Source organism: Chryseobacterium daeguense DSM 19388 (genome assembly GCF_000430825.1).
GTDB classification, from domain to species: Bacteria; Bacteroidota; Bacteroidia; order Flavobacteriales; family Weeksellaceae; genus Chryseobacterium; species Chryseobacterium daeguense.
Genome location: NZ_AUMT01000002.1, coordinates 403,701 through 450,817, shown reverse-complemented (window position 1 = coordinate 450,817; position 47,117 = coordinate 403,701). Strand labels below are relative to the sequence as shown.

42 protein-coding genes (1 of these 42 only partly in view) are annotated in these 47,117 nt (G+C 35.6%); 22 read left to right on the top strand and 20 right to left on the bottom strand.

Annotation, left to right across the window (positions count from 1 at the left end; translation table 11 throughout):
* Positions 1–966 precede the first annotated feature (966 nt).
* The 14 genes from H560_RS0104550 to H560_RS0104485 all read right to left on the bottom strand — a co-directional run bounded on the left by H560_RS0104550 (position 967) and on the right by H560_RS0104485 (position 16,610).
* Positions 967–1,653: a hypothetical protein gene (locus H560_RS0104550; protein WP_027378949.1), complete on the bottom strand. Its 687-nt coding sequence runs from the start codon at positions 1,651–1,653 to the stop codon at positions 967–969.
* 11 nt (positions 1,654–1,664) lie between these two features.
* Positions 1,665–2,525, bottom strand: coding sequence for a dTDP-4-dehydrorhamnose reductase (gene rfbD, locus H560_RS0104545; RefSeq protein ID WP_027378948.1), 861 nt, complete (start codon positions 2,523–2,525; stop codon positions 1,665–1,667).
* Positions 2,522–3,007 carry an acyl-CoA thioesterase gene (locus H560_RS0104540; RefSeq protein WP_027378947.1) on the bottom strand — a complete coding sequence of 162 codons (486 nt, stop codon included), beginning with the start codon at positions 3,005–3,007 and terminating at the stop codon, positions 2,522–2,524. Before H560_RS0104540 ends, rfbD begins: the two co-directional genes overlap by 4 nt.
* Positions 3,008–3,077: 70 nt before the next feature.
* A complete protein-coding gene (locus tag H560_RS0104535) occupies positions 3,078–3,581 on the bottom strand; it encodes an OmpH family outer membrane protein (RefSeq protein ID WP_027378946.1) in 504 nt (167 codons plus the stop codon).
* Between the two features lie 61 nt (positions 3,582–3,642).
* Positions 3,643–4,191 (bottom strand): OmpH family outer membrane protein, encoded by a 549-nt coding sequence (locus H560_RS0104530; protein WP_034752178.1) that lies wholly within the window; start codon positions 4,189–4,191, stop codon positions 3,643–3,645.
* Between the two features lie 8 nt (positions 4,192–4,199).
* Positions 4,200–6,743, bottom strand: a complete 2,544-nt coding sequence (gene bamA / locus H560_RS0104525) for an outer membrane protein assembly factor BamA (protein ID WP_027378945.1) — start codon at positions 6,741–6,743, stop codon at positions 4,200–4,202.
* Between the two features lie 28 nt (positions 6,744–6,771).
* Positions 6,772–7,521, bottom strand: a complete 750-nt coding sequence (locus H560_RS0104520) for an isoprenyl transferase (RefSeq protein ID WP_027378944.1) — start codon at positions 7,519–7,521, stop codon at positions 6,772–6,774.
* Position 7,522: 1 nt separating this feature from the next.
* Positions 7,523–8,416, bottom strand: coding sequence for a type IX secretion system protein PorG (gene porG, locus H560_RS0104515; RefSeq protein WP_027378943.1), 894 nt, complete (start codon positions 8,414–8,416; stop codon positions 7,523–7,525).
* 214 nt (positions 8,417–8,630) lie between these two features.
* A complete protein-coding gene (locus H560_RS0104510; protein ID WP_027378942.1) occupies positions 8,631–11,126 on the bottom strand; it encodes a polysaccharide biosynthesis tyrosine autokinase in 2,496 nt (831 codons plus the stop codon).
* A gap of 6 nt (positions 11,127–11,132) precedes the next feature.
* Positions 11,133–12,014, bottom strand: coding sequence for a polysaccharide biosynthesis/export family protein (locus H560_RS0104505; RefSeq protein WP_027378941.1), 882 nt, complete (start codon positions 12,012–12,014; stop codon positions 11,133–11,135).
* Positions 12,015–12,046: 32 nt separating this feature from the next.
* Entirely contained in the window at positions 12,047–13,174 is a 1,128-nt protein-coding gene (locus H560_RS0104500; RefSeq protein ID WP_027378940.1) for a glycosyltransferase family 4 protein, read from the bottom strand.
* A 112-nt stretch (positions 13,175–13,286) separates the two neighbouring features.
* Complete coding sequence (locus H560_RS0104495) at positions 13,287–14,288, bottom strand: glycosyltransferase family 2 protein (RefSeq protein WP_027378939.1); 1,002 nt, start codon at positions 14,286–14,288, stop codon at positions 13,287–13,289.
* 3 nt (positions 14,289–14,291) lie between these two features.
* Positions 14,292–15,362 carry a formimidoylglutamase gene (locus H560_RS0104490; RefSeq protein ID WP_027378938.1) on the bottom strand — a complete coding sequence of 357 codons (1,071 nt, stop codon included), beginning with the start codon at positions 15,360–15,362 and terminating at the stop codon, positions 14,292–14,294.
* 162 nt (positions 15,363–15,524) lie between these two features.
* Entirely contained in the window at positions 15,525–16,610 is a 1,086-nt protein-coding gene (locus H560_RS0104485; protein WP_027378937.1) for a glycoside hydrolase family protein, read from the bottom strand.
* A 359-nt stretch (positions 16,611–16,969) separates the two neighbouring features.
* Between H560_RS0104485 and H560_RS0104480 the strand changes: the two genes are divergently transcribed.
* Positions 16,970–17,683 carry a hypothetical protein gene (locus tag H560_RS0104480; protein ID WP_027378936.1) on the top strand — a complete coding sequence of 238 codons (714 nt, stop codon included), beginning with the start codon at positions 16,970–16,972 and terminating at the stop codon, positions 17,681–17,683.
* A gap of 57 nt (positions 17,684–17,740) precedes the next feature.
* Here H560_RS0104480 and topA read toward each other — a convergent pair whose 3' ends face one another.
* The 4 genes from topA to H560_RS0104460 all read right to left on the bottom strand — a co-directional run bounded on the left by topA (position 17,741) and on the right by H560_RS0104460 (position 26,514).
* Positions 17,741–20,299 carry a type I DNA topoisomerase gene (topA, locus tag H560_RS0104475; protein ID WP_027378935.1) on the bottom strand — a complete coding sequence of 853 codons (2,559 nt, stop codon included), beginning with the start codon at positions 20,297–20,299 and terminating at the stop codon, positions 17,741–17,743.
* Between the two features lie 232 nt (positions 20,300–20,531).
* Complete coding sequence (locus H560_RS0104470; protein ID WP_162143847.1) at positions 20,532–24,026, bottom strand: T9SS type A sorting domain-containing protein; 3,495 nt, start codon at positions 24,024–24,026, stop codon at positions 20,532–20,534.
* A gap of 341 nt (positions 24,027–24,367) precedes the next feature.
* Positions 24,368–25,507 (bottom strand): EpsG family protein, encoded by a 1,140-nt coding sequence (locus H560_RS0104465; RefSeq protein ID WP_027378933.1) that lies wholly within the window; start codon positions 25,505–25,507, stop codon positions 24,368–24,370.
* Positions 25,504–26,514, bottom strand: a complete 1,011-nt coding sequence (locus H560_RS0104460; protein WP_027378932.1) for a hypothetical protein — start codon at positions 26,512–26,514, stop codon at positions 25,504–25,506. Before H560_RS0104460 ends, H560_RS0104465 begins: the two co-directional genes overlap by 4 nt.
* Before the next feature lie 195 nt (positions 26,515–26,709).
* Here H560_RS0104460 and H560_RS0104455 point away from each other — a divergent pair, with 195 nt between their 5' ends.
* From H560_RS0104455 to H560_RS0104355, 21 genes are all read left to right on the top strand, one after another.
* Positions 26,710–30,363 carry an MMPL family transporter gene (locus H560_RS0104455; protein WP_027378931.1) on the top strand — a complete coding sequence of 1,218 codons (3,654 nt, stop codon included), beginning with the start codon at positions 26,710–26,712 and terminating at the stop codon, positions 30,361–30,363.
* Between the two features lie 42 nt (positions 30,364–30,405).
* The gene (locus tag H560_RS0104450; protein WP_027378930.1) at positions 30,406–31,320 is read left to right on the top strand and encodes a hypothetical protein; all 915 of its coding nucleotides are present in this window, start codon (positions 30,406–30,408) and stop codon (positions 31,318–31,320) included.
* A gap of 1 nt (position 31,321) precedes the next feature.
* Complete coding sequence (locus H560_RS0104445; RefSeq protein ID WP_027378929.1) at positions 31,322–32,461, top strand: beta-ketoacyl-ACP synthase III; 1,140 nt, start codon at positions 31,322–31,324, stop codon at positions 32,459–32,461.
* Positions 32,461–32,892, top strand: a complete 432-nt coding sequence (locus tag H560_RS0104440; protein ID WP_027378928.1) for a hypothetical protein — start codon at positions 32,461–32,463, stop codon at positions 32,890–32,892. The genes H560_RS0104445 and H560_RS0104440 overlap by 1 nt, the downstream gene beginning before the upstream one ends.
* Positions 32,893–32,943: 51 nt before the next feature.
* On the top strand, positions 32,944–33,384 hold the full coding sequence (locus H560_RS0104435; RefSeq protein ID WP_027378927.1) for an ABC transporter permease: 441 nt from the start codon (positions 32,944–32,946) through the stop codon (positions 33,382–33,384).
* A 5-nt stretch (positions 33,385–33,389) separates the two neighbouring features.
* Positions 33,390–33,794: a hypothetical protein gene (locus H560_RS0104430; protein ID WP_027378926.1), complete on the top strand. Its 405-nt coding sequence runs from the start codon at positions 33,390–33,392 to the stop codon at positions 33,792–33,794.
* Positions 33,794–34,789, top strand: coding sequence for a BtrH N-terminal domain-containing protein (locus tag H560_RS0104425; protein WP_027378925.1), 996 nt, complete (start codon positions 33,794–33,796; stop codon positions 34,787–34,789). Before H560_RS0104430 ends, H560_RS0104425 begins: the two co-directional genes overlap by 1 nt.
* Positions 34,790–35,548: an ABC transporter ATP-binding protein gene (locus H560_RS0104420; RefSeq protein WP_027378924.1), complete on the top strand. Its 759-nt coding sequence runs from the start codon at positions 34,790–34,792 to the stop codon at positions 35,546–35,548.
* Positions 35,535–36,800: an ABC transporter permease gene (locus H560_RS0104415; RefSeq protein ID WP_027378923.1), complete on the top strand. Its 1,266-nt coding sequence runs from the start codon at positions 35,535–35,537 to the stop codon at positions 36,798–36,800. Before H560_RS0104420 ends, H560_RS0104415 begins: the two co-directional genes overlap by 14 nt.
* The gene (locus H560_RS0104410; protein ID WP_027378922.1) at positions 36,790–37,215 is read left to right on the top strand and encodes an acyl-CoA thioesterase; all 426 of its coding nucleotides are present in this window, start codon (positions 36,790–36,792) and stop codon (positions 37,213–37,215) included. The genes H560_RS0104415 and H560_RS0104410 overlap by 11 nt, the downstream gene beginning before the upstream one ends.
* Positions 37,215–38,363, top strand: coding sequence for a beta-ketoacyl synthase N-terminal-like domain-containing protein (locus H560_RS0104405; RefSeq protein ID WP_027378921.1), 1,149 nt, complete (start codon positions 37,215–37,217; stop codon positions 38,361–38,363). The genes H560_RS0104410 and H560_RS0104405 overlap by 1 nt, the downstream gene beginning before the upstream one ends.
* Positions 38,364–38,374: 11 nt before the next feature.
* On the top strand, positions 38,375–38,914 hold the full coding sequence (locus H560_RS0104400) for a 3-oxoacyl-ACP synthase (RefSeq protein WP_027378920.1): 540 nt from the start codon (positions 38,375–38,377) through the stop codon (positions 38,912–38,914).
* Between the two features lie 96 nt (positions 38,915–39,010).
* Complete coding sequence (locus H560_RS0104395) at positions 39,011–39,268, top strand: phosphopantetheine-binding protein (protein WP_027378919.1); 258 nt, start codon at positions 39,011–39,013, stop codon at positions 39,266–39,268.
* A 77-nt stretch (positions 39,269–39,345) separates the two neighbouring features.
* Complete coding sequence (locus H560_RS0104390; RefSeq protein ID WP_027378918.1) at positions 39,346–40,545, top strand: beta-ketoacyl-[acyl-carrier-protein] synthase family protein; 1,200 nt, start codon at positions 39,346–39,348, stop codon at positions 40,543–40,545.
* Entirely contained in the window at positions 40,542–41,603 is a 1,062-nt protein-coding gene (locus H560_RS0104385) for a beta-ketoacyl synthase N-terminal-like domain-containing protein (protein WP_027378917.1), read from the top strand. Before H560_RS0104390 ends, H560_RS0104385 begins: the two co-directional genes overlap by 4 nt.
* Before the next feature lie 69 nt (positions 41,604–41,672).
* Positions 41,673–42,419 carry a polysaccharide deacetylase family protein gene (locus H560_RS0104380; RefSeq protein ID WP_027378916.1) on the top strand — a complete coding sequence of 249 codons (747 nt, stop codon included), beginning with the start codon at positions 41,673–41,675 and terminating at the stop codon, positions 42,417–42,419.
* A gap of 40 nt (positions 42,420–42,459) precedes the next feature.
* Entirely contained in the window at positions 42,460–43,086 is a 627-nt protein-coding gene (locus H560_RS0104375) for a LolA family protein (protein WP_027378915.1), read from the top strand.
* On the top strand, positions 43,052–43,687 hold the full coding sequence (locus H560_RS0104370) for a hypothetical protein (protein WP_027378914.1): 636 nt from the start codon (positions 43,052–43,054) through the stop codon (positions 43,685–43,687). Before H560_RS0104375 ends, H560_RS0104370 begins: the two co-directional genes overlap by 35 nt.
* A 1-nt stretch (position 43,688) precedes the next feature.
* Positions 43,689–44,066 carry a 3-hydroxyacyl-ACP dehydratase gene (locus tag H560_RS0104365; protein ID WP_155844956.1) on the top strand — a complete coding sequence of 126 codons (378 nt, stop codon included), beginning with the start codon at positions 43,689–43,691 and terminating at the stop codon, positions 44,064–44,066.
* Positions 44,066–44,542, top strand: a complete 477-nt coding sequence (locus H560_RS0104360; RefSeq protein ID WP_027378912.1) for a hypothetical protein — start codon at positions 44,066–44,068, stop codon at positions 44,540–44,542. The genes H560_RS0104365 and H560_RS0104360 overlap by 1 nt, the downstream gene beginning before the upstream one ends.
* 4 nt (positions 44,543–44,546) lie before the next feature.
* Positions 44,547–45,716: a DUF2062 domain-containing protein gene (locus H560_RS0104355; RefSeq protein ID WP_051289138.1), complete on the top strand. Its 1,170-nt coding sequence runs from the start codon at positions 44,547–44,549 to the stop codon at positions 45,714–45,716.
* Here H560_RS0104355 and H560_RS0104350 read toward each other — a convergent pair whose 3' ends face one another.
* Together H560_RS0104350 and H560_RS0104345 are read right to left on the bottom strand one after the other, a co-directional pair.
* Positions 45,717–46,970, bottom strand: a complete 1,254-nt coding sequence (locus tag H560_RS0104350; RefSeq protein WP_034752176.1) for an alpha/beta hydrolase — start codon at positions 46,968–46,970, stop codon at positions 45,717–45,719.
* A gap of 4 nt (positions 46,971–46,974) precedes the next feature.
* On the bottom strand, positions 46,975–47,117 hold the 3' end of the coding sequence (locus tag H560_RS0104345) for a C45 family autoproteolytic acyltransferase/hydolase (protein ID WP_228372413.1). Its footprint extends 1,624 nt past the window's final position; 143 of the gene's 1,767 nt are visible here — the last part of the coding sequence; its start codon lies beyond the right edge, outside the window; the stop codon is at positions 46,975–46,977.

The window sequence follows — 47,117 nt, the reverse complement described above, 5'->3', positions numbered from 1 at the left end:
TTTCTGTCAGTTTCAGCTCCGTATTTGCGTGTGCAAAAGTAAAAATTATTTTCTTTATGACCAAATGTTTTTAAAAGAATTTTAAAGTTTTTTAAGTAACCTTAAACCCTTCACCAACACCCTCTCAAAATACTCCTGCGCTTCCCGTTTTACCGGACTGCAAAGATACTAATCTTTTTTAATCCCACAACTTTTTTTATTTATTTTTTTTATTTAAAACTAAATGAAAAAGTGCTTTATCCTGATTATCTCTTTTTGAAGTGTTTCTAATCTTTATGCCTACCCAAAGGCTCTTCTGCGCTACTTACTAACTTCTCGTTTTCAGTGGGGCAAAGATAGGGGCTTTGGGTAATACAATCCTAATCTATTTAACATAATATCATTTTGTTTACTTCTATTGTGGGCAACTTTTGCTTTTAACTTATTGATATTATTTCGTTTAAAACAGCAATGATACTTATCCACAATAACCGAATTTTGAAATAAGGGCTGAATTTTGGGTTCATGATGAGCGGTTTTGCTGATTTTGAGGCATGTTTTAGAATGGAATATGAAATTAAATGAATAAAGAACAACTTGGAAAGAGCCTTACTATATAGTGTCGAGAAGATTAAAGTGTTTGATACTTTTAAACCACCCCGTCTTAAATTCTTTGAATTTTAGACACCCCTCCGGAGGAGGGGAAGTTTGTGTATTTAGAACTTGTAGTATGTAAGGAGGAAGGATTGAATTAAAACTGCTGCTTCAATGGTGGCTGAGGCTCTCGAAGCCACCTCTCCAACATCCTAGCCCGGATAGGACGGCATCCTTTTTTGGGTGCGGCCGCAGCAAAGCGGAGGGCGCACCCAAAAAAGATATAGTGGATAGCCGGAAAGAGCTCCTGAAAAAATGAAGGGTTAGAGAAACTGAGAGTTTGAGTAAATGATGCTGACTTGGCGAATCAGAACGTAAAAATAAAAACAGAGCTTAATTGCTCTGCTTATCTTTACTAAATATGGTACTTAAAAATTCCGCGAAGGATTTTTCTAACCCGATGATGTCGCCACTCTTTAAGTTGAGTCCGCCAACTCCAGTCTCATCTGATTTTACTTTCAAGGCTGAAATCTGAAAATATTGATTGGAATTATTTTCTTTGGGTTGTATTTTTATGGTAGAACCCAGCAGTTTTTTAGTAGAGATAGTATAAATTTCTCCCGGAATTGTTTTTAATAATAAATAAGATCTCGGCGAAATAACATAATCTTTTTTGTTCAAAGCAATTTTCTGATCTTTTTCCGAGGATGCGAAAAGATATAAATAGCCTGTTTGATTTTGCAATTTGTCTTTTGGTAAATAATATAAGGCTAATCTATAATTTGCCGGATTGAAGTTTTGCAGTGAACCATCAACGTTTTCAAAAGGTTTTAATGAAAATGTATTGGCCCCGATTTCTTTTGCCTTTTTATATATTAACGAAAAAACTTCTGCATCATCTTTTGAAAATCCCTGAACTTCCACTTCTCCAAGATATTCTGCGTCTTTTATTTCTGATTCTATCTTATATAAGAACTTGTCTGTATTTTCTTTTGTTTTTTCGACTTTCGTGAGATACACATTTTGTGCATTGAAAAAATGCATCAAAAAAACGAAAACAACGATTATTATTTTTTTCATTCGCTATATAATTATTGTGCAAGGATGTTTACACATTCTTCAAGACTGTTTTCCCAATGTTTTGGCTCTATTTTGTAGATTTCCTCTATTTTGTCAAGGCACATGGTACTTCTTTTCGGGCGTTTTGCCGGTGTTGGGTATTGGTCGGTTGTTAATTGATTTAATTTAATTTTAGATTTTGAAAACTCTGCAATCTTTTGTGCGAATTCAAACCATGTCGTTTCCGGATAGTTTGAGAAATGGAAAATCCCGAATGTTTTCTGCTTTGCTTCAATGATCTCCATGATTGCTTCCGCCAAATCATTTGCATTGGTAGGCTGGCCGTACTGATCCGCAACAATCCCCAGTTCTTCTTTTTGCGAGAACAGATGGAGCATTGTTTTTACAAAATTTTTATTGAATTCTGAATATAGCCATGAGGTTCTCAGGATAATTGTTTTGGGATTACTATCTAAAGCCAGCTCTTCGCCTTTTAATTTTGATTCTCCGTAAACTCCGATAGGATTAGTGAAATCGTCTTCAGAATAACATAAATTGGTTTCACCATCAAAAACATAATCCGTGGAAACGTGAATGAGAACCGTTTTATGATTCGCACAAGCCTGTGCAAGATGTGCAACACCGTCTGCATTAACAGCAAATGCTTTTTCCTTTTCTTTCTCGGCCAGATCTACCGCGGTGTAGGCCGATGCATTGATACAAAAATCAGGTTTGTTTTCATTGAAAAAGCTATTAACCAAATCTTCATCTGTAATATCTAAAGTTTGGGAATCCGTAAAAATAAATTCATAATCCAGCTCAAAATCCGATGAAATTTTTCTGATACAATTTCCTAATTGACCGTTTCCTCCAACTACTACTATTTTTTTCATGAATTTTTTGCGTTTTGTGATCTTAAAAATTTAACTCTCGGCTGGAAGTCTTTCTGTTCCAAATCTACATAGAATTTTCCAAATGTTTCTTTAATATTTTCAGGATGAACTTCAGATTTCCTTGTTTTAAGATTAAAATAAATCACCGTTACCCATAAAACGGCATGAATGGTTTTTTCATCAAGACTTTTCATCAGTATTTCCACTTTTGCTGTTCTGTCCTGAACTTCTATTGTTTTGCTGCTGATAACAACCGAGGTATTGTACCTTACTTCTCTTAGGTACGCGATTTCGTTTTGAATTGCGATCCATGTACAGCCTGTCTGCTTTGTATATTCCTCATAGGTGAAACCGTAAAATGTTTCCACATGATCTTCTCTGGCATTAAACATATATTCCAGATATTTCACATTATTTAAATGACCTATCGGATCACAATCGCTAAACCGGACTTTTACCGTGGTTGATACTTCTTTTTCCATTCTGCAAAAATAAAAAAACCACCTCTATGAGAGATGGTAAGTTTTATAAATGTTTGTTAATTATCAAAAATTATTGAACACCTAATTCTTTTTTCACAGCTGCAGTAGCATCCGGCCCTCCGTTGTATACGAAAGCAGAAGAGTTTGTATCCATGATATAATCGTAACCGTTTGCTTTTGCAACTTTAGTTACAGCATCGTTCAGTTTTTTCTCGATTGGTTCGTAAGCAGTATCTCGTTTAGCAACAAAATCTTTTTGAGCTTTGTCGTTCATTTGCTGGATTTCTTCCTGCATTTTTGCTAATTCAGCTTCTCTTGCTTTGTTTTCGTCAGCAGTTTTCTTAGGAGCTTCTTCAGAGTATTGCTTTAATTTAGCTTGTCCGGCGTCAGCTTTCTTTTTAATTTCAGCTTGCTTAGTATCCAAGAAAGTTTTAAGGTCAGCATCTGCCTTTTTCTTCTCAGGCATTGCGTTAAGAACACCTATAACATCTAAAGTAGCAATTTTTTGAGCTTTTGCCATACCTACCGATACAACCATCATTACCGCTGCAAATAATACACTTAATTTTTTCATAATTGGTAAATAAATAATTTAATTTGTTTTTAGATCTATAAATTTAATAAAAGTTAAACTTTTATTTTTTGGAGTTAGTTTTTTCTTTTTTCTCGCTTCCTTTCAGTAAAATATCCAATACTTTGTCTGTATAATCGAATCTTTTCTGAAGGAAAATGACATTAATGTTGTTGGCTTTATCAAGAACTATGCCCAATCCGTTTTTTTCAGACATGGTTTTGATCGCGTTCCAGATCTGATCCTGGAAAGGCTGAACCAGGTTTGTTCTCAGCTTTTTGATCTCCCCGGTAGCTCCGAAACGTAAACTGGTAGTGGTTTTGATGTTTTTCTCCAAATCCATCACCTCTTTCTCTCTCAATTTCAGCTGATCGCCAATTAAAAGTACTTTTTCACTTTCAAAAGCTGATCTTTTACGTTCATATTCTGACTGCAGGTTCTGAAGCTCAGACTGCCAAGTATCAATCTGCGCATTAAGCCTTGCTTCCGCCTCCTTATATTGAGGAAGCTTATTCAAAATATAATCAGTATCCACAACACCAACCTTCTGTGCATTGGCAGCACCGAAAATAAGTAAGAATACAATTGAGAAGACAATTTTAAAATTTTTCATATTGTGAATTATAATGACTGGTTCATCAAGAAGTGTGTCTTCCATCCTGCTGGTTTTGTTCCACCGATCGGCTTATCGAATCCATAGGCAAAATCAAATCCAATAAGACCAAATGCACCCATATAAACTCTTACCCCTACACCAACTGATCTTTTTAGCTGGAATGGATTGTAATTCCCCCACGAATTCCACACGTTACCTCCTTCAGCAAATGTCAATGCATAAATTTTTGCTGTCTGATTTAATGAAATCGGGTATCTTAGTTCTAACGTAAATCTATTATAAATAGTACCTCCACCTGCAGGAGTAATATCTCCCTGATTTGGATCCCCTCCATTAAGAGAAGCATTTTCGTAACCTCTCAAAGGGATTAATTCTCTACCATCATATCTACCTCCAAATAAACCGGTACCCCCTACATAAAATCTTTCAAATGGCGGAGCTCCAAGATCTTTATTATAGCCATCCATGAATCCCATTTCAGCAGAAGATCTTAGGACTAATTTTCCAACAATTTCGTTGTAAACATCAGCCTTGAACTTCACTTTATAGAATTCCATCCATCTGTATTTATCTGCCGGAGCCATTGTAGTATAATCTTTATTGCTAAACAATGAGTACGGTGGTGTAAATTTCACAGAAAGATCAAGATTAGATCCTGTTGTTGGGAAAATAGGGTCTATACCTGCAGAGTTTCTACTTAAACCTAAATTAATACTGAAGTTATTGGCACTACCATTTCTTACCTGCGTATCTCCAAACTCGAACGGATAATTATTAAACTTATAGTTTTGGTACTGAAGTCCGGTATATAATGAGAAATAGTCATCCGGCCACTTTAATAGTCTGTTTAAACCAACTGAAGCTGAGAAAATATTCAGTTTCTGAGCATCTCCGTAAACATCAGAGTATTTTACCCTTGAATTGTTTAAACTTACAGAAAGCGCAGTAGGTCTTGTCCCGAATAACCATGGCTCTGTAAATGAAATACCGTAGTTCTGGAAGTATTGCCCTGCCTGTGCCTGGATAGATAATGTCTGCCCGTCACCCTGAGGAACCGGCTTAAAGTCTTTAAACCTAAGGAAATTTCTTAATGAGAAGTTGTTAAACGTCAATCCCAATGTTCCGATGAAGCTGTTACCACCGTAACCTGCCTGCAACTGAACCTGAGAAGAACCTTTTTCTACTAATTTCCAGTTTATATCTACCGTATTATCCTGCTGATTCGGCTGAATATCCTGCCCGATCTGTTGTGGATCGAAGAATGACATCCCGGCTAAATCAAAATATGTTCTTTTAATATCACTTTTAGCAAAAAGGTTTCCGGGCTTTGTTCTTAAAGCTCGAAGAATTACGTGGTCATGGGTTGTAGTGTTTCCTTCCCATGTTACTCTGTTCCAGGTTGCTTTTTCCCCTTCATTGATACGGATTTCAAGATTGATTTTGTCTCCGTTTACAGATTTTTCAACCGGTGTTACATTTGAGAAAAGGTAACCGTTGTTCATGTAAACAGACTTGATATCAGAATCATCTTCCTTACCCCCGTCTTCTCCTACTTTTTTATTGAAACCTACCGCATCGTAAATATCTCCTTTTTTGTAACCTAAAAGTCTCTGTAAATAATCTGTAGAGTAAACCGTATTTCCGGTAAACGTTACGTCACCGATATAATATTGCTTACCTTCTTTTAGTTTTACATTGATTTCGTAATTGTTTTTATTGTTTCTCCAAACAGAGTCTGAAACAATTGCAGCATCTCTATAACCAAGAGAGTTGTAGTAGTTGATAAGGTTTTGCTTGTCTTCCTGATATTTTTCCTCAATGAATTTTGAAGATTTCAGGATCCCGCCGATACCAAATCTTTTTTGTTTTGTTTCTTTAAAGGCTTTGTTTCTAAGCTTTCTGTCAATCACCGCTTGATTTCCTTCAAACTCAATGTGATCGATCTTTACTCTTTTTCCTTTATCAACATTGATTGTCCAGTCTACCAGATTAGGATCTCCTGCATTTACTTTATCCTGGATAGTAATTTTAGCATCTGCAAATCCTTTCTTGATGTAATCTTTAGGAATATTTGTTTTAAGACTTGAAACTAAGTTTTGAGTAATTTTAGTTCCCGGCTTAAGATTATTATCCTTAGCTAATTTTTCGCTTTTAGATTTTCCGATTCCTTTACCTGCGAATTTTACTTCTCCAAGATCTTTAAGATCCTGCAGGTAAAACCTCAAGATAACCGTCTCACCTTCAACGCTCTGAACGTACACTTCAACCTCTGAGAAAGATTGTGTATCCCAAAGTTTTTTTACGGCGTTGCTGATTTTCTGTCCCGGAATGTCTACAGTTTCACCTTTTGATAACCCTGTAAATCTCAAGATCTGAGCCGGTGTATATTTTTTCACCCCATCTACAACGATGTCTTTCAAAGTGTATGTTCCTGCCTGGTTTTCTGCTTGTACAGAATTGCTCACCTTTGTGCTGTCCTGTGGAGTTACCTGTCCATAAAAATGTGCAGAAGCAACAAACATAATGATGGGTAATAGTCTAAACTTCATTTTATCGTAGTCTTTCTTTTCTTAATTTTTACTGAATCTTTATTTGTTCCCCGGTCATACCGAATCTTCTTTCCTTGTTTTGATAATCTACAATACACTGGAAGAAAATATCTTTCGTAAAGTCCGGCCACAGAACATCTAAAAACTGCAGCTCTGCATAAGCTATCTGCCAAAGGAGGAAATTACTGATTCTGATCTCACCGCTCGTTCTGATTAACAGGTCTACCGGCGGGAAGTTTTTCGTATATAGATAGCTTTCGAATAATTTTTCATCAATTTTTTCTACATCTACCTTACCCTCTTTTACGTCTTCACTTATACTTTTTACGGCATTCAGTATTTCGTTTTGCGAACCATAGCTGATCGCCAATACCAAATTCCCTTTTGTGTTTTCTTTTGTAAGTTCCACCACCTGAAGAAGCTGATCTCTTACCAGGTCCGGAAGTTTATCTAGGTTTCCAATGACATGCATTCTTAACCCTTTTGTAAAAATCTCTTCAGCCTCCAGCAACAGGGTTTCTACAAGTAAATTCATTAAAGTATTTACTTCTTCCGCCGGGCGATTCCAGTTTTCTGAAGAAAAGGTATAAAGCGTTAAGTATGGAATATGTATTTCATTACATGCATTAATGGCATTTCTTACGGCATCAATGGCATTCTTGTGTCCGAAGGTTCTTTCTTCGCCACGAGATTTTGCCCATCTTCCATTACCATCCATGATGATAGCAACATGCTTTGGTAAATTCTCAGGATTTATTTTATCTTTTATCAACGACATATTAATCACAATAGCACGGAGGTCTTCCAAATGAGTAAGTAAGTCCTAAGCTTACCGTATTCATCCAGTCTTTCGACTTAAAATCTCCAATATTTCTTTCTCCTAACAATTTAGCTTCTCTTTCTTTAGATACTACGTAATAAGCATCAGTTTCAAGCAGAGAGCCTCCTGTTATCGGGCTTAAAATATCTCCGTTATAGGAAGATACCAAATCTTTGCTTAAGATCTTACTATGATCCAGCTGATCCGTCATCGTATATCTGAATGTAGCTTCAGCAAAGATAGCCCAGTTATAATTAAATTTATATTTCAAGCCTACTCCAAAAGGAATATGCATTGTAGTTTTCATTCCTGTAGAGTACTCCGGTGTTGATGTAAAATCAAGCTCATTAATAGGAGCCTGCGCTACACCATCTGCGTCTCTTCTGAAATCATGCTTTAAAGTAACTTTAGGCGCATCAAACAGCAAAGCACCTACCCCACCGAAAATATACGGACTCACCATACTCTTCTGCTCATTATTCACAGGGAAGAAGTTGTATTCGAAAACCAAACTTGCTTCATACACATCGTTTTTTCCGTATGCGTTTCTGTTCTTTCTGTACTCTTCCTTCGCAACCTTGTCACTAAACTGGATTTGGTTATATCCAAGATCCAATCTTACAGTCTGATGTGGGTTAAAATTAAATCTATATAAAATACCCCCATAAAATGGAACACCCCATTCTGATGCTCTACTTAAATCCAATGGCTTTTGTAAAATATAATTCGTTCTTCCTATATCACCCACCAGGTTACTCATACCTAGACGAACTCCCAATTCGTTTCTTTGAGCTTTTACACTTACCACAGTTCCTAGAGCGGCAAGGAAGCTAAACAATAATTTTCTATTCATAAAAGAATATGGATTTATGGTTATTTTAAAATTTAATTTTTGCAAATATAAAACATTTTTATATTAATGATAATCTTAATGTTTAGTTAAAAATAAACAAAAAAACATAATTTGTTATAAAGTAAACGATAAACTGAAGAAAATATTCTTTTTTTAATAGATTCAAAAATTTTCGTCACATAATAAACCCCCATTAAATGAGGGCTTAAAAGTATTATTTTTTATTGAATATTGACCGAACTTTGTTTCTAATTCTTATCAACAATGGTTCTTTATAGTTTTTATCCTCGTCAAAATAGCCGTATCCATAGCCGTAACCATAGCCATAACCGTAACCGTAGCCATATCCCTGCTTCGTATTATAGTCATTGTACAGCAGTCCTAACTTGTCAATTTCACCATTATGATATTTCTCAGTAATCATCTTCAGCATGTATTTCTCTGTGTATTCGTGACGAACTACATAGATATTGGCATCAGAATATTTCATTAATTCATAAGAATCAGCAACCAGACCTACCGGCGGAGAGTCAATGATAATAAAATCATATCTCTCTTTAAGATCTTCGATGAACTTGATGTTTCTATCACTCATCAATAGCTCTGAAGGATTCGGCGGAATAGGTCCTGAAGTCGCTACATCAAGATTCGGGATCCTTGTTTTATTGATAATCTGGTCTATGTCCACTTCTCCCGTAAGATAATTTGAGATACCGTATTTGTTATCAATTTTAAAATCTCCGAAAATTTTAGGCTTTCTAAGGTCCATTCCCAAAAGAATGGTTTTTTTATCGCTTAAACCAAGAACTGAAGCCAGGTTAATGGAAACATAAGTTTTCCCCTCTCCACCAATGGAAGAAGTAATCAAAATAACCTTGCTTTTCCCATTTTCTCCTGATAAGAAACGCATGTTCGCCCTGATTCCCCTGAAAGCCTCCGAAACGGAAGATTTAGGCTGATCCAGCACTGTAAGCATGTTTTCATTTGAGTTATTCCCAATTACACCCAGCAAAGGAATTCTTGTTGCATTAAGCAATTCTTTGATATTTCTGATTTTGGCATCCAGGAATTCTCCTACTAAAATAAACAACAATGGTAAAATTAACAATCCTCCGATAATTCCGGCTTTTGCCGCTTTAATATTGGGACCGATAGGCGGCTGACCAACATTTTTTGCAGGGTCAATAACACTGATGTCCGATTGGTTGGCTGCCATTCTCATCTGCGTTTCATTCTGTCTTCCCAATAAGCTGTTGTAAGTAGCTTCAATCATATTGTAGCCTCTTTCAGCGTCCAGATATTTTCTTTGCTTTTCGGGATATGAGGATAAATCAGAATTTGCATCAGCTACCTGCTGGTTAATTCTGTTTATTTCGTTATAGTACCCGGCATAATAATTCCTTAAAGCACCCGAAGACCCCGTTTTAGCCTCATCTATCAATCTGTTGATCTCTTGCATCGGCTCAGAATTAGGCTTATAGATTAAAGCCATTTCTCTTCTTTTAAGATATAACGCCTTTAATTCTGATACGGAAGCAGTAAACATACCATCTTGGAAGCCTGCTGCTGTTGTATTGATCATCTTATCAAAATTCTGGGATTCGAGACTATTTTTGATCTGGTTTAAAGATGTGATTTTGCTTTCAAGGTCTGCCTTTTTAGCTTCAAGTTCTTTAATTCTTGTCAACGATTTTTCATCCCTGTCTTTAATATCATACAACTTTTCGGTTGTTTTCATATAATTCAGGACATTGGCGCTGGAATCAAGTTTTCTTCTGATGGTAGTAAGGTTGCCCTGTAAATACTCATCTGTATTTTTATCTACCTGTATTTTATCTGCAAGTCTTTTTTTCTGCAGCTGGCTTACCGATCTGTTAAGGAAATTTACAGTGCTATTAAGATTATAACCTTTTTTGGTAATAATCATAATGGTGTTAATTTCTTTATCAAATTCTACCCCTATAGTGGAAACAATATCGTTAACTGACTGGTTTATGGTAAGTAAATTAACAATAATATTATCTAATTTAATTTTTGTTTTTAATGGGTTTTGAATTAATCTAAATTTTAGATTTGGTGAATCATACCATTCCCCTACTTTTATGATCTTATTTGCTGGTCTTTCATAAGGAGTGACATTTACAAATCCTTCTGATGTAAAATTGTATAAATTGGTGGATTGCCCTTCACCAGGTAACACTACTTCGTAAGAGTTGTTTCCTTTAGGAATTAAAGTGAAAGGGTAATTAACCTGCTGAAGATGTTTTTTATCGATTTGTACAAATACAGGAGAATCATCCTTATCAAGATATGTGGATTTGATTACCCCTTTAGTAGAATAATTCACAAAAAGATCTAATTCTTTTACCAAAAATTCATTGTGTGTTCTTGATAAAAGCATTTTCTTAAGATAAACTCCATCCTGATTTCCTCCTTGCCCCCAGATAAAGTTAATGGACTGGCTCGGTGTAAAATAACTTGATGTATTATTTGATATGCTTAAGGATAAATTTGAAGCATAAACATTTTGTGCGTAATACCTGCTATATATCCAAGAAATAGCATAGCCAATAAACAGCATAAGCACAAACCAATACCAATTTCTTAATACTTTTCTTAAAAAATGTTCAATATCAAATAATGAAAAAGAACCATACTTTTCCTTTTGAGAATCATTTTTCTCCACAGCAGTGTTTTTTCCTGGAATCATGATATTTTAAAGGTTTTTAAGTAATAAATAAATTGATAGAGCTGTTGTAATTACAGAAACTCCTGTTGTAAGAGTCTGCACAGGGTCCTTTCCGAATCCGTTTAAGCTCTTCGCTCTTGTATTCAGATAAATTTCATCACCATTCTGAACATAATAATATGGTGAGTTCATTACATCTTCACGGGTAAGGTCTATTTTAGCAATTTTAATTCCTTCAGGAAGCTTTCTGTGGATAACCACATTTTTTCGGTCAATTGTCCTGTTTAATCCTCCGTTAATAGCCAGCGCTTCAGTAATAGTAAGCGTATTTTTGTGAGCTACCTTTTCACCCGTAACACCGGTTGTTTCTACATCACCCAGAACATAGTAGGTAATACCATCCGTGTTCAAACGGACTTCAGATTTTCCTTCCTGAAAATTCTCATTTACTTTAGTTTGAATTTCCTCGGATACTTCTTCAATTGTTCTTCCTTCCGCTTTAATGTAACCTATTCCAAAAACATTGATATCACCTTTAGAATCCACCTTTAAGCCATTGAAATAAAAGATTGAGTTACCTCCTACAGAGCCACCGCCACCTCCAACACTTCCTACAGCTGCTCCCCTGCCTGAAGTAGCATTGTTTGTGCCCGGAGTAACTGTAGATCCTGAAGTATTCAAAGATGAATAAAACTGTGCCGCATCTCCTTTCGGAGTGGTAACAATATTAAGATTAAGAATATCGTTCTTAGTAATTCTATAAACAGGAATATTATAGGGAACCAAACCTTCCTCATTGATTACAAGGCTCTCATTTGGTTGCATATATCGCACGTCTTTTGTCGTGATACAAGATGTTGTAACCAGAAAAGAGAATATTAAAAGGAATAAATACTTATAATTCTTCATTGTATTTTCAAATTGTTTGCTAAAATAAAGATTTAATTGTTTGTTTGTTTATTATTCTTCAAATGATAAATAATATCCGGCAAATAAGCTCCAAAAAAGCCTAATGAAACTATAACTGCCAGTAAAAGATTTACGTTTATATGTCTGAAATAATAAGCAACACCTACTACAAAAAGATAATATAAAATAATATAAAAACTTGATCTTCTATGCGTAAGATTAAGCTTTAGTAATTTATGATGTATATGGTTTTTGTCCGCATCAAATGGAGATTTCTTATTTGCCAGCCTTATAATTATGACATTTAAAGTATCCACAATCGGCAGAATAAGAATAGCAACAGCCACTACCGGAGCCGACTGCAGGTGATATTTGGGAACGTTAGGAAGTTCTCTGTCAATAAAAATATCAATAAAGCAAATAGAGGTAAATGCAAGTAAAAAGCCTAAAAGCATTGAACCCGTATCTCCCATAAAAATTTTGTTTGCCCTGTAATTCGACAAGTTATAATATAAAAATGCCAGAACCGCTCCTATTATAACGGCTGATAAAATGACCAAAGAATAATTATATTCTCCTAATCTATAGTAGCTTACCCCAAAAAGCGCGCTGCAGATAATAGAATATCCGCCCGCGAGACCATCTATCCCGTCAATAAGATTAAAAGCATTGATGAGAATAATAAAAGTGATGATACTGAAGAGAATACTTATAAAATATCCCATTTCATAAATTCCGAATATCCCGAATAAGCTTCTTATCCTGATATCAGAACCTATAACAATCAATGATGAAACGACAATCTGCGCCACTAATTTTTTGTATGCTCTCATGACAACAATGTCATCCATTACACCAATATAAAGCAAAATAATAAGTGAAGCGAACAAAAATTTGTACAGATCAAAAAGCTCATAAGCAAATATGGAAGCACTGATCCCGATGGAATAGAAAATAGCAATACCGCCAAGATTAGGAATTTTACGAAGGTGTGAGCTTCTCACGCCCGGCTCATCCATTAAGTTTTTCCTTCGGGAAATTTTTATAATAGTAGGAACAGAAAAAAACGTGATCAAAAAGGAAAATAAGAAACCAAGCCCTATTTTTACATAAAAAATAGGAACGCCCGATTGAGTTAAGAACAATTCAAAATTCTTCATTTTTTTTCTATTCAGTACTTTGTTTCGTCAGGTTATCAAAAAACCACAGTCGACATATAAAAACTTCATTTTCGTTTTTACAATACGAAACAAACCGTACTTACACTTGTGTTTAAATTAATTTTCTTATCAATTTTTTCTGCCCGGCAAAAAATAAGAGATAAAATACCTTTTTTTTCAGTGGCAAAGATAGTAGATAATTTTTATCAAAACGACTATACTTTAATATATCTTTTAATTTTATATCCCTTTTTTTTATGAAAGCCTCTAATTCACCGGACATTTCATAGAATAAATCTTCATTTTTCACAAAAGCCAGGTAAGCCAGAAAGGAATAAACCCCTTCGAAAATCTGAAAGTTTTTCAATTCCACTCTTTTTTCCGAGTATATGGATTTTTCAAAAAAATCCTCCACATCTTCCACGGCCTTTAAAATATCCAGGCCTTTTTCTGTATGGGTTTTTGTGATGGAATCTGTACGTTCAAGATACTGGTAATGAAAATTCTGGGTCTGTGCAACCGTATCGCACTCTAATAAAAGCTGAGGAATCAGCTGAATATCTTCAAAATGAGCACCTTTTTTAAACCTTTTATTATCAAAAAGTTCTTTTTTAAATAATTTATTGCAGGCAAAATAACTTAAATCCGAAAACACAGAGAAATGTTTTTCAAGATCAATTTTTTCCGGCATATTGGGGATTTGAGTCAGCTTTTGTGTTATATTTCCATTTTGATCTACTTTCTGAATATTACAGATCACCATTTTAGAATGATGCTTTTCAGCAAGAGCTGTCATTTCTTCAAACATGGTGGGAGTAACATAGTCATCACTGTCTACAAAACCAATATAATCTCCTGTAACCCGGTCAATCCCAAAATTCCTGGCATCGCTGAGTCCGCCGTTTTCTTTAAAAAAAGGCTTGATTTTTTCAGGATATTTCTGAGCATAATCCTGAATAATCTGTTCAGAATTATCTTTACTTCCATCATTTACAACCAGAATTTCAATATTCTGATGGGTCTGGTTCACTAATGAATCCAGACATTTTGCCAAATAATTTTCGACATTATAAACAGGAACTATGATGGAAACTTTTGAGGGAACGTTTGTCATACATTAAATTTTCGTCAGTCGTGCATTCAGCCAGCCTTTTTTAGCTTCATCAAAATCTTTTCTGGAACAGGGAATGCAGTTTTCTATGTTTTCATCATCTCCAAAATACCAAAGATTGCTGAATGTATCTCGTTTGAAAGCGTATTGCCTGTCATCTATCAAAACATAAAACACCTCATACTTTCTTTCTTTGGGATGGGATTTCTGAATATTGATCCCTTCCATAAGATACCAGATCATTTGTGCAAGAAGCTGGTGATTGAGCTGATTTTCAGAATAAATATTATAATTAAAAATTCCTACAGATTTAAGGTTTTCACTTAAGCCAATTTCTTTCATGTAGGCACAGATTTCCCTTCTGTTCAGTCCGTTTACCTGGGAATTTATTGAAAAAGGCTCTCCAAAACTCTCGATCGCATCACAGTTTACGGTCACCAGATCCGCTTTCCGGAAAAACGGCTCTGTTTTTTCCGTGGAATTCATCATTTCAGCCAAACGGACAATATCAAACTCCACTTCTTTGATGAGCTTTACGGAATCCATCTCATTCAAATGCTTTTGATAGCCTAAATGATGATAATTTTTAATGGAAAAATTCTTCGCTCCGAAAATTTTGCTCAGGAAAGTATGCTCATTGATCATTTCACCCTGTTTCAGGGAAATAATATTGCTGATCTGGGTATAATTAATATTTTTTGTGTGGAAATTTAATGCCGAAAAAAGTGAAAAAGCAAAATCATTCGATCCGCCAATGATTACCGGAATTGCTCTTTTGTAATGACATGCCGATAAAACTTCCTGCAAAATATAATGAGAATCCTGAACAGATTTTCCTGAAACCAGATCTCCCAAATCTACAATTGGAACTTCGAAATCCAGCTGTGACAATTTGTAAAATTCTTTTCTGATCCCTGTAAAATCCTGCACCTCTGCATCTCCGGTTGCCCCTCTGTAATCTGAAACAAACAGAAGAACAATACTGTCTTCCCTGATATCTTTCGTAATCTTATTTCCGATTTGCCAGCTTTCCGTTTTGAAATTTCTTGGTGAAATGATAAAATCTTCAAAATTCATTTATAGTCCGCATTATTTTCACAAACTTACAAAAAACCTCATCAAGTTGAAATCCTGCAGCGCTTTTTGTCAATAAAAAACCATCAACAAATTGTTAACGGGCTCATCAACCTTGTCAGAGTTTAAAACTTTGACAAGGTTCCGAAGGTTATTCATTTTAATTTATGATTTCAAAATTTCAAAGACAAAAGTTGTTGAAGTTTCAAATTCTCCACCTTGTGTAGCACCGAATAAAAAACGAGGCGTTTCTCCATCTTTATCCAATAAAATCATTGGCCGCTCCAGCCTTCCGAATCTTTTTAAATGTTTTGGAGGCGCGGGCTCATTAATGTAAGAAGTCATATTAAGATAAGCTATTTCAGGTTTTGTCCATTTTAATCCATCTTTTGTGGTTAAATGCAGACCATATTCATGATTGAAGAATCCCATGTCACGGGCTACCATGTGGAATTTCCCTTTCTGCTTCCAGACAAAAGCATCTTCCAGCTGGGCATTATTCGGTAAATCTGAGAAATCAATCACCGGCTTATCGGAAACTTTCTTATAGGGTCCCAAAGGAGAATCTGCCTTGGCTAATCCATACTTACGGTTTCCTCTTACGGAGCCTTTTTGTGTTTCATATTCTTTGGTGTTCCAGGATTTATAAAACAGCAAGTATTTTCCATCATTCCCTTTTACAAAAGCAGGATTCGTGGTGCAATGGTCATCCCAGGAGCCTTCACTTCCGGGAAGAAGCAGTGGTTCATCCGGCCGTGTCCAGTCACCTTCAAGGCTTTTGGATGTAGCCAGCCCTATTCGTTTGGTATTGGTTTTTCCATTAGAATTTCCCATAAAAAAAAGCAGATACTGATCTCCAACTTTTTTAATCAACGGATTATGGCAGGTTGTTGCATCCCAGAAACCTTCACCTCTCGGCGCTAAAATAACCTGTTTATGCTCAAATTGATCAAATGGAGAATTGGCTTCTGCCCGACAGATTTCGGAACCGTTCAGCCACCCGCCCATGCCTTTTTCCTTTTTCCACCGGGAATAAAAAAGATGCACTTTCCCATCTTCACCCCAGATCGGCGAGCTGCACCAGATATAGTATCCTTCCAGAGCAAGTGACCTTCCAATTGGCTTTAAGTTAAAATAAGGTTTATCAAAAGAAAATGATTTTGTAAAAGATGATCCTAAAAACACAGCCGCCAGCCCCAACGCTGAAGTCTGTAAAAAGTCTTTGCGTGAAAAAGATTTATTATTGCTCATTCCTTTTGATTTACAGCTAATTTAATATAAACCGCACAACAGGGCATCCCGTACTTTAGGGTTTAAAATTTTAAATTGATTTTAAAATTTGGATCAATAAATTATTATGCATAAAAACGAATTATAGATTTTCTTTTAAGCAAGCATAAATTCATTATTTTTTTATTTTCAATTTCATAAATTAATTTAAATTTAATTATCATTAACAATATACGATTATTTTAGAATTATAATTAAATAAAATTACCTGTTATAAGAATAAAAACATTTAATATTTAAATTTATTAACAATAATTCAACACGTTGTGGAGATAATTTCCTATTTTCGCGTCGTTTTCTAATTTTATAACATTAAGACAATGAAAAAAATTTTATTATGCACTTGCGTAAGTGTGTTTTCGCTTACCTATGCCCAAGTAGGGATCAATAATGCCAATCCTCAGGGATCTTTACATGTAGACGGAGCTAAAGACAATCCTGCAACCGGCACCGTTTCTGCCGCACAACAAGCCAATGATCTTATTTTTACCAAAACAGGAAAACTGGGTATCGGAACTCTTAATCCAACCGCACAATTGCAGACAACCGGCAACATGATTTTAGGAGCCGCTGCTTCTACAAGCGGCACAGGAGGTTTCAGCTCTGTGGTAAGAGATAATACTACAGGTGAGCTAAAAGTTTTAACAACAAACTCCGGCAATGCTTTCCCACTTAATTATGTTACCTATAACATCAATAACGTAAAGCAGGACTGGGTAGCAGATTTTAATACGAATATTCCCACTTCGGAATATACCGTAGTAGTAACAGGAAGCAGCTTTACCACGGGAGGACCTACCCATCTGACTTCTAATGTTGCTAAAACTTACAACCCCATCAATATTTATGCTTTCCAAAGTGGCGGAACATGGAGAATACAGGCCGATTATCAAGGGGGAGCAACAGAGGATAATGGCGACTGGACAATTTACTGTCTGGTAATCAATAAAAACATTATTAAAAATCTTGGAAGTGTATCTTCTGATTTAGGAGGAACAAACGTAGGCTCTGCAGCCGTTCCGGCCGGCTTATAGAAATTAAAAAAGACTGCTTTAGGGCAGTCTTTTTTATAAATATTTTATTTCTTTGAATTATTTTTTCTTTACAGCTGTCTTTTTTGCTGTTGTAACTTTTTTAGCAGCGGGTTTCTTAGCTGCAGGCTTTTTCTTTTCTGCAAAAGCTTTAGGATCCTGAGCGGTAATCCACTTTTTAACCTCATCTAAGGAAAGCTCTTTCAGCTCATCTGCTTCATACTTTGTATCGTCTGCTTTCTTCGGAATTTTGAACATTGCTTTTCCGAATTTAATGAAAGGTCCCCATCTTCCGTTTTCAATGGAAATTTTTTCTTTTTCCCACTGCTGGATATATCTGTTGGCTTCTTTTTCCAGTTTAGCATCAATCAATTCATTGATATCACTTTGTGAGAGATTTTCAAAATTATATCTCTTCGGAACATTTACAAAAATATCTTTATACTTAATGAATGGCCCGAATCTCCCTGAACCCTTTGTCACAGGCTCCCCTTTGTACGTTGCAATCGGTGCATCTGCGATTTTCTTTTCATTAATAATTTCTTCAGCACGCTTCTGGTTTACAGAAAGAGGATCTTCTCCTTTCGGAATGCTGATATAGGTTTCTCCCCATTTCACATAAGGCCCGAATCTGCCTACCCCTACAGAAACCGACTGCCCGTCCACCTCATTTAAGTCAAAAGGAAGTTTAAATAACTCCATAGCCTCATCAAAAGTGATGGTTGCAATATTCTGCCCGGCCATTAGTGAAGCAAAAATCGGTTTTTCTTCATCATCCGTTTCCCCAATCTGGATCATCGCCCCGAATCTTCCGATTCTTGCATGAACATTTTTACCGGTTTTCGGATCTACACCGAGAAGCCTGTCTCCGGTAGCTCTTTCTGCATTTTCTTCTACATCTTCAATTCTCGGATGGAATTTTGAGTAGAAATCCGTCATCATTTCTTTCCATTTTTGGTCACCGTTTGCAATTTCGTCAAAACTTTCTTCGACTCTTGCCGTGAAACCGTAATCCAGGATTTCTTTAAAATTATCTGTAAGGAAATCACTTACCACTTCACCAGTGTCCGTAGGAACGAATTTATTTTTATCCCCTCCGAATTTTTCCTCAAGGACTTCTTTTTTAATTTTATCTTTTGATAAAGACATTTTTACCACTTCACGGGTCTGCGGTTCAATCTCTCTTTTATCTACATATTCACGATTCTGAATGGTCTGAATCGTTGGGGCATACGTAGAAGGACGGCCAATTCCCAATTCTTCAAGCTTTCTTACCAAACCTGCTTCGGTGTATCTTGCGCTTGGTCTTGTGAATTTTTTCGTTGCCGTAATTTTTTTATAGTCTAAAACTTCCCCAACGCTTACTTTCGGAAGTAATTTTTCATTGTTCTCTTCATCATCTTCTTCTGTTTTAACGATTCCGTAGGCTTTTAAGAAACCATCAAAAATGATTACTTCGCCCTGCGCTTCAAAATTTTGTGGAAGCTTAGAGTTTCCTATTTCAATAACGGTTTTCTCAATTTTAGCATTAGCCATTTGAGAAGCCAGTGTTCTTCTGTAGATGAGCTGGTATAATCTGTTTAATTGATTGTCACCAATACTTTTCACACCGAAATCTGTAGGACGGATGGCTTCGTGGGCTTCCTGTGCAGATGCAGATTTTGTGGTGTAATTTCTCGGAGAAGAATATTCTGCTCCGTATTCCGAAGTGATTTGTTTTTTTGCTCCTTCAATTGCTTCCTGAGAAAGATTTACCGAATCTGTTCTCATGTAAGTAATATGTCCTTCTTCATAAAGAGTCTGCGCAAGACGCATGGTGGTCGTCACATTGTACCCTAATCTGGAAGAAGCTTCCTGCTGCAATGTAGATGTGGTAAAAGGTGCCGATGCAGAGCGTGTGCCCGGCTTTGTCTCAACATTAAGAACTTTGAACTCCGTAGTTTTTGCTAATTCCAGAAATTGCTCTGCGTCTTCTTCCTTTTCAAAGTCTTTCTTAAGCTTGGCTGCAATTTCCTGTTGGGTTTTGTTTAAGAAAATCCCGTCCAGCTTGAAGCTTGCTTTAGGAATAAACTCGCGGATTTCTTTTTCTCTTTCAACAATTAACCTTACAGCAACGGACTGCACTCTTCCTGCAGATAGTCCCGGCTTTACTTTTTTCCACAGAACCGGAGACATTTCAAAACCAACAATCCTGTCCAAAACTCTTCTCGCCTGCTGGGCATTTACCAGGTTCTGGTCAATATCCCTTGGATTTTCAATGGCTTTTAGAATGGCATTTTTAGTAATCTCGTGAAAAACAATTCTCTTGCGGTTTTCTGGCTTTAATTTCAATTCATCCGCAAGATGCCATGCAATAGCTTCTCCCTCACGGTCTTCATCGGAAGCCAGCCAGACCATTTCCGCTTTTTTCACAGCTGCCTTCAGTTCTGTTACTAATTTCTTTTTGTCGGCAGAAACTTCGTAATCCGGACTGAATGTAGACAAATCAATCCCCATTCCTTTTTTAGGCAGATCCCGGATATGACCGAAGCTGGATTTTACTTCAAAATCCTTCCCTAAATATTTCTGAATAGTTTTTGCTTTTGCCGGTGACTCAACGATTACTAAATTTTTCGACATTCTAAAAATTTTTGCAAAAGTAAAGTTTTTTTATTAGATAGTTTTTGTAATATTAGTTTTTTAACAATTATGAGGGTTTGTAAGGCATTTAATTTTAGTATTAATAGCTTTACTTAAGTGTTTTACCCATTTTATAGAAATTATAAGTAAGTCTTATTTTTTAATTTAATCAGAAATAAAAAATGGGATAGAGCTTTCACTTTATCCCATTTGAATATAATCCTGAAAATATCTATTCTTTAATGATTTTAATAACTTCATCAGAAGAATTTATCCTCACCAGATAAGTTCCGGATATTAAAGAAGATACATTGGTTTTTCCATTTTCAAACTGTCCGGATTTTACAAGCTGCCCAGACATATTATAGATCTGATAATAATATCCATCCTTATTGTCTGGAGCATCAATATGAAGCTCATCCTTCACCGGGATTGGGAATAATGAAATTTTTTCGTCATTTGCAATTTCCCGCGCATTATTTTCACTTAGAACAACAGCAGACTTTGCTGCCGGCAGAGATGTAATACGAACCCGCGGAATAACTCCTTCCTCATTTCCGTTAGCGTCATACTTTATTTTCACACAACGACAACTCATTCCGAAATAAGGATCATTATTATCATGGAAAACAATCATACGATTGGCTGTAGCAGCTGCATCAAACAATACATTGATCGGCCTGCCGATATAATTTGAATTAAGAGCTGCCGTCCACACTCCCGGATACTGATAATTGATGAAATTATATGTTCCCGAAGCTGTCTGATTTCCCATGACACTTCTAAACCCCCGTGAACCAGAATTAGGATAGTTTCCGATATAATAAGACGGATTAGTAAACATATATCCAATGGTATAGCTGTATGTTGCGCTTCTTCTCACTCTTTGCCCCAAATAATCATTGACAGCACTATATGAGGTTGCTACGTTTTTATCTATTTTGTACCATGGAGTCAATCCAAAATCTTTTCCGGAAGCAATAGCAACACCAGAAAGATCCGGAATTCTCCAGCCTGCCGGACAAGGATCAAAAGGAGATTTTTTCCCGCCTCTTCCCCAACGGTCCGGAGCAAGATTAGGTTCGTTTGCCAGCCAGTCTGTACCATTGGTATAGGACGGAGTAGTGCTGTTATACGGCGCAAAAGTACTTGGAATCATATATGTAAGGGGGTTCCTTACAGAATAAGACAATACTTTTGCAATTTTATCAGAGACTTTGTCTGTTGCTAAAACATTAGCATTTGCCGTATTGGTGTATGTATTAAAAGGAATAATAAAACTTCCAGACATATTATTATAAGTCGCCGCAGAAAGTGCGGTATAAGCTAATGTCCCACTTGCAGTAGTACTTCCTAAATAAACAGGGTATGAAGCCCTGTCATCGGCATATTGAAAGACAGGCAGCGGATCTTTTCTTCCCCATTGATAATGTAGTCCTGTAGAAGCCTTAATTTTTGCTAACTCTGCAGCAGTAGGTGTAAGAGGATTTACAACATTAGGAAATGCGTCCACAGCTCCTAAATTCCTGTCCATAAATTCTGTCTGGAATACATTGTCGGCTTTTTTAACATAATTAATATAATTTGGAACCGATGTATCCGGAAGCTCTGTTGTATAGTTATGACTTCCTAATGGTGTATCTGTGATCCAGATATGCCATGACCAGTAAACAGGATTTGATATACTCCCGTTATGAAGTGTAACTACCGCATTACCGCTCTGATTAGGATTTACAGTAACCGAAATCCTCGAATTTGAAATCTCAGACAAAGAACCCGGAGAGGGATTGAGCACAGATAATTTGTTGATCAAATTAGTATTTGTGGTCCATAAAATATTAGCTTGCAAATTATTATAGCTAGCGGGCTCTAAAATATCTTTATTATTCAGAATCTGGCTTTGTACAGAAAAAGCTTTATTAACCGGAATATCAATTATAAATGTGGATCCGGATTTTACAGCCTGATAGGTATTAGGATTTTCCAGACCTTCGCGGTATTCTGTAGGCGGAACCAGATATTCTGTCGGGAAATTATAATCATTAACCACATATAACGGGTCTTTTACACATCTGCATCCATTAGCATCTGAAGTTACACTTGTACCTAAAGGAAAATACCAGTATCTACCCTGAACATTCGGGTAATTGGGATCTGGTATATCAGGCTGCCCTTTGTCTGGAATCATAAAAAGCGTTCTCGCTCCTACCGCAGGTGTCGCATCAAACTGCCTAGGCATTGTAGCCGTCCATAAAGCCACGTGATGCTGATCTGAATACTGCCCCAAATGAGCGTTGATCGTCAAAACTCCAGTCCCGGGATACAAGCCCATATTAAGCCCTCCCACATTTGAAAAATCAAAGCCGACATTCGGATACAATTTTGCTCCTACCATAAAACTTGGAACTCCGGAATGTGTAGGTTTTATAATGTGATATTTATTAGCTTCAAAAACATTCTTTGCCATATTGGTTCTCACTCCGTAAGGCGAATAATCTACCCTAATATCATCTATATAGCTTGCAGAAGCCAGATTAGCTACTAATACTGAAGGGAGCCTCCATCCGTTCGGACATGGGTCATAGGACGACTTGCTTCTGTACGGCTGTGCTGCTTCATCAGCATTGTAATTTACATTAATTAATCCTTGAGAATTATCAGACCACAGATTAAGCTCTGGTAAACGGTTATCAGTTAACCCTGACATTTTTCCAAACCAGTTTACCATCAAATTAGCATTATTGTTATAATATGCCAACCCGGAGTTATCATCTTTATTAACATAAATAAGACTTAAAGGATTTTTTACAGATAACCTTATATTATTGGTAACATTAGCATCAGACAATAAAACAAATTTTCTAAAATTATCAATGGAAGCCGCACCCGTAAAATTTTTAGCACCCCGATGTCTCACTCTTCCTATGGAGCCGGAAACTTCATAAAAATCATTCCCTCTGTAAACCAAAGGGGGTATGGGATCTTTTCTACCCCACTGGTAAAGCAGCCCTCCATTTCTGTTCCATTCATTGGCCGTAATAGATCCTGTTACAGCTCCAAGATTTCGGTCCATCCAGCCCCAATCGTTGTAAGGAATTGCTTCAATGGTTCCGTTTGCCCGCTGTCTTTTCAGATTGGGATAGCTTTTGTACCTGGACCCATTCGTAGGATCGTCTGTAACCCAGACATGCCAAGACCAGTAAATCTCACCATCTATCCTAAACGCAATTACAGCATTTCCTTTTTTAGCTTTATTAATTGGAACTTTGATTTTTGCATTCTGTCCGGAGTCTGCTATTTCAAGTTCGTATCCGGGCCCTGATTTTACCAGGCCATGTACATCTTCCCATAAAACATCAGCAGTTACTTTTCCTTCGGGAATTACTGCTCCGCCTATGTATTTATCCTGCTCCCACATTGCATAAGCTTTTTTCACAGGAATATATAACCCGTCACTACTGCTGACGGGATCAAAAATATAGCTGTTGGGAGCTTTAGTCCAATCCGGAAGAAGGGATTTTGAAGATTTCTGTAATGCTTTTGTATTAAAGCTTATCGGTTTAGTAGTTATACCTAGGTTTCTAATTAAAGAATCGGAAATATTCTCAAAATATCCCACTTTGTAAAAAGAGTTTTCTTTCTTCCATTCTAAACTTGTACCGGCATAAATTCCGTTCGTAACCAGGCAACATACAATTGCCACTAAATTGTTGATTGACTTTTTCATATCCTTGATTTTGTGTTGTCTTTTGAAGTACAACATTTAAACCCTTGTTAAGAAAAATCGATTTATTTTATAAATTACACTTAAATAAACATAAATTCATATTAAAAAAATAAAATTATTAAATTATATGTGTCAAAATTTCATTTTCCAACTTGAGCATTGCGAAAATACTGCATTTTTATAAAAATTTTTTATGTTTAAAGTCAATTTAAAATAAAATTAATAACAAAAAAGCAATAGATTGCGTAAATAATGCACAATAAAAAAAGACAACACCTATGTGTTGTCTTAGTTTAAACTATACAATTCTGGTTATTGTAAAGTTTTATTTTGTATTATTTTTATGGTAAAATATGATTTTTGTAGAGGTCTATAGTAAATCGGCCAGCCGTAATATTTCTAAAGCTTGCAAAAACAACAAAATTAAATATTACCAGCCCTATAATAAAACTATATATTAATCTTTTAGTGTTAGAAGATACTACATACATTGCATTAGGAATAATCAAATAAGCAAAACCGATAAACGCTCCAGCCATCCTGGATGAGAATACAGGGTTATTCCTAAAGATAAAATACATACATATTCCAAATACAGCAAACACTTTATGGTATTCGTAATAAGGGTATTTCTCTTCCATTTTTGAATCAAAAACAAATAAGAAAAACGTAAGAATGGCCATCATGGCTTCCGGAATACCGAATCCACCGTTTAATCTTTGCGCTGTTTCATCAACATATCCATTAAATCCTTCTACTAGCATACTGTCAGCTGTTAAACTGCCTAAAAAATCACCAAAAACCCTATACACTTCAAAGGGTGAAAGAAAAATTGACCCTAAAATCAAAATAAGCATACTCGTTCTGCTTAAAGGAATTTTAACCAGCCAATACATGGGTAAAAATAAATAGCAAACGTTATGTATCCCCGTAGCTATAAAAACCCAAAAAAGGTAATGAAGAAGCTTTCTTTCCTTGATATACCGTATGGCAAAATAAATTACAAAGGTTCCTAAATTCTGCCTTATCTGTCCACTTTCACCAATAAAAAAGTTCGGAATAAACATAAATAAAGTAAAAGTGAATGGATAAAATGTGTTATCTTCCGTATATTCTACCTTAAAAAAAATCGCAAAACTTGCTATGACAAGAGTAACAATATAAAACGGCGCATTAAATATATTCAGTAAAATCTTGTTTATCAATGCATACAACCACTCTATTTCTACATTTTCTGAGCCTTCTATATGGAGAGCTTTCCTAAAAATATTGATATATTCCTTAGTATCAGAGTAGATGTAGATTCCCCGATAACTACCAAAATCCGGCCCAACATTATCCCTGAGTCCTGCAATGATAATAAGGTAAATTCCCAAAAACCAAAACCATTTTTTCTCCACTTTGTTTCCAAAAACCTCCTGGATACTGAAAAAAAGCATGTAAATCATTGCTATTATATAATATGGATGCAGTAAACTCATGCTTTGATTTTTGAATTTTTAAATTGATAACACGCCACAATAATTGCAGTAAGAATAAGAGGTAAAAAAAGCCTTACTTCCCAAAAAAGCCCCACTAAAGTAATCATAACAAGATAAGGAAGGGAGAAAAAAAGGTATTTTTTCAGCACTATTTTATTTTCTTCATTTATTGTTATTTTATAAATAAAGTTTAAAACAATAATTGCAAACAGCAACCCCGCCAAATTAAACGGACTTCCGAAATTTCTGTTAATATAAAAACCCTCTACAAAGGTAGTCTCCTCTTGTGTAATAATTTTTCTTAACCCAAGATAAGGAATAAGAAAAGCAATGACCAAAGGAATAATCTGTGCGATAATTTTATAATTTTTTTCCTGTAAATCTTTAAAACTAAAAAAAACTGCAGCAAAAAAAGCAATATTAAGACACGCAGTCTCTCTTACAAAAGTTGACACAATAATCAGAACTATCAAAATATAATAGTATGCTTTTTTATGAGTCAATAAATATTTAAGTGTTAAAAAAACTCCACTTAAATAACAAAACAAGGCAATGGTATCACAGTTCGTAGGAGCATATTGTGTAATCACAATAAAGAAAACAGATAAAAGATGAACAATTCTTCTTACATACAGTGTATCCAGAAGCTCAGATGCATTAAGCTTGAAAATAGAATTAAGGAGCAGGGAACAAAGAGCAAAGAAAAAGCTGTTCATTAAAAAAAGTCCGTGATAAAAAGGAGTTCCGTTTTTGGAAAGAAAGTCCTTAAAAAAAGAAAGCTGATGATCAACAAGATATTCCATTATGTCAGTCATCTGTATGCTCAGGTAATTCGGGATTACTCTGTAAGCATACACGGAACTGAACAAAAACTCCGGAGGTCTTTCTGAAGTTTTTAATCTCGTGTAAGAAGATTCGAATCCATAATAAGACATCGCAAACAACAGAAGCGGAAGTACTATTACAAATAAAAATCCGTTTATTTTTTCATCAAATATTTTAAACATATCAAAATCTAAGCTCTGTTACTCAGGTCATTTTTTGTTTTAAAATGTATTTCATCAATCGGGAACTTTTGCAAAAGTAGAAGTTTTTTTCATACCACCTAAAATATTTTATTGATTTTCAGACAAAACTTATGGTAAAAACTTTTTAAACTAATAATGAAAAAATTAAATTTGCAGACTTGATTTTGTAATGCAATGCATCGCTTCTTTATAATTTTATATTATCTGATTTCTAAAAACAAGCTTCTCTCTGTATTTTTTGCAGTGGGAATTGCCGTTTTGTGCGGATTTTTTGCTTCGAAAATAAATTTTGAGGAAGATATTAATCAAATCATACCTAAAAATGAAAAGTCTGACCTTACGGCAAAGGTTCTTAAGCAGCTCAACTTTTCCGACAAAATAATTGTCATCATTGAAAATAAATCGAAAGAAAATCAATTTCAGCTTTCGGAAACGGCAGATGCATTTTTAACCAGAATAGAACCCCTTCAGAAATACATCGGATCCATACAGGGAAAAGTAAATGATAACGAAATTTCAGAAACCTTCGATTTTGTCAATCAAAACCTTCCTTTATTTTTAAATGAAAACGATTACAGAGAGATTGATAGGAAGCTGCAAAAAGACAGCATTGCAAAACAGGTGGAAAACAATTACATCTCGCTGGTTTCCCCTACCAGTCTCGTTACCAAAGAATTTATTAAAAAAGATCCGCTCGGCATTACTTTTTTAGGGATAAAAAAGCTCAACGCTTTAAACATCAGCAAGGATTTTAAGCTTGAGGACAATTATATCGTCACTAAAGACGGCAAAAATCTCCTCCTCTTCATCGATCCTAAAAACAAAAGCAATGACACCAAAAACAATGAAGTATTTGTAAACCAATTAAATGAAATAAAAGACAATATTAATAAGCAGTTCAAAGGGAAAACAGAGATCAGCTATTTCGGTTCACCTGTAATTGCCGTTGCCAATGCACAGCAGATCAAGAAAGACATCCAGAATACGGTAATGATTTCCATGACCGTGCTTTTACTTTTACTTATTTATTATTTCAGGAATTTTTTCACCCCCATTATCGTTTTTCTGCCTACCGTATTTTCCGTTTTGCTTGCCTTACTGATCTTATATTTTATTAAAGATAAAATTTCCGCCATTTCATTAAGTGTGGGCGCTATTTTGATCGGAATTACGATAGATTTCGCTTTACATATTTTAACGCATTATAAGCACAATAATAATATTGAAGAACTTTACAAGGAAATTACACAACCTATTATTTTAAGCAGCGCTACTACGGCAGTTTCGTTTCTGTGCCTTGTTTTTGTACGTTCGGAAGCATTGAAAGATCTTGGCCTTTTCGCGGCCATTACGGTTATCTTATCATCCATAACAGCGCTGATTATCGTACCTCAGCTCTACAAGCCAAAGGAAAAAGAAAAAGAAGCCAACACCAATTTTATCGACAAAATAGGGTCTTACCCTTACGAAAAAAACAAACCTTTAATTATCGGCTGCTCCATCATTATTGTTGCCTGTCTTTTCGGTTTCAGGCATGTGGGTTTTAATGAAGATATCGGAGACTTAAATTATATTCCAAAAGATTTGAAAATAAGTGAAGCCAAGCTCCAGAAGCTTTCAGACATCACTTCAAAATCAATTTATACAATCTCTTACGGAAATTCAGAGGAACAGGCCCTGGCGAGAAATTCACAATTAAGCCGGTTTCTGGAAAAAGAAAAAAAAGAAGGAAAAATCTTAAGCTATAATTCTTTAGGAAATGTAGTTTTATCCGAAAAGGACCAGCAAAAGAAAATAGATCAGTGGCAAAAATTCTGGGATGAGAATAAAAAAAGCCGGACGGTTTCTGAACTTGTTGATAATGGAAATAAATTCGGGTTCAACAGCTCTGCATTTGACCAGTTTAACGAAAATCTGAATAAAAAATACTCAACTTTAAGCTTAAAAGACTACTCAACTGTAAAAGCTCTGCAGGTTTCCGAATTTTTAAGCCAGGAAAATGGTTTCTACACGGTTTCCAATGTCGTAAAAGTGGATGACAAAAAAAGAGATGCTTTCATTAAGGATGTAGAAAAAAATCATGATGCGCTGGCCATAGACCGCCAGCAGATGAATGAAAATTTTTTAGGTTTATTAAAAAGGGATTTTAATACATTAATTAATTATTCCCTTTTGGCTATTGTTTTAACGATCATTGTTTTCTTCCGTAATTTTGAATTGACGCTTCTCACCATGTTCCCTATTGTTTTAACGGGAGTTGTGACGGCGGGAATTCTTTATTTTTTAGGATTAGAGCTTAATATTTTCAGTACCGTTGTCTGTACTTTGGTTTTTGGTGTGGGAGACGATTTCAGTATTTTTCTCACAAAAGCTATGCAGAAGGAGCATACCACAGGCAAAAATGAACTTCCCACTTATAGGATTTCCATTATTCTGGCGGTTTTCACTACAATATTGTCCATCGGCTCTTTGATTTTTGCAAAACATCCTGCTTTACATTCATTGGCTTTGGTAGCATTGATCGGGATGTTTTCCGTGATTATTATTACCTCCACATTGTACCCGTTCTGGTTTAGGCTGTTAATAACAAACAGGGCAAAAAAAGGTCTTTCACCTATCACATTAAGACTGTTTTTACATTCTGTATTATCTTTCCTGTATTACGGTTTAGGCGGATTATTTTTTTCCTTATTAATAAGTCCGCTTACAAAAAATTCTAAAGGAAGAACTTTAAACTTTATAAAATTAATTTTATCCCGATTTTTAACTTCTGTCCTTTATTCTAATCCTTTTGTAAAGAAGAAGGTCATTAAAAATACGAAGGAAGACTTCAGCAGACCGGCAGTAATTATTGCAAACCATACCTCTTTCCTTGATACGCTTGCGATTGCAATGGCCAGTCACAAGATCATTTATCTGGTGAATGACTGGGTATATCAGTCGCCGGTTTTTGGAAGAATGGTGAGAGCATTAGGATTTTATCCTGTTTCGCAGGGCATTGAAAACGGGTTAGACAAACTAAAGGAAAAAATAGACCAGGGATATTCTCTGGTAGTCTTTCCAGAGGCAGAGCGTTCTTACACCAATGATGTGAAAAGGTTTCATAAAGGTGCATTTTATCTAGCAGAGCAGTTCGGGCTGGATATTCTGCCCATTTATATCCACGGAAACTCGGAAGTGCTCCCGAAAGGAGATTTCATTATCTACGACGGCGCTATTACCGTAAAGGTAGGTGAAAGAATTAAAAATAATGATGCCAGTTTTGGGTTAAATTATTCTGAACGCACGAAAAAAATCAATGCTTATTTCCGGGAAGAATTTGCAAAACTGAGAAACGAGCTGGAAGATGAAAACTATTTTAAAAAGAAATTGTTTTTAAGCTTTTTATACAAAGATAATGAGGTAGTAAAAGAAGTGAAGGAAGATTTCAATAATAACAAATCTGTTTACTTTGAACTTAATAAACATGTTCCCAAAGATGCTGCTATTTTACATATTGCAGATGATTTCGGACAAAAGGATTTCCTGCTTACAGTACAGCAACCGGGCAGAAAAATTTTTACTTTAATTAAAAATGAGGAAAAAAGAGAAATTGCTGCCCAGAATTATTTAGTAAAAAACAGGAAAATTAATTATATAAAAGATATTTCACAAATCAATAAAAATATAAATGTGCTTATTATTTCGGATCCTGAATTTGACCTTCATGAAGTAAAAAATTTACCTGAAGTCATCATTTTTGTAAATATAAAAAATACCATATTTACAAATGATAATTACAAACCTGTATTTAGTTCAGACTCATTAAAAATTTTTAAGATTAAATAATAAATAGGAAAAGCATATTTTTGTAACCGCTAAAAGAGATTAATGAAAAAAAATATACTTGTTATATATTATTCACAGACAGGCCAGCTGGAGGATATTGTGAAGAATGTTGCCCAACCTTTTGAAGCAAAAAAGGATGAATATGATGTCACGTATTATAACATTCAGCTGAAGAAGGACTTCCCTTTTCCGTGGTCAGGCGATGTGTTTTTCAATACATTTCCTGAATCATACCTTCAGATTCCCAGCGAAATATTTCCGCCGTCAGAAGAAGTATTGAATAAAAAATATGATCTGATATTATTCGGTTACCAGGTTTGGTATCTTACACCTTCCATCCCTGTAATATCGTTTCTGAAAAGCGGCTATGCAGAAAAAATTCTGAAAGACACACCTGTGGTTACCATTTCCGGTACAAGAAACATGTGGATGCTTTCCCAGGAAAAACTGAAAGTATATCTTAGGGACCTTAAAGCAAAGCTTGTCGGTAATATCGCTTTGGTAGACCGACACGATAACTATACAAGTGTACTGACGATTCTTCGCTGGATGACCACCGGACAAAAAGGAAAATCAGGAATGCTTCCGGCGGCCGGAGTTTCGGATGCCGAGATTGCGGGAGCAGGAAAATATGGTGAAATTATAGAAAAGCATATCCGGAATAATGATTTTAGTAGTCTTCAGCCGGAGCTGGTGAAAAACGGAGCTGTGGAAATAAGACCTTTCCTGGTAAGAGTGGAAAAAGTGGGCAACAAAATCTTTACCGTATGGTCTAACCTGATCATCAGGAAAAAAGAGAAGCGCCCATTGCTGATCAAATTCTTTAAGGTATATTTGATGGCAGCGATATGGGTTATCTCACCCATTGTTTTAATATTTCATATATTATTGGCCCCAATTTTGAAAGGAAAAAGACGAAAAGAAAAAGAATATTTACAAGGAATTAATTTAAAATAGAATGTACGACGTATTTATAACAAAAGCTGCAACATATCTGCCAAACGAGCCTGTTTCCAATGATGAAATGGAAACATACCTTGGAATGGTAAATGACACTCCGTCTAAAGCAAGGTCTTTAATTTTAAGAAATAATAAAATCAAAACCAGATACTACGCATTAGATAAAAACGGAAAACCTACTCATACCAATGCGCAGATCACTGCGAAGGCGGTTGAAATGCTTTTTGACGAAAACTTCTCAAAAGAAAATATGGAGCTGCTTTCTTGCGGAACTACTTCTGCAGACCAGATCCAGCCTTCTCACGCTTCCATGGTACATGGTGAGCTGAATTTAGGCAAATCTATTGAGATCAATACTTCTACCGGGCTTTGTAATTCAGGGATGAATGCCTTCAACTATGGTTTCTTATCCGTAAAAGCCGGAGTAAAGCAAAACGCAGTTTGTGTAGGCTCAGAAAGATTTTCTGCATGGATGACCGCAGATAAATTCAATCACGAAGCAGAAAATTTAAAATTATTAGAAGAAAGACCCATTATTGCTTTCAAAAGAGAATTCCTGAGATGGATGCTTTCAGACGGAGCAGGTGCGCTTCTTTTGGAGAATAAGCCGAGAGAAAACAGCGTTTCCCTTAAAGTAGAGTTCATTGACTTCTATTCTTATGCTCACGAAATTGAAGCATGTATGTATTCAGGCTGTGAAAAACAGGAAGACGGAAGCTTAAAATCATGGGCAGATTACCCTTCAGACGAGTGGCTGAAGGAATCTATCTTCGCTTTAAAGCAGGATACAAAACTTTTAGATCAATATATTCTGGTAAAAGGTGCGGAAAGCTTAAGAGCATCATTTGATAAGCATAACCTTAATCCTGATAAAATTGATCACGTTCTGGCCCATATTTCTTCAGGATATTTCAAAGAAGGTCTTAAAGATGAGTTTGCTAAAAAAGGAATGGATTTCCCTTGGGAAAAATGGTATTACAACCTTTCTGAAGTAGGAAACATCGGTGCTGGATCTATTTTTATTGCATTGGAAGAGCTTATGAATTCCGGAAAGCTTAAAAAAGGAGAGCAGGTATTGCTTTGTGTTCCGGAAAGCGGAAGATTCGCCTATTCTTGTGCATTATTAACAGTTTGCTAATGGAGAGCCGACTGCCTGTAGATGATCAGGATTTTGTAGAAAGCTTAATTCCCCAGAGATTCCCCTTCGTAATGGTAAGCAGCATTGCGGAGTATTCTGAAAGCCAGCTCATTTCAGGATTTGAAATAAAAAATGAAAACATCTTCGTACACGACGGTATTTTTCAGGCTTCGGGTTTAATAGAGCATCAGGCACAAAGTGTGGCATTGCACACCGGTTACAAATATTATTTATTAGGAAAAGAAGCTCCTACCGGATATATTGGTGCTATCAAATCCTTTGATGCCCATTCTTTGCCGAAAGTGGGAGATATTTTGAAAACAGAAGTCACCATTCTGAGCGAAGTGATGGGAGTAACGCTGGTAGATGCAGTTACAACAATCAATGATGAGGTTATTGCAAGCTCTCAGATGAAAACTGTTGTAAGATAATTAGAAAAAACAGCCTTTTAGGCTAGTAAATACAAACAATAATATATTGTAATGGAAATCAAGGAAGAAAATATCATCAATATTCACAATTATTTGCCGCACCGCGAGCCGATGCTGATGGTTGATTTCATTTTGGAACTGACCAAGGAAAAAGTAGTGACTTCCTTCGAAATTCTTGCAGATAATATTTTTGTTCACCAAGATAAATTTGCAGAAGCGGGTTTGATCGAAAATTTAGCGCAAACCTGCTCAGCAATTTTCGGGCAAAGCTTTTTTGAAACAGAAACTGATACAAAAGTGATCGGATTCATTACAAACATTAAAAAAATAGAAGTTTTTGCCCTGCCGGAAACCGGCGATAAGATTATTTCTAAAGCTTCATTGATTTCTAAATTTGAAAACATCTGCAATATGTTTTGTGAAGCCTATCATAATGATGAGTTATTGATAAGAGCAGATATTAATTTGTTTATTCAAGAAATAAAATCCTGATACCCATGAAAAAGCAAGACCTTCCTCAAGACGAAAGCAACCTGAAATCGGCTAACATGACCGAGGTTCTGTATGTGACGGATGAAAATGATAATTATACAACAGCTAACAGCATTGGCTGGGAAGCGAAAAAAGCAGCATTGGAAGAATCCATGGAGCTGATTAATGAAAGAATTGAGGAAGCCAGACAAAACGTTGCCAACAATACAGTAAGTCCCATCGTTTATTTCATGGAACTGAATAAGATGGATTTACAGGTTCTTGCTGCCTACGTAGGCATGTGGCAATGGCGTGTAAAAAGACACGCGAAACCAAAAATTTTTAAAACACTAAGCGAATCCGTACTGAAAAAATATGCCGATGCTTTCGGAATTTCAGTGGATGAATTAAAAAACTTCACCGGAAAATAATGGAACTTAATTTTGAACACCATCAGACCGCTCACTGCGAAAACGGTGTTGCCTCCAATTTATTATTAAACAAAGGATTAAAGCTCAGCGAACCTATGATTTTCGGAATCGGTTCCGGGCTCTTTTTTGTTTATTTACCTTTCTTAAAAGTTAATTTTGCTCCGGGATTCAGCTATCGTCCGATGCCGGGCGCCATCTTTAGCAAAGCAGCGAAAAGACTCGGAATTAAGATTAAAAGAGAAAAATTCTCAAATCCTGCTGAAGCCCAGAAAGCGCTTGAGAGAAATCTTAATAACAATATCCCGACAGGCCTGCAGGTAGGTGTTTTTAACCTTACTTATTTCCCGGAAGAATATAAATTCCATTTCAATGCCCACAATCTTGTGGTGTACGGAAAAGAAAACGGCAGATTTCTTATCAGTGATCCTGTGATGGATTATGTCACTACCCTTTCCGAAGCAGAATTGGAGAAAGTGAGATACGCCAAAGGTGCGCTGCCACCAAAAGGACACATGTACTATCCTACTTTTATTCCTGATCATATTAATCTGGAAGAAGCCATCAAAAAAGGCATTAAAGACACCTGCAAAAATATGCTCGCTCCCGTTCCTCTTATTGGTGTAAAAGCCATGAGATGGGTAGCAAAAAGCATCCCGAAATGGGCAGAAAAGAAAGGAACGAAAGTGACCAACCACTATCTCGGACAGCTCATCAGAATGCAGGAAGAAATAGGAACCGGAGGTGGAGGTTTCAGATTTATCTACGGCGCTTTTTTACAGGAAGCATCTGTAGTTCTGAAAAATGACCAGTTAAAGGAGCTTTCAAAAGAAATCACGGCAATCGGTGATCTTTGGAGGGATTTTGCAGTGGATATCGCAAGAGTTTACAAAAACAGAAATTCAAAAAGTGATATTTATAACCAGCTTTCAAAATCTATGCTTCATATTGCAGATTTAGAAGAAGCTTTTTATAAAAAATTGAAAAAAGCGATCTAAATGGCCGAGAATATTATTGAAATAAAAAATTTATATAAAAAATATAAAAATGCAGAAGAGTTTTCTGTAAATGATATTTCTTTGAGCATAGAACAAAATGAAATATACGGAATTCTTGGCCCTAACGGAGCAGGAAAGACCACTCTTATTTCAATGCTTTCAGGGTTAATAAAACCTACTTCCGGGCAGTTTACCATCAATGGGCTATCACCTCAGAAACATGGATACAAACTAAGACAAATCATCGGAATTGTGCCTCAGGAATACGCTCTGTATCCTACTTTGACTGCCAGAGAAAATTTAATGTTTTTCGGGAGCCTGTACGGATTAAGCCATAAAAAATTAAGAAATGCTATTGATGAATCCCTGGAAATCATGGGATTGTCAAAATTTGCAGATAAAAAAGTGGAACAGTTTTCAGGAGGGATGAAGCGTCGCTGCAACCTCATTGCAGGAACGCTGCACAATCCAAAGGTTTTGTTTCTGGATGAACCTACCGTGGGTGTGGATGTTCAGTCTAAAAAAGCAATTATTGATCATCTTTTAGATTTAAATAAAAAAGGAACCTGTATCATTTACACCTCCCATCACCTTTCGGAAGCCGAGGAATTCTGTACAAAAATTGCCATTATCGACCACGGAAAAATCCATGCCGTAGGAACGCCTGAAGAATTGGTAAACAGGGTTTCCAATGCAGAAAACCTGGAAGATGTTTTCATTTCATTAACCGGAAAAGAATTAAGAGATGTTGTTGTATAAACTGTGGAGAAGCTTCGTAAAAGAAATCCTTTTGCTGAAAAGAGATATCGGGGGAATTGTGATCATTTTCGTGATGCCGTTATTGTTGATTGTGACGATTACCCTGATCCAGGATTCTACTTTCAAAAATCTTGAAGGCTCAAAAATCCCGATCATCTTTATTGATAATGATAAATCTGAGGTTTCAAAAAACATAAAACAGGAACTGGAAAACAGCAAAACGTTCCAGCTTCTGACAAATTATAACGAAAAATCTGCGCAGGAAGCGGTTTTCTCCGGAGAATACCAGATGGCAATTGTTATTCCTGAAAATCTAACGAAAGATTTAAATTCAAATATAGAATCAAAAGTACAGACCATTGTAAGCTCTTTTGGGCTGGAAACGGATTCTGCAGCAACCAAAAAACCTGTATCGAAAGCAAAAGAAATTCATCTTTATTTTGATCCGGCCGTCAATTCCGGCTTCAAAAGTTCTGTAATGAGCTCCGTAGATAAGATGGTTTTTGAAATCGAAAATAAAAAGATATACAAATCTTTTCAGGATCAGCTCGGAACTACCGAAAACCTGGAAGAAAATAAAAATTTAATAAGCTTCAAAGAAATCACCCCGAAAAAAGCAGACGATGTAATGCCGAATTCTGTTCAGCATAACGTTCCTGCCTGGGCTTTGTTTGCCATTTTCTTTATTGTGGTGCCTTTGTCTATTAATTTAGTTAAAGAAAAAAGCCAAGGTACAAGTGTAAGGGCCAGAATAAGCCCTACTCCGTATTTTGTACATATTTTGGGAAAAACATTTACTTACCTTATCATTTGTGTGATACAGTTTTTACTGATGGTTGCCGTGGGAATTTATCTTTTCCCTTACATGGATTTACCACAGTTTGACGTTACAGGAAAAATGTTTCCGCTTATTGTTGTCACTATTTTTGCGGGATTGGCGGCTATCGGGTTTGGGGTACTATTGGGAACCATTGCAGATACACAGGAACAATCTGCACCGTTTGGAGCCACATCCGTAGTAGTTCTTGCAGCCATTGGCGGAATTTGGGTTCCGGTATTCCTGATGCCGGATTTTATGCAGACTATTGCAAAATTTTCTCCCATGAACTGGGGGTTGAATGCTTATTACGATATCATTTTAAGAAACAGCGGAATCGGCAGCATTGCAAATAAACTTATTTTCTTATTTTTATTTTACGTTGCCATGGTGGCAATTTCACTATTTTACGAAAGAAAACAGAATGCAGTCTAAAGAAAATATACTAAGCTGTACAGAAAAAGTACGGGTAAGATTCAACGAAACAGATCCGTTGGGAATTGTCTGGCACGGGCATTATATCGTATATTTTGAGGACGGCAGAGAAGCTTTCGGGAGGCAGCATGGGTTAACGTATCTTGACATTCAGAATGCCGGATATGTAACACCAATTGTAAAGAGCACGTGCGAGCATTTTCTTCCTTTAAAATATGGTGAAACATTCAATATAGTAACCACTTTCGTGAATTCTAATTCAGCGAAATTAATTTACAGATATGAACTGTTTAATGAAGAAAATAAATTAGTCTGTTCAGGGGAAACCATTCAGGTTTTTCTGGATTCAGATAATAATTTATGCCTGTATAATCCTGAGTTTTTTCAGGCCTGGAAAGATAAGATGGGGTTATAATGAGAAAGGACATTTATATTACAGATTACAGCTGCGTTACGCCTTTAGGTTTTGACGTTTCTTCAAACTGGAATGCTCTTTTAGAAGGAAAATCCGGCGTGGCCTTACATAAAACCATAGAAAGTGAGGATGCCTTTTATGTTTCAAAAATTGATTCTGAAAAACTGGAAGAAGAGTTTGATAAATTCTTCGACTCAGCTCAGAATAATAATTCAGAATTTACAAGACTTGAAAAAATGTTTTTGTTAAGCCTGAAACCTTTGATTGAAAAACATGAGATTACAGATGAAACCGCCTTTATTTTATCTACAACAAAAGGAAATATCAGCTTACTAAAAAATCAGTCTGCTTTGCCGGAAGGGGCTTTTCTTTCGGGTTTAGCTAAAAAAATTGCTGGCTTTTTTGGATTTAAGACCAATCCTATCGTGGTTTCCAATGCCTGTGTTTCCGGGGTAATGGCCATTGCCGTTGCAAAAAATATGATTCAGGCAGGAAAATATAAAGATGCTTTTGTAATTGCCGGAGATGAGATTTCTGAATTTGTGATTTCGGGCTTTAATTCTTTCCAGGCAATAGGAGCTGAACCTTGCAAGCCTTATGATAGAACCCGCAACGGAATTAATCTTGGGGAAGCGGCAGCAGCAGTCTACATTACTTCAGAATTAAATCAAAACGAAAAATTTAGTTTTAAAGTATTAGGTGATTCTTCTGTTAACGATGCCAATCATATTTCCGGGCCTTCAAGAACGGGTGACGGTTTATTTGCCAGTATCAAAAATGCAATGTCAGAAGCCATGCTTCCTGCAGAAAAAATTGATTTTATTTCAGCACACGGAACGGCAACAATATATAACGACGAAATGGAAGCCATCGCCTTCAACAGAATGGAGTTACAAAACATTCCCTTGAACAGTATGAAGGGGTATTACGGACATTGTTTGGGGGCATCGGGCCTTTTAGAAAGTATTATTTCTATGGAAAGTGCTTTGAAAAGTACCTTACTCCCATCAAAAAACTATAAGGAGCCAGGAATTTCTCAATCCTTAAATATTATTAAGGAAAATAAACCCGCAGAAATCAAATATATTTTGAAAACAGCATCCGGTTTTGGAGGATGTAATTCGGCAATTGTTTTGGAGAAAATGTAAAAAGGAAAACAATGAAGAAAACAGACATCTGCACCATAGAAAATTCAAAAATCTGCCTCAATCATAATGTTATTTTTGAATCCCAAACTGAAAATTTTTCAGATTTCGCAAAGGAAGCTTATAAAAGTTTAGATTTAAACTATCCGAAATTTCATAAAATGGATAGCTTAAGCAAACTCGCTTTTCTGGCGTCTGAAATGATTTTAAAAAACGAAGATCACAGCAGAACGGCCATAGTTTTCGCCAATAAATCTTCAAGCTTAGACACCGATTTCAAATATCAGGAAAGTATTAATTCTCAGGAGAATTATTTCCCAAGCCCCGCGGTTTTCGTGTACACTTTACCGAATATCTGTATGGGGGAAATCAGCATTAAACATAAAATGCAGACAGAGAATGCTTTTTTTGTTCTGGATGAATTTGATGAAAAATTTTTAAATGACTATTCAGAGCAGATCTTACAGTCCGGAAAAGCTGAAAAAGTATTGTGCGGCTGGGTAGAACTATATCAGGAAAGTTATTATGCTTTCGTATATTTGCTTAGTTTGTAATAAAACAATTTTAATAATATAACAATGTAACAATAATTTGTGGTTATCCATTGGTAGATTGGTAAACTGCTGCATTGGCACATTAAAATAATTTTTATGGAAAATTTAAGAGAAGAATTAAAACACAAAATTATCGAAGTTCTTAATCTTGAGGATGTTGCGATAGATGAAATCAAAGATACGGATCCATTATTCGGAGGAGGTCTTGGGTTGGATTCTATTGACGCTCTGGAATTAATTGTTCTTCTTGACAAAGAATATGGGATAAAATTAGCCGATCCTAAAAAAGGAAAGGAAATTTTCGCATCTATCGAAACAATGGCGAAATTTATTGAAGAAAACAGAACAAAATAAATTAATATACCAATGCGTCAGTGTAACAGTCTAGCAATTGGTAAACTGTTACTGATACATTGTTACATTTCGTAAAAATGGGTCAAAAAATTGCCATAACAGGAATGGGCATCATTTCTTCCATTGGAAACAACGTGGAAGAAAATTTTATTTCGTTAAAATCCGGAAAACATGGAATTTCAGACATTCAGTTTTTTGAAACCCGCCATGCAGGAACAATAAAAACGGGCGAAGTAAAATTGTCTAATGAAGAGCTTGCAGAAAAGCTTCAGCTGAAAGAAGAAAACAATGTTACAAGAACATCTTTATTAGGTATGGTTGCAGCAAAAGAAGCCGTGGAAAGCGCAGGTATTTCCAATATGAATGAGTATAAAACAGGCCTGATTTCTTCCACCAGCGTAGGTGGAATGGATGTCACCGAAAAATACTTCTACTGCTATGAAGATTTCCCTGAAAAGCAAAAATATATAGACTCTCATGATGCCGGAAGTTCATCATTAGCCATTGCAGATTATCTGGGGCTGAAAGGTATGGTTTCTACCATCAGTACAGCCTGTTCATCAGCTGCGAATGCAATTATGATGGGTGCCAGGCTCATTAAAAACGGAGTTTTGGACCGGGTGATCGTTGGTGGTACAGATTCTCTTTCCAAGTTCACTTTGAATGGATTCAATACCCTTATGATCCTTACAGATTCTTACAATACTCCTTTCGATAACAACAGAAAAGGTCTCAACCTGGGTGAAGCTGCTGCTTTCCTCGTTTTGGAATCTGATGAGATTGTTAAAAAAGAAAATAAGAAGGTAATAGGTTACCTTTCCGGATACGGAAATGCCAATGATGCGCACCATCAGACAGCTTCTTCTGAGAATGGTCAGGGAGCGTATTTAGCCATGGAAAAAGCATTGAAAGTGTCAGGTTTAAGCAAAGAAAATATTGATTATATCAATGTTCACGGAACAGCAACCCCTAATAATGACCTCTCCGAAGGTATCGCAATGATCAGAATTTTTGGAGAAAACAATGTCCCGGAATTCAGCTCTACAAAGGCTTTTACGGGTCATACTTTGGCTGCTGCTGCAGGAATTGAAGCGGTGTACTCATTACTGGCCATCCAACATAATGTCATTTTTCCAAATCTGAATTTCAAAACAAAAATGCAAGAGTTTGATTTGACACCCGTTACTGAATTAAAAGAGAAAAATATTAATCACGTCCTTTCCAATTCCTTTGGTTTTGGCGGGAATTGTTCAACTTTAATTTTCTCAAAATCATGAGCGCAGTTTACATCAACAGTGCCGCATGCATCTCGGCTCAGGACAGTTTGAATGAAATTTTTTTTCAGCATTTAAAACCCGAAAACTCAGTTCAGGTTATCAATGCTATTGACCCAAATTACAAGGAATTTATTCCTCCCGCAATGATCAGGAGGATGTCCAAAACGGTAAAAATGAGCTCTGTAGCCTCTCAATATGCATTGAAAGAAGCAGGAATTGAAAATCCTGATGCTATTATAGTCGGCACAGGAATGGGATGTTCGCAGGATTCAGAAAAATTCCTTAAAAATGTGATTGAAAATAATGAAGAGTTTTTAACTCCTACTTTTTTCATCCAGTCCACTCACAATACTGTTGCGGGTCAAATCGCACTGGGCCTGCAATGTCATGCTTATAACTTCACTTATGTGAACACTTCTTCCTCACTGGAATTTTCTTTTTTAGATGCAAAATTGCAAATTAATGACGGTGAAGCAGAAAATGTTTTGGTGGGCTCTACAGATGAGCAGACCAACAGAACAATGGAATTGTATAAAATAAACGATACCATTAAAAAAGAAGAAAATCTTCCCGTTGATTACCTTAACTCAACAACCGATGGGGTTATCTGGGGTGAAGGTTCAAGTTTTTTTGTTGTAGGAAAAGATAAAACAGAAAATTCTTATGCTCAACTAAAAGATATCCAAATCATCAGTAGAATAAATATAGAGGAAACGCAACAATTTATTGAGGATTTTTTATCTAAAAATGATGCCGCAGCTTCAGATATCGATGCAGTAGTATTAGGTTTCAGCGGAGATGCAAAATCTGATGTTTATTATACAAAAGCAATGGATTTATTTGAAAATTCAGCTTTATTATATTTTAAGCATTTAAGCGGAGAATTCAATACCGCAAGTGGTTTTTCAACATTTATGGCTTGTCATATCCTAAAAAAACAGGAAATTCCTGAAGTGATGATGATCAATTCTGTAAAAAAAGATGAAGTAAAAAATATTTTGCTTTATAACCACTTGGGCGGAAATGATCATAGCTTGGTTTTATTGAAAAGAACTTAATTGCTCATCAATATAAAACCTAACAGGTTTTGAAAACCTGTTAGATTTAGATATTAAATAATCATATTCATGAAACATTACCCATTTATCCTATTTTATCTTTTCTGTAACGTCCTGATTTATGCGTTTCACGGAGGTTTTTGGTTATATTTCTTTTGTTTTCTTGGATTTACAGCTGTTTTAGCTTGGGGTTCATTTGATATCACGCTTGGATATTTTGTAAACAGCATTATTCATAAAAGGACGAAAATCAAAGAAGTTGCACTGACATTTGATGATGGTCCTACGGAATTTACTCCTAAATTTTTAGATATTTTAAAAGAAAATAATACAAAAGCCACATTTTTCTGCATCGGAAAACAGATTGAAAAACATCCTGAAATATTTCAGAGAATCATTGCAGAAGGCCATACTGTGGGAAATCACACCTTTTCACACTCCAATACAACAGGGTTTTTATCTGCTTCGAAAATGGTTGAAGAAATTGAAAAGTGTGATGAAACTATTCTTAAATATGGAAATATTAAAACGAATCTTTACCGTCCACCATTTGGAGTTACCAACCCGAATATTGCTAAAGCTATAAAAAGAACTCACAAAACCAGCATTGGATGGAATGTCCGTTCTTTAGACACCATTACAGATGATGAGAAAAAAATTTACCAAAAAGTTACAAAAGGGATAAAAAAAGGAAGTATCATTCTACTTCACGACACTTCGGAAAAAACGTACAATGTTTTGGTAGATTTATTGCTATTTTTGAAAGATAAAAAGTACTCAACTTTTACAATGGAAAATTTTAACCATAACCGCTAAAGTGTTTGATATTTTTGTGGTCAGATTAAAAAATAAAATAATGTTTAAAAATATTACTTTCGGGGCATTTTTACTGATTTCCAGCTTCATTTTTGCTCAAAATACAGCAATGTCCGGAGCGGAAGCGAAGGCTTTTGTTACAAAAATTTCTTCTGAAACCAAACAAATGAAAACGTTACAGAGTGATTTTACACAGACTAAAAAAATGGATTTCCTGGATAAAAACATCGTTACCTACGGAAAAATGTCTTTAAAATCTCCTAATATGCTGAGCTGGAAATATACAAAGCCCTATCAGTACAGCATTGTTTTTAAGGATAACAAAATTTTTATTAATGATCAGGGCAAAAAATCTTCTGTAGATGCAAAAAGCAAAACCTTTGAAAAAATAAATAAACTGATTGTAGGAAGCTCAAACGGGCAGATGTTCAATGATCCGGAATTTGCCGTGAGCTATTTCAAAAACGGAAGCTCAAATATTGCAAAATTTACTCCGAAATCAGCTCAATTGCTGAAATATATTAAGCAGATAGAATTGCATTTTCCTAAGAACCAATCAACGGTTTCGCAGGTTAATATGACGGAAGCTTCGGGAGATACTACAAATATTGTTTTTAAAAACACAAAGATCAATGCGCCGATTGCTGCTTCAGAATTCAGTTTATAGTCTGATTTTTTTAATGCTTTTCTCATGTGAAGCATACAAACTGGAAAACATAAAATCTATTCCCAATTCTGAAAAAACGCTTGAAAATTTATACTTTTCTTCAAATGAAGACTATGTCTATAAATGCCAGATGGATATTTATAAAAATCACGTAAGCGGGATTTTGATTGTAAAAAAACTGAATGAAAACACCCACCGTGTTGTTTTGACATCAGATTTTGGAAATAAATTGATTGATTTTGAAATTTCGAATGATAATTTTAAACTTAATTATGTACTTCCTGATCTTGATAAAAAAATAGTGATCAACTTTTTAAAAAATGACTTCCGGGAACTCCTGAAAAGACAATATCCTGTAAGCGAAAGCTTTGAAAATGAAAATTCTAAAATTTACCTTTCAAAAGTAGATAAAAAGTCCTATTACCTTTTCTTCAACAAAGAAAATGGGCTACTGAAACAAATAGTTTACACAAAAAATAATAAGGAAAAAATCGATTTTACTTTTGATGCAAAAAAACATATCTTCGCGGACAGCTTGAATCTCCAACATAAAGATTTCAGCATCAATATAAAACTATTTCAAATAACTGAAACAGAATAAAATGCAAACCATCCTTACAGACTTTTACATCCTACAATCATACGAAAAAACGGAAAACGGAAGCTTTATTGCAACTATTTCCTTAAACAAAAACCATGATATTTTTAAGGGCCATTTTCCTGGAAATCCTGTGACACCGGGAGTTTGCATGATGCAGATCGTAAAAGAGCTTACCGAAGAGTTTACAGGATTAAAATTATTCTTAAAATCAGCATCAAATGTGAAATTCATGGCCATTATTAATCCTTTTGAAACACCTGATTTGAAATTACAGCTTGAGATTAATGAAACTGATGATCTCATTAAAGTAAAAAATACAACTTCTTTTGGCGAGACTATTGCATTAAAAATGTCAGTAAACTATCAAAAATTGGTATAATGAAACTTATCCTCTCACTTTTAACTGCATTTTTGTTTTTCTTTCAGACTGACCTGGAAGCATTAAGAAACAGCTATGCAAAGGCCAACGCATCAAATGCGAATACCGAAGCGTTTATTAATATTGCAGAAAAACAGTCCGGCTCTGATATCGTGACAAACGGTTATAAAGCTGCCGCTAAGATCATGGAGGCAAAAATTGCCAAACAAAACAGGAAATCACTTGTAAAGAGCGGTGCAACAAGCCTTGAAAGCATCATTAAAAATAATCCTAATAATATCGAATTAAGATTAATAAGATTAAGTGTACAGGAAAATATTCCAAAAATCGTAGGCTACAGAGGAAGCCTTAAAGATGATAAAGCATTTATTTTAAATAATTACAGCAAGCAAAACGCTTCTATGAAAAATTATATTAAAAGATTTGCATCACAGTCTAAAACAATGACCCCACAGGAAAGAGCAACTTTAAAATAAAATAATGACCCTGCCTGAAGTGCAAAATGCAATTTCTCATAAGAGAATCTGCGTTTTAATCCCCACTTATAACAATGAAAAAACTCTGAAAAGAGTGCTGGACGGTGTTTTAGACTACACCGGGAATATTATTGTTGTAAATGACGGCTCCACCGATTCCACCCTGAAAATTTTAAATGATTATCCTCAAATCACCGTAATTAATTTACCTGAAAACAAAGGAAAGGGAAACGGCTTAAAAACGGGTTTCAGAAAGGCAAAAGAACTTGGCTATAACTATGCCATCACCATTGATTCAGACGGGCAGCATTATCCTGACGACATTCCGGTTTTTGTGGAAGTTTTAATGAATGAAAAGGAAGATGTCCTATTCATCGGCAACCGCAACATGTCACAAGACGGCATTCCGAAAAAAAGCAGTTTTGGAAACCGATTTTCTAATTTCTGGTTCTGGTTCGAAACAGGTATCAGGCTGGAAGATACACAATCAGGCTATCGGCTGTACCCGTTACATAAAATCCCGCAAAAATATTTTACACCAAAATTTGAGTTTGAGATTGAAATTATTGTAAGAACAGCATGGAGACATGTTCCGGTGAAAAATGTTCCCATAAAAGTTTTATATGATCCTGAAGAACGGGTTTCCCATTTCAGACCATTCAAAGATTTTACAAGAATCAGCATTCTGAATACGATTTTGGTGACCATCACCCTGCTTTACATTATTCCGCGAAACTTCGTGAATAATTTCAAAAAAAAAAGCATTAGAAAATTTATAAAAGAAGACATTCTTGAAAGTGACGGAACCAACCGTATCAAGGCTTTTTCTATAGCTTTGGGAGTATTTGTAGGGCTTTCACCATTTTGGGGGTTCCATACACTCATTGTGATTTCCCTTGCCGTGCTTTTCAAGCTTAATAAAGTCCTGGCGTTCGTAGCCTCCAATGTGAGCCTGCCGCCGTTTATCCCTTTTATCATTGCGGCTTCGCTGTTTTTGGGAGCACCATTCGTTTCCGGCGACAGCAATATTTTAAATCAGGAATTAAATTTCGAGCTGGTAAAAAATAATCTTCTCCAGTATGTGATCGGAAGTGCGATTTTAGCCACAACAATGTCTGTTTTGGCAGGAATTTCAACCTTTATTTTTCTCAATAAAGTTAGCCCCGAAAATTAATTATTTTAATACAAACTGAACCAGATCATTTAAAAATCCCTGATCAACATTTCCTTTGATCTCATAATCTTTTGGAGACGGCTTCCCTGAACCTTTGATGAACATATGATTCAGGTCAGGATATAATTTAAATACGACTGTCTTGTTATTTTTCAACTTATTTTTCCAAAGTGTAAAATCCTTTTCAGTTACCTGATAATCTCTGCCACCTTGTGCAATAAACATTGGAGCTTTAATTAATTTTACAGATTCAAGAGGTTTATAATCAACAAGATATTTCCAGTAAGCAGCAGATTGTTCCAGAGGAAGTTCAGATTTTGGAGCATTAAGATTAAATGTATTTGAATTCAGAAAATTAACTTTTTTCTTCATATCCTGAACATCTTTTTCAGAAACCCTTGAAGGATCACTTGTGTTGAGATAATTGAACTGTTCCAAGATTAAATCCTGCAGTGGGCGGGCATTTCCAGCCATAAAAACATATTTGGAAGCATTTGCTTTTTCAGCAATTTTTGGCATCAGATAAGCACCCTGGCTGTGACCTAAAATTACAATCTGATAATCTTTAAAGTTTTCATTATTTTTAAAATAATTCGAAATATTTAATGCATCATTAATGGTTTCCTGCTCTACCGTGGACTGATCATCGAAAGTTTCCGGATGAGAATAGGTTCTTTTATCATATCTGTAAGAAGAAATCCCGTTAGCCAATAGATATTCCACAATATCCCTGAAGGGCTTATTTTCTCCCAGCGTTTCATCCCTGTCCTGCGGTCCGGAACCATGAACCAGAATGACAAGCCTTTTTCTATTGTTCTTTTCAGGCTGAAGAAGTGTTCCTTTTAGCTCAATACCATCGCTTTTTATTTTTAAAGCAGTTTTATCATCAGCCTTGTCAAAGATTTTATGCGGAATAAAATAAAATCCTATTATTTTGTTGTTTTCATTAAAAGTAATCTGAATGTCTAATTTTGTTTTTTCAAACTCAGAATAAAAATAATGGGTATCATTTTCATTATTAATTTCAAGAATGTTTTTAAACTTACCCATCTGCATTTCCAGCTGCTCCGGCAATGATTTCAGCTCAGCAACAGGAATTTGTCCGGCAATCGAAGCATCAAAAAATGTATGCGCCTTCTCAGAATTCTTGTCTGCAAATAAAGTCTGAATAAACTGGCTGCCTAAGTCTTTTTTGGTTTGTGCAAATGAAAATAATGATATCAAAATCAAAAACAAGCTTACAATTTTCTTCATGCTATTACTTTAATTTTTTATTAGTTTTTCTTAAATATTTTTCAACATTTTCTTTATCCGGAACTGTTGTTATTTCTTTAGATAAGGCCTTTTCAAATTCAATTTTTGCTTTGGAATATTCTTTTTGATTAAAATAATATTTTCCGA

What these genes read in the sequence shown, in the direction of transcription:
- H560_RS0104550 (WP_027378949.1), bottom strand. Translation starts at nt 1,653, where the DNA reads ATGAAAAAAATAATAATCGTTGTTTTCGTTTTTTTGATGCATTTTTTC.
- rfbD (WP_027378948.1), bottom strand. Translation starts at nt 2,525, where the DNA reads ATGAAAAAAATAGTAGTAGTTGGAGGAAACGGTCAATTAGGAAATTGT.
- H560_RS0104540 (WP_027378947.1), bottom strand. Translation starts at nt 3,007, where the DNA reads ATGGAAAAAGAAGTATCAACCACGGTAAAAGTCCGGTTTAGCGATTGT.
- H560_RS0104535 (WP_027378946.1), bottom strand. Translation starts at nt 3,581, where the DNA reads ATGAAAAAATTAAGTGTATTATTTGCAGCGGTAATGATGGTTGTATCG.
- H560_RS0104530 (WP_034752178.1), bottom strand. Translation starts at nt 4,191, where the DNA reads ATGAAAAATTTTAAAATTGTCTTCTCAATTGTATTCTTACTTATTTTC.
- bamA (WP_027378945.1), bottom strand. Translation starts at nt 6,743, where the DNA reads ATGAAGTTTAGACTATTACCCATCATTATGTTTGTTGCTTCTGCACAT.
- H560_RS0104520 (WP_027378944.1), bottom strand. Translation starts at nt 7,521, where the DNA reads ATGTCGTTGATAAAAGATAAAATAAATCCTGAGAATTTACCAAAGCAT.
- porG (WP_027378943.1), bottom strand. Translation starts at nt 8,416, where the DNA reads ATGAATAGAAAATTATTGTTTAGCTTCCTTGCCGCTCTAGGAACTGTG.
- H560_RS0104510 (WP_027378942.1), bottom strand. Translation starts at nt 11,126, where the DNA reads ATGATTCCAGGAAAAAACACTGCTGTGGAGAAAAATGATTCTCAAAAG.
- H560_RS0104505 (WP_027378941.1), bottom strand. Translation starts at nt 12,014, where the DNA reads ATGAAGAATTATAAGTATTTATTCCTTTTAATATTCTCTTTTCTGGTT.
- H560_RS0104500 (WP_027378940.1), bottom strand. Translation starts at nt 13,174, where the DNA reads ATGAAGAATTTTGAATTGTTCTTAACTCAATCGGGCGTTCCTATTTTT.
- H560_RS0104495 (WP_027378939.1), bottom strand. Translation starts at nt 14,288, where the DNA reads ATGACAAACGTTCCCTCAAAAGTTTCCATCATAGTTCCTGTTTATAAT.
- H560_RS0104490 (WP_027378938.1), bottom strand. Translation starts at nt 15,362, where the DNA reads ATGAATTTTGAAGATTTTATCATTTCACCAAGAAATTTCAAAACGGAA.
- H560_RS0104485 (WP_027378937.1), bottom strand. Translation starts at nt 16,610, where the DNA reads ATGAGCAATAATAAATCTTTTTCACGCAAAGACTTTTTACAGACTTCA.
- H560_RS0104480 (WP_027378936.1), top strand. Translation starts at nt 16,970, where the DNA reads ATGAAAAAAATTTTATTATGCACTTGCGTAAGTGTGTTTTCGCTTACC.
- topA (WP_027378935.1), bottom strand. Translation starts at nt 20,299, where the DNA reads ATGTCGAAAAATTTAGTAATCGTTGAGTCACCGGCAAAAGCAAAAACT.
- H560_RS0104470 (WP_162143847.1), bottom strand. Translation starts at nt 24,026, where the DNA reads ATGAAAAAGTCAATCAACAATTTAGTGGCAATTGTATGTTGCCTGGTT.
- H560_RS0104465 (WP_027378933.1), bottom strand. Translation starts at nt 25,507, where the DNA reads ATGAGTTTACTGCATCCATATTATATAATAGCAATGATTTACATGCTT.
- H560_RS0104460 (WP_027378932.1), bottom strand. Translation starts at nt 26,514, where the DNA reads ATGTTTAAAATATTTGATGAAAAAATAAACGGATTTTTATTTGTAATA.
- H560_RS0104455 (WP_027378931.1), top strand. Translation starts at nt 26,710, where the DNA reads ATGCATCGCTTCTTTATAATTTTATATTATCTGATTTCTAAAAACAAG.
- H560_RS0104450 (WP_027378930.1), top strand. Translation starts at nt 30,406, where the DNA reads ATGAAAAAAAATATACTTGTTATATATTATTCACAGACAGGCCAGCTG.
- H560_RS0104445 (WP_027378929.1), top strand. Translation starts at nt 31,322, where the DNA reads ATGTACGACGTATTTATAACAAAAGCTGCAACATATCTGCCAAACGAG.
- H560_RS0104440 (WP_027378928.1), top strand. Translation starts at nt 32,461, where the DNA reads ATGGAGAGCCGACTGCCTGTAGATGATCAGGATTTTGTAGAAAGCTTA.
- H560_RS0104435 (WP_027378927.1), top strand. Translation starts at nt 32,944, where the DNA reads ATGGAAATCAAGGAAGAAAATATCATCAATATTCACAATTATTTGCCG.
- H560_RS0104430 (WP_027378926.1), top strand. Translation starts at nt 33,390, where the DNA reads ATGAAAAAGCAAGACCTTCCTCAAGACGAAAGCAACCTGAAATCGGCT.
- H560_RS0104425 (WP_027378925.1), top strand. Translation starts at nt 33,794, where the DNA reads ATGGAACTTAATTTTGAACACCATCAGACCGCTCACTGCGAAAACGGT.
- H560_RS0104420 (WP_027378924.1), top strand. Translation starts at nt 34,790, where the DNA reads ATGGCCGAGAATATTATTGAAATAAAAAATTTATATAAAAAATATAAA.
- H560_RS0104415 (WP_027378923.1), top strand. Translation starts at nt 35,535, where the DNA reads ATGTTGTTGTATAAACTGTGGAGAAGCTTCGTAAAAGAAATCCTTTTG.
- H560_RS0104410 (WP_027378922.1), top strand. Translation starts at nt 36,790, where the DNA reads ATGCAGTCTAAAGAAAATATACTAAGCTGTACAGAAAAAGTACGGGTA.
- H560_RS0104405 (WP_027378921.1), top strand. Translation starts at nt 37,215, where the DNA reads ATGAGAAAGGACATTTATATTACAGATTACAGCTGCGTTACGCCTTTA.
- H560_RS0104400 (WP_027378920.1), top strand. Translation starts at nt 38,375, where the DNA reads ATGAAGAAAACAGACATCTGCACCATAGAAAATTCAAAAATCTGCCTC.
- H560_RS0104395 (WP_027378919.1), top strand. Translation starts at nt 39,011, where the DNA reads ATGGAAAATTTAAGAGAAGAATTAAAACACAAAATTATCGAAGTTCTT.
- H560_RS0104390 (WP_027378918.1), top strand. Translation starts at nt 39,346, where the DNA reads ATGGGTCAAAAAATTGCCATAACAGGAATGGGCATCATTTCTTCCATT.
- H560_RS0104385 (WP_027378917.1), top strand. Translation starts at nt 40,542, where the DNA reads ATGAGCGCAGTTTACATCAACAGTGCCGCATGCATCTCGGCTCAGGAC.
- H560_RS0104380 (WP_027378916.1), top strand. Translation starts at nt 41,673, where the DNA reads ATGAAACATTACCCATTTATCCTATTTTATCTTTTCTGTAACGTCCTG.
- H560_RS0104375 (WP_027378915.1), top strand. Translation starts at nt 42,460, where the DNA reads ATGTTTAAAAATATTACTTTCGGGGCATTTTTACTGATTTCCAGCTTC.
- H560_RS0104370 (WP_027378914.1), top strand. Translation starts at nt 43,052, where the DNA reads ATGCGCCGATTGCTGCTTCAGAATTCAGTTTATAGTCTGATTTTTTTA.
- H560_RS0104365 (WP_155844956.1), top strand. Translation starts at nt 43,689, where the DNA reads ATGCAAACCATCCTTACAGACTTTTACATCCTACAATCATACGAAAAA.
- H560_RS0104360 (WP_027378912.1), top strand. Translation starts at nt 44,066, where the DNA reads ATGAAACTTATCCTCTCACTTTTAACTGCATTTTTGTTTTTCTTTCAG.
- H560_RS0104355 (WP_051289138.1), top strand. Translation starts at nt 44,547, where the DNA reads ATGACCCTGCCTGAAGTGCAAAATGCAATTTCTCATAAGAGAATCTGC.
- H560_RS0104350 (WP_034752176.1), bottom strand. Translation starts at nt 46,970, where the DNA reads ATGAAGAAAATTGTAAGCTTGTTTTTGATTTTGATATCATTATTTTCA.